Origin of the sequence: Marinobacter sp. 1-3A, from assembly GCF_016597775.1 — a bacterium.
Lineage (GTDB): Bacteria > Pseudomonadota > Gammaproteobacteria > Pseudomonadales > Oleiphilaceae > Marinobacter > Marinobacter xiaoshiensis.
In genome coordinates, this window is sequence record NZ_VCGZ01000001.1 from 519,044 (window position 1) to 576,714 (window position 57,671).

Sequence of the window (57,671 nt, forward strand, 5' to 3'; positions counted from 1 at the left end):
TTTCTTGAGATTGAGGTTCAAAATCGCCATGGAAACGTTCGGTGTAGGTACACGAATAGCATTGCCTGTGAGCTTGCCTTTCAGCTCAGGAAGAGCCTTGGAAACTGCTTTTGCGGCGCCTGTCTCGGTAATTACCATGTTTAGCGCAGCACTACGGCCACGGCGACTGCCTTTGTGGTAGTTATCAATCAGGTTCTGGTCGTTGGTGTAGGAGTGCACAGTCTCAACGTGACCATCTTCAATGCCGTATTCGTCGTAAATCGCCTTCAGTACTGGCGTGATGGCATTAGTGGTACAAGAGGCTGCCGACAGGATCTTGTCGTCGTCAGTGATCCAGTCGTTGTTGATGCCATAAACGATATTCTTGATGTCGCCTTTGCCCGGCGCCGTCAGAATTACGCGGCTAACGCCCTTGGACTTCAGGTGCAAGCCAAGACCTTCTTCATCGCGCCAAATACCGGTGTTATCCACAACGATGGCATTTTTGATGCCATGCTGAGTGTAATCGACCTGATCTGGACCGTTTGAGTAAATAACTTTGATGAAGTTGCCGTTGGCGATCAGCGCAGACTGTTCTTCATCAACACGAATGGTGCCGTTGAAGGGGCCGTGAACGGAATCACGACGCAGAAGACTGGCGCGCTTTTCAAGATCGTTCTCGGCTCCACCCTGACGAACCACAATGGCACGTAAACGAAGGTTGTTTCCGCCACCCGCTTTTTCAATCAAGATGCGGGCAAGCAGACGACCAATACGGCCGAAGCCATAAAGCACAACATCTTTGGTGCCATTACTGGCGTCTTCTTCAGATTGCGCAGAATACTGACCAGCCACTGATCCAATTTCATTTTGCAGAAATGCGGCCAGATCACCACCCTGCTCTTTGAACTTTACAGCCAGCTTGCCAATATCAATGTGGGCACGCCCAAGCTCCATCTGATCCATTATCTGCAGGATCGGCAAGGTATCGTTTACAGATAGTTCGTTGTTTTCTACCTGACGCACATATCTGTGGGCGCGGATAATATCAATAACCGACTGATTGATAATGGCACGACCATATACCGAGGTAACAACGTTGTTCTTACGGTAAAGGCGACCGATCAGCGGAATCATGGCCTCCGCTTTGGATTCTCTGTCCATCCAGTTGGATAGGCACTGGTTCGTCTGTTCGTGGCTCACGGTAGGGACCCCTGTTTCACACGTGGAATAATTCAGGTCGGGCATTATCCAACTTAAACAGGCTAACGGCAAATACGAACTGGCACGAACCTCTTAGACTTACCGCCATGACACTGACACCTAGCGGCGTTAGAATAGCCGCCTCACCGGCTCCCCACCCCCCACAGCAGGAGAACACGACTGCCCATGAATCAAGGTGCCCCCACTTCCGCTTCGCCGCAAACACTGATTGCGCCGTCATTTCCTGAAAAGCCGGCCGATCACCGCACCTGGGGACAGTTGCATGGCAGCAGCAGTGCTCTCGCCATTTGTGAGAGCGCACGAGCACACAAGGGGCTGACCCTGGTGATCACTCGCAGCACGGCGGAAGCGATTCGCCTTGAGCAGTCCATGCGCTTCTTTCTGGGTTTGCCGCCAGAAGAAGACGGAGCCACCGTTACCGAGGACGGGCTGGAATTATTGTCTCTGCCCGACTGGGAAACTCTGCCTTACGATCTGTTTTCCCCGCATCAGGACATAACGTCACGGCGTATTCGCACCCTGCACCGCCTGCCGAGCACGCAGCACGGGCTAATTGTGGTGCCTGCCCGGACTCTGATGCACCGACTGCCACCCGTCAGCTACCTGCAGGGCAACACATTGCTGCTGGAAACCGGACAGTCTCTGGATTTGGACAACTGGCGCCTTCAGCTGACAACTGCTGGCTACCGGCATGCGGAAAACGTTTACGAACATGGTGAGTACGCGGTTCGAGGCTCGATTCTCGATATATTCCCCATGGGCTCCAACCTGCCCTACCGGATTGATCTGTTTGATAACGAGGTGGAAACACTCCGCACCTTCGACCCGGAAACCCAGCGCTCCATCGACCGGATTGAGCGCATCGAACTTCTTCCCGCCTATGAATTCCCATGGCACAAAGAAGCCCGCTCCGCCTTCCGTGGCCGCTGGTTCGAGCAGTTTCCGAATGCCGACAAAGAATCCCCCGTTTACCAGGATGTGAGCAACGGCATCACACCGCCGGGCATCGAATACTATTTGCCGCTGTTTTTTGATCAAACAGCCACCCTGTTCGATTACCTGCCTATCACCACACAGGTGTTTACTGCTGAAGGCCTGAACGAAGCGGTTAGTCACTTTGATTCGGAAACCCGTAATCGCTACGAGGAACGCCGGCACGACCGGCATCGCCCGATTCTCCCGCCCGCCAAGCTGTTCTTGCTGACAGATGAACTGTTTGGCCATCTCAAAGCCTTCCCACGGGTAACCATGACCCCGGAAGCGGCAGAAGGCGGTGGCGCCGTCAACTGCCAAAGCGAAGCGCTACCGGATATTGCCATGAATGCGCGAGCGGCAGACCCTGCCGGCCGCCTGAAGCGTTTCATCAAGGACTTTGCCGGGCGAGTGTTGATTTGCGCGGAATCATCCGGGCGACGCGAAGCCTTGATAGATAACCTGGGAGAGCACCAGCTGCGACTGCAAGCCTTTGAAAGCTGGCAGGACTTCCTGGCCGATGAAAAATGCACCCTGGGCATCACCGTCGCTCCGATGGAACAAGGACTGGTACTGCCTGAGCAGCATCTTGCGCTGATCACCGAAACAGCCCTGTTCGGCGAACGAGTACTACAACGTCGCCGCCGGGACAAACCGACAGAAGCGAATGACGACGGCTACCGTGACCTGTCGGAACTACGCACAGGCGCTCCGGTTGTACACATTGATCACGGCGTTGGCCGCTACCTTGGCCTTGAAACCATTACAGTTGAAGGGGAAGCCAGCGAATTTTTGATGCTTGAATACGCTGGCGGCTCAAAGCTTTATGTACCAGTATCCAGCCTGCACCTGATATCCCGCTACGCTGGTGCAGATGCGGAGCATGCCCCACTGCACAAACTGGGCACCGAGCGCTGGAGCACAGCCAAACAGAAAGCCCTCGAAAAAATCCGTGACACGGCAGCAGAGCTTCTGGATGTATACGCTCGGCGCGAAGCCCGTAAAGGCTTCGCCTTTGAAGATCCGAAAGAAGCCTACCGCGCGTTTGCAGCGGGCTTCCCTTTTGAGGAAACACCGGATCAGCAGATGGCCATCGAAGCTGTCTTCGAAGACATGACCAATGAAAAGCCCATGGACAGACTGGTCTGCGGGGATGTCGGCTTCGGCAAAACCGAAGTCGCCATGCGCGCCGCCTTCATGGCCACCTGGTCTGGAAAGCAGGTAGCGGTGCTGGTGCCCACAACCCTGCTGGCCCAACAGCACTATGATTCATTCCGCGACCGCTTTTCCGACACCCCGGTCACCGTTGAATTGCTGAGCCGTTTCCGCAGCACAACCCAAACCAACAAAGCCATGGAAGCCATTGAGAATGGAAAGGCCGATATTGTCATAGGCACCCACAAACTGCTTCAGGGCGACATCAAGTTCAAGAATCTTGGGTTGGTGATCATTGATGAGGAACACCGGTTCGGCGTAGGGCAGAAAGAAAAGCTAAAAGCGCTTCGCGCCGAAGTGGACATGCTGAACCTTACAGCAACCCCCATTCCCAGAACCCTTAACATGGCCATGGGGCACTTGCGGGACCTGTCCATTATTGCTACCCCGCCAGCACGGCGTCTGTCAGTGAAAACCTTCGTGCGCCAGCGGGACGACGCCATGGTTAAGGAGGCCATCCTGCGCGAAGTTCTCCGGGGCGGCCAGGTGTATGTTCTGCACAACGATGTGGCCAGCATTGAAAAAACGGCCGAGGATTTACGGCGTCTGGTTCCGGAAGCCCGCGTGGGTGTTGCCCATGGCCAGATGCGCGAGAGACAACTCGAAAACATCATGTCGGATTTCTACCACAAGCGCTTCAACGTGCTGGTGTGCACCACCATTATCGAGACCGGCATCGACATTCCCAGCGCCAACACCATTATTATTGAGCGCGCAGATAAGTTCGGCCTGGCACAGCTGCACCAACTCCGTGGCCGGGTTGGCCGCTCTCATCACCAGGCTTACGCTTACCTGCTGACCCCGCCACCAAAAGCTATAAGTGCGGATGCCAAAAAGCGACTGGAAGCCATTTCCGAAGCCCAGGATCTTGGCGCCGGCTTTATGCTGGCAACTCACGACCTTGAGATTCGCGGTGCGGGCGAGTTGCTGGGCGATGAGCAGAGCGGTCAAATAGAGAGCATTGGCTTCACATTGTATATGCAGCTGCTGGACGAAGCCGTGAAAGCTATTCGGGAAGGCCGCACACCCAATGCCGAACTGCCCTTGAGCCACGGCACGGAGATGAACCTGCGCATACCCGCACTGATTCCGGAAGATTATTTGCCTGATGTTCATAACCGGCTCATGCTCTACAAGCGCATTGCCAGCGTAAAAGACCGCGATGGATTAAAAGAACTTCAGGTTGAGATGATTGATCGCTTCGGATTATTACCGGAACCGGCAAAGAACCTGATACGACAAACCGAGCTACGGCTCCAGGCCGAAGCGCTGGGCATAGTGAAGGTAGACGCTGGCAAGGAGTGGGCTCGCCTTGAGTTTGGCAACTCCACCCCCGTAGACCCGCTTGTGCTGATTAAGAAAATGCAATCCGCGCCGGACGCCTATCGCCTTGAAGGTGCCAACAGCTTCCGTTTTCGGCTGAAGGACACCTCAACCAGTGGTAAACTCGACGGCATTTCCGCAATGTTGGGCGAACTACTGCCCGCAAAAAGCGCGGCGACCGCCTGATTATTGCCTGGATACACAGGCTTGAACAAAACTGGAGCATTCTCTTGCAGACTGATGGTAACCGCTTGTGCCGGCTTTGGGCACACACACTACTGACGGCCGTTCTGGCAGCCACTTCACTGGCAAGCCATGCCCAGCAAACGCCCAATGACTATTACCGGGCCGAGTTTGTGATTCTGGAACGCATCATCGAACCAGATGCAGTAAATGAGCACATGGCAACACGCAAAGTAGATGCTCCGGTGGATACCACTGAAACCCTTTACAGTGTGGGCTCTGGCGGTGCTGCCACCTCCTCTCTTAAACTCGTTAGTCGCAACGAGCTGCACCTGGGAAATGCAGCAAACCGGCTTGAAAGAAGCGGGCGTTATCGCGTGCTCATGTCAGCCGGCTGGTACGAAGCTTTCCCGCCAGATTATAAAGGCAAGCCGTTGCGCGTTGAGATAGGAGACTGGCTGGCACAGGCCAGCCAGAGAGCCATTGAAGGGCATATTACCATCGACAGGCAGCGCTACTTGCACGTTGCCGTTCACCTGAACCATTGGCAGCAAGGGAAGATTGCCACCCCTGCAGCCGAAGCGGTCAGAACAGACGAAGCCAAACGCGAAAACAAACTGCCTGAGGGAGCGGAAAGCGGCGCTACAACTGTTGCTTCCGGCACAAGCCTCGCACTTCAGCCTGACGTACCGCTGGAACTGCTTACCTGGATTCGTGAAACCCGCAGAATGCGAAGCGAGGAAATCCACTTTCTGGATTCCCCCACCATCGGCGTTCTGGTGTTCTTCAAGAAGATTGAGGCAACACCTTAAGCTTACCGAGGCCGGCCATCGAGACTTCAAGAATGCGTCTGACGCCAGACATTCCCTGATCGATGGCCGCTTCAATCTCGGCCATGGTAATAATCTGCTCTGTCTTCCCGGCAGCCCAGTTAACCACCAGGCCCAGGCACACATAGCGCATGCCCAGCTCAGCGGCCAACGCGGCTTCAGGCATACCGGTCATTCCAACCAGATCACACCCATCCCGCTCCATGCGCCGTATTTCAGCGGCTGTTTCCAGCCTTGGGCCCTGGGTTGCACCATAAACACCAAAGCCGGCAAACGGCACACCGTGCACCTTTGCCGCTTGCATCATTATGTTCCGGGCTTCCTGATCGTATGGCCAGGTGAAGTCGATGTGAGTTACCTGCTCCAGATCACCCTCAAAAAAGGTCCCTGCCCTGCCCCAGGTGTAATCAATAATCTGGTCAGGGATGACCACACAGGCAGGCCCCATATCCGGATGTATACCCCCGACCGCGTTTACGCCGATAACCGTGCGCACACCCGCATCGTATAGTGCCTTTATATTGGCCCGGTAGTTCACTTGATGGGGCGGTATCCTGTGAGGGTTACCGTGTCTGGACAAAAATACCACCGGCTGACCATCAAGGTGCCCGTCAGTCAGCACAGATGAAGGTGACCCCCAAGGCGTCTCAAGCGTGCGTGTTCCGGTGATTTCCAGGCCCGAAAGAGTTGTCAGGCCTGTACCACCAATAATACCGACTACTCCACCACCGTCAGACATCAGTCTCCATCTCCTGCATCAAGGGATTGCTCGCCCACATCACCAGCCTGAGTATCGTTGCGGCGGCTGCGATCGCGCTTGCTACGTTTGCGTGTGTTTTGCGAGATGCTATGGGCATTGGTGGTATCTTCAGGATGTTCGTCACCTGGCTCATCACTTTCACTTTTTCTGTCCTGGTCTATGCCACGCTGCGCAGGCAAACGGTCATCGCCAAAATGTATTGTCTGTGTCGGGAAGGCTACCTGGCCACCATGGCTCTCGATAACGTCACTGATTTTCAGGAGCACATCCTGTTTAACTTCGTGAAAACGAACCCACTGGGTGGTTTTGGTGAAGGCGTAAATCATGATATCCAGGGATGAATGACTAAACGCCAGAAAATTCACAATCAATGTTTGCGTACTATCAATGTCTTCATGCTTTTCAAGCATCGAGCGGATATCCGAAACGATGGTCGCCATTTGGCTGACATCGGCATAGCGGATGCCAATGGTCTCGGAGATACGCCGATTGGTCATTCGGGAGGGGTTTTCTACAGCTATGGTCGTAAACGTCGCATTGGGAACATACAGAGGCCGCTTATCGAAGGTTCGAATCGTAGTGACCCTCCAACCGATTTGCTCCACGGTACCTTCTATTTTGCGATCGGGAGAGCGTATCCAGTCCCCAACCTTGAACGGCCGGTCCAGGTGAACAACGAATCCCCCGAAAAAGTTCGCCAGTAGATCCTTGGCGGCAAAACCAACCGCGATACCACCAACGCCACCAAACGCCAGCACACCCGAAAGGCTATAACCCAATGACTGCAAGCTTATCAGCACCGCCGTAATGATGACGACGGCTCTCGAAAGCTTACTAATGGCGTTAACCGTAGTGTAATCCATAGGCTTTTTCATTTTTACCGGAGAGACAACTATATTCTCCAGCTCTTTGATCATTCTGAGCAGAGCCCAAACAAAGATGAAAATGAAGCCGACTTGCAGCAAGATCGCGTTGGCCTTGAATATTTCGGCCGATGAATAATGATGGGCCACCTCGGCAGCCCAGTAGATCCCTTGCAACCACACAAATGCTACTACGGGTGCACGAGTGGCATGAAGCAAGGCATCATCCCAGATGTTATTGGTTTTGGAGAATTTCGCTTCCAGAGCTCCAATAATATGGCTGGCAATATAGGCGATCGTCGCCGTACCGAACACCAGCGCAAACACCACAATGGCTACACGCCATGCCTCAGACAGGACCCCAAAGTTCGCAATCCAGCCATTCAGCGTGGACATCATTTCTCCGATCATCAGAATCCTCTAATCAGTCTTGTTAATCCGGGTTCAGCGGATAGTAACTGGCATACCCGCATGGGCATAGCCAAACAGTTCAATGACATCTGCATTGCGCATACGAATACAGCCATGGGACAAGGCCAGCCCCATGGGTTCTGTATCAGGAGTACCATGTATGTAGATAAAGCGGCGAAAGGTATCAACACCGGCCCCACGATTTTTGCCAAGCTCCAGCCCACAAAGCCAGAGAATACGGCTCAGTATCCAATCTCTGGTAGGGTGCGCAGCCGCCAGTTCGGCGCTGTAGATTTCCCCGGTAGGCCGGCGGGCACGGAAAACGGTATCTGGAGGCAACCCGGCACCAATCATGGCGCGTATGTAGTGCTCGCCCCTGGGGGTACAACCGCTACCATCCCGCTCACCCGCACCATTAAGGGCAGTAGACACCGGGTAACAGGCGATGGCGACACCGCGCTCATCACGCAGCGTAAGGATCTGGTCGTCCAGGCAGATGTCAATCGAACAGGCACGGCGGTTGTGGTGGTTCACAACGGTATTGGCTCCTTCTGGAATTCAGAGGGAAGCCTACCCGAGAGGGTGCAACTCAGGCAACCGGGATCTTGTTTTCAGCCCGAGGAGTCAGCAGGGTATCCTGGGCTTGCATGCCGGCGGCAAGGAAGGGTACCAGGCGCGCAGCGATTTCCTGAACCGTAGTGTCCACACCCAGCTTGTTGCGCAAAATATCCTGCAGGGCGTCGCTGCTGGACATGGTAAAGGCCGTTGCTCCCAGCATAAACTGAATGCGCCAGTATCGATCTACCGCGGAAAGCTGCGGTGTTGCTTCTTTCAAAAGCCGCATGAAACGGCTGAAGGGCTCACTGTATTCCTGCTCCAGGAATTTGCGCAAATGCCCTTGCGACTGAGTGTAGGCCAGCCCAAGCAGACGCATAAAGATCGAAATGCCCTTTTCGTTGCGCTGAGGCATGCGTACAGCACTTTCTGTGAGGGCCCACAGGGTCTGATTAAGGGTTGGTGGCTGGCCTGCGCAACGCGCTTCAAGCTCATCAAATGCCTTTTCAAGCGTTGCAGAAAAGGGGGTAAGAAAGCGACCAAAGACCGCATGTATAAGTGCGTTTTTGGAGCCAAAGTGGTAATTAACAGCAGCAAGGTTTACTTTCGCCTTGCTGGTAATCATGCGCAGCGACGTTTCTGAAAATCCACGCTCAGCGAACAGCTCTTCTGCAGCATCCAGAATTCGGTCAACAGTATCTGACTGGGCCATTTTGTTTTCAGTGCCTCTAGCAAACGTCTGTTTGAAACATACGTTTGAAGCACATTCATGTCAAGTTCTGTCCTCGGGCTGCGCCACGGCTGCCTGCCAGCCTTCGTCAATTGCTTCCTGGTTACCCTCAAAAAAAGCAGCCTGAACCCGGCTATACGCCTTCTCCGCTTCAAGCAGATAAATCAGATAGAGCCTCACATGCTCACGCCGGGACAAGGCACGAGGTAGCGCCTTCTGTTCCGACAAACGCAAAAGACTACTGAACCGTGTGTTTTTCAGAGCGGGGTTATAGTCTGCCATGCGGGCACACTGCCAGATCAACCCCTCTTTACCTTCAAGATGCTCTGCGTGCTTTCGCGCATCACGCATCAGGCGCTGACGCTTGAGCAGCAAATCCAGGTAGGAAGGCGCAGAGGTATAAACACGACGAACCACTGGAATTCCCAGCAGCACAATAATAACGAAGGCGCCAAATCCGCCGCCCGCAACCCACGCAGGCACAAAACCTGTCAGTCCACTGAGAAACACAATTGCTGCCACCAGCGCACTGAACACCCACAAATCCCGGCTCCGGCGCGCCGTCGCAACGCTGAAATTATCCGGCCAATCATTCATCGCCAGTAACTCAAAATCCATCAGCAGTACGCGATCACACTGGCGCAGCATCAACCTCAACTTTCGCTGGCGGGATTCTGCCAGCACCTGCTCCGTTTGCTTTGGAGATTCAGTGGAATCGCCCGGCTCCTGGTCTGCTTGCACCCCACTTTTACGAATGCCGTCTTTTGCCGCCTCCCCGGATGCCCCCTCACTGATGTTTTTAGCCTCAGCGGCAAGATCTTGCGGGTTGTTCTGGTTTGCAACCAGCGCAGCCTTCTCTGGCACAGGATCAGCCGCACGCCCAGGCCGTAATACAGCGCCTTGAGCCGTTCCCGTTCGCGCTTCTGCAGCGGTCTGATTCTGAGCCATAGCAATTAATCCAATGTGTTAAAGAGCCTCCCTGGAGCGGCAGGTCTTATTAGAGGGTATCGACATTGTGGCTCATATCTTGAGCCCGGCAGTTGGCACGCACCTGTCAAGCTTACGCATCCGGCCAGAAATCTGAAGCTTGGCAACAGCAACCTCGGTCGTTATCCTTCCCCTCCTATGCCGCACTCCGCTCCCCAATGAGGTCTGCTATGTTCACAGGTATTGTTCAAGGTATTGCTGTTGTGGAAGACGTTACCGCAGCAACCGGGCTAAGCACCTTCGCTATCCGCTTGCCGGATAACAGCACAGAAGGGGTCACCATTGGTGCCTCTGTCGCAATTAACGGCACCTGTCTCACAGTTACCAAACAAACCGGAAACACGCTGTTTTTTGATGCCATGCAGGAAACTCTCAGGCTGACAACGCTCGGCAACCTGGCGCCAGGGCAATCGGTTAATTTTGAACGGGCAGCGCGTATCGGGGATGAGATCGGGGGCCACCTGCTTTCGGGGCACATACATACAGCAGCCAAAGTTGTTGAGATTCTGCGGCCGGAAAACAATGTAACCCTATGGTTTGAAGTTCCGACTCAATGGGCGCGCTACATTTTCCCGAAAGGCTATATCGCCATCAACGGCGCCAGCCTGACCATTGGCGAGGTAGACGGCAATCGGTTCAACGTTCACCTGATACCTGAAACCCTACGGGCCACAACCTTTGGTGACATAGAAGAAGGCATGACGGTCAATATCGAGATCGACAGCCAGACACAAACCATCGTGGATACGCTGGCGCGCCTGGGTTATGACCGACCAGCTTCACCCCGGTAAAGCCTTAGGCTCAACCACGCCAAGCTTCGAAGACAACAAATTTGGGGTTGGCATCGAGTTGCCGCACTTGCGAAAAGTATCGGCGCAAACTTTTGTGGTAACCCAGGTGCCGATTCCCCACCATAGTCAAACGGCCAGTATCAGACAGATTCTGCGCCGCCTGCTCAAACAACCTCAAGGCGATATGGTCACCCACCACGCCGCCTTCATGAAACGGCGGATTCAGCAGGATTCGATCAAATAACCCCTGCTCGCCGCTAATGCCATCCGCGTGCAGGAATGATGCCTTGGCATCAGGATATGCAGTCTCTACATTGCTGCGAGCACTCAATACGGCCTGGCTGGATACATCACTGAACGTCATCTGAATATCCGCCCGAACAGCCAGCCCACTCAGCCCGAGAACGCCGTTACCACAGGCAAGATCCAGCACGCGGGCACCGGGGTGACAGAACTCAAGAGCGGGCTTCAGATGGGGCAGCAGCAGCCGAGTACCTATATCCAGCTTCTCCCGGGCGAATACGGCTGGCATGGCATTAGCGCGAACGCCGGGAATATCCGCCAGGTCGTACCCTTTCCAGGTTCCAGGCCAGTTATCCAGCCTTGCCTCACCTTGGCGACAGGTTATCAACCGGGCTTTCTTTACTGCCCGGCTGACTTTCTCAACATTCACCGTTCTGGCAAAAACATCCACACTACGATCCGGAAGGTGCTTGATCATACCGGCCGCCAGTATGACCCCACCCTGCTTGAGCGCACCATTAGCCCAGCGCAACAACCAATCCAGATAGTCGGTTTCACGGGGAATCTTCAGCAGAATCAGGTCATAGGTACCAGCAGGCGGCTGCAACCAGCTGAAAACATGTTCTGGAGCGGTACAAGCGGGATTCAAGGTTGCATTCAACGCCAGTGCAGGGCCCAGCTGAGCGCTATCAGCAACGACAGCCGGCGAAAATGGAGACAAGCCCAGGGTCAAGGCACCGTATTGATCATCAACCACCAGAACCTGCGAATCAGGCGCGATTGCCAAATGCCCAAACGCCTCCTGTAGCAGCAACTCGTCGGCAGAGCTCCAGGCTCGCAGGCTCGGATCATCCGTGCCAGGGCGATTGAGGGTGAGGCTACCACCGGAAAAATCCAGCACAGCGGTTGTCATATCAGGCATCCAGAGGGAATTCGCGGAAAGCACGCCATTTTAGGCTGATTACTCTAGAAAATAACCCTATTGTTCGTTTTGTTCACTTTTAGGAAGGCTTTCATCACGAAGGTTGTTCTTAAACACATTCTCGGTTAGCTCCGTTTTGTTTGGAAGCGAACCCTTTGCCCCTCACCCCAGGGGCTTTTTTCGTTATTGCCCCCGAAAAGCCCGGTAAACGGTGAAACGCCCGTCTTCGCGCAAACGCTCAACGCGGCCTATATATCGCTTTATCAGCGGTTCGTAGGGCAGAAAACTGTTTGCCACCAATCGTAATTCGCCCCCCGGCTGTAAATGCCGCTTCACGTCCTGAAGAAACTGCTCTGTCATGGAGGTGTCGGTTTTTACACCGGTATGGAAGGGAGGGTTGCTGATAACCCCGGGCCAGAGGCCGTCAATGCCGACCAGGCCGTCAGAAGCGACAATGCTGCCCTCGGCGCGGTTGCGTTGGTAGGTTTCCCTTGCACAGATAACCGCCTGAGACTGGACATCCACGCCATCGATACTGGCCACAGGGGCTTGCTTTGCTGCTTGCCAGGCTTGAATCCAGGTACCAATAACACCCGCACCACAGGCAAAGTCGAGCAGCCTGTCTGCCTGCATGGGCTGTTCTGCCAGAGTCTCCAGCAGCATGCGTGTTCCCTTGTCGAGGCCATCCTGACTGAATATCCCGGGTAACCCGGCAACGTCAATGGAGATTCCTGAACATTCAACGGTGCTCCAGCTCAACCAGTCCTGAACCCGGAACCCGGGAAGCGGCTCAATCGAATCTGCACACCAGACCTGGCAATGGCGCGCGCTGTCTGCCTTTGATGCTTGAGGCGCAACCGCTTTCAGCTGCTTAATGGCGCCTGCGATGCCTTCTTTTTTCTCCCCAATCAGTATCAAGCGTGCACTGTTTGCCGCCAGAGCGCGGGCCAGCTCAAGGCGCATTTCCAACTCGGCACGGGCTTTCGGCAAAAACACCACAACGCTGTCATAGCTGTTGTCAGCCAGCGCTGGATCGTCATAACCAAAGGCAGCCTGCCAGCCATCATGGCGCTCCAGTGTGCGGAAAACACCCGCGTGCTCGCTCATGGCAAGGCCGTTAAAGGGGAGTGCTGGCAGTAAGTGTGCCGATGAGACACCTAACAACGCCAGCCGGCCGGATAACAAGTGCTGGTTTTTAAGCAGCGCCTGGTGGGAATTAGGTAAGCCGGAGCCGGTTATACTTTGCATGAATTGGGTGATGCCGTTTTCCGATGAATACTAGACTTTTTTCTGGCGACCGGAGCGCACAGGGCGCAATACCAGCTCATCCAGACTGCTCTGTTTGATCTGTTCCCAGTCCTGAGCCCCGGAAACGGATAAACCCATATCCCGAAGTATGCCGTCTGCCAAATCGTATACGAAGCCGTGGATGTTCAGCCGTTGGCCCCGCTTCCAGGCTTCCTGAACGATGCTGTTCTGGCAAACATGCCCTACCTGCTCAATAACGTTCAACTCACACAGCCGATCAGCCTGGTCGTTTTCGTTGTCACACGCATTGAGTATGGCTTGATGGTGATCCCGCACATCCTGCACATGCCTTAGCCAATTACTGATGAGCCCAAACCCTTCGTTGCGCAGGGCAGTCTTGATACCGCCACAGCCGTAGTGGCCAACCACGAGTACGTGCTTGACCTTCAACACTTCTATGGCGAACTGCAAAACTGACAGGCAGTTGAAATCAGTGTGAACCACCACGTTAGCCACGTTCCGGTGCACAAAAAGCTCACCTGGAGGCATGTCGACAATCTGGTTGGCCGGTACCCGGCTATCGGCGCAGCCAATCCACAAGTATTCCGGCGCCTGCTGATTCGACAAACGATGAAAAAACTCCGGATCATTGGCTCTGATGGCGTCAGCCCAGGCCCGGTTTTTTTCAAGAAGATGATCAAGCTGGCCCATTCGCAGACTCCATGTGGTGATTCCCGGTCGTGATTGAACGGGAATCACGGCTTTAACGCAACACTCAGTTTGTCTGCATCATGTCCGGTGGCCTTTTTTGAACTAGCTCTCGCTCTGAGATTGGTGCAGCGTACTCTGCGCCAGGTCCAGTAATTCGCGCAGTGCTACAGAGAACATGGCGTACTCTGGCTCCCGCACGCCCTTGAGTTCTTGCAGCATGGATTTCCAGCGCTCAATCAGTGACTCATGCCGCTCCAGCCAGGCATCTACGCAAGCAGGCAACTCCTCGGGCTTTGCAATCAGACGAAGTACGCCCGTGGTCAATGCACGCTGCTGCCAGTCCATATCTTCGCGGAAGCTTTCCCTCGCCAACGCCTGCCAGTGGGATCCTGGTTTAAGGTTTGCAATAGCTTTGGCAAACCAGTTCAGGTCGAGCCTGTCCCCCAATTCATAGTAGAGGTTGGCGACGGTTTTAAGCGGCATACCGGTGGTTTCCTGAGCCTCGATAATGCCAAGTGATGAATACAGGTAACTGGTACCAGACAGCACAGATGCCAGCTCCGCCGGCACCCCTTCACTTATGAGTGCCTCGTTACGTTTTGCCCACTCGCTACTGGCAGACTCGCCCAAATACTCAGGCAAGCCGGAGGTGATCGCCCAGACACTGTCTGCGAAGCGCTCCATGTGACTCTGAATGCTCAATTCCGCGCGGCGATTCCGCAACAACCAGCGCACAGAACGGCGCATCAAGCGCATCAGATCCTGCATCAGCTTCATCTGAAGCTGAGCCGGAATGTGAAAATCGAGCGCTTCAATCTTGTCCCACCAGTTATCAATCCGGAAAACATCCCGGCTGATCAGCCAGGCCAGTGCAATGGAGGCGGCGTCTGCCCCAGTGGATTGATTCAGCCGTTCCACAAACGTAATGCCCATGTGGTTGACCATATCGTTGGCAATCTGTGTGGCAATAATTTCCCGGCGCAGTTGGTGTTCACCCAACTCCTTGGAGAAATTCTGGTTCATATCCCGGGGAAAAACCTTGTACATTTCACGGGCAAGCAAGGGGTTATCTGGCAGGCTGCTGTCGATCAACGTCTGCTTCAGATCGCCTTTCACATAGGAAATAAGAACCGACAGTTCGGGCCGGGTCAGCCCTTTATTTTTCAGTTTGCGCTCAGACAGCGTGTCGTCATCAGGCAGGAACTCCAGACTCCGGTTTAGCTTGCCTTCGCTTTCAAAGGTGTTCATCAGCCTGCGGTATTCTTCAAGGCGCGTGGCTGCGTCCTCGTTGGCAATACTGATGGCCTGGGTTTGCCGGTAGTTGTTCTTTAGAACCAGCGCGGTCACATCGTCTGTCATCTCTTCCAGCATGACATTGCGCTGTTTAAACGTGAGGTCTCCCATTGCCACGACACGATTTAGAAGGATCTTCATGTTAACTTCGTGGTCTGAGCAATCGACCCCGCCAGAGTTATCAATGAAGTCTGTATTCAACCGCCCGCCGGTCAAAGCATAGTCAATACGCCCAAGCTGGGTCATACCCAGATTGCCGCCCTCACCTATAATCTTGCAGCGTACATTTCCACCGTTGATGCGCACGCCATCGTTACCCTTATCACCCACATCACTATGAGATTCCGTGCTGCCCTTGATATAGGTGCCGATACCACCTACCCAAAGCAAATCAACTCGGGCCTTCAGAATATGGGAAATCAACATATTCGGCGGCACGCGGTCTGAATTGATGTCCAGTAGCTTCTTGATTTCCGGGCTTATCGCGATGGATTTTGCATTCCGATTAAATACACCCCCGCCTTTGGAAATCAGTTTGGTGTCGTAATCCGTCCAGGCCGAGCGCGGCATCTCGAACAGCCGCTTGCGCTCTTTGTAGCTCTTGGCTGCATCGGGTGTCGGATCCACGAAAATGTGAATGTGGTTAAACGCGGCCACCAGGCGGGTTTTCTCAGAGTTCAACATGCCGTTGCCAAACACATCTCCGGCCATGTCGCCAATACCAATGGCGGTAAACTCATCCTCCGCCGGATTAATGCCCAGCTCGCGGAAGTGGCGTTCAACAGACACCCAGGCGCCCCGCGCCGTAATGCCCATCTTCTTGTGGTCATAGCCATTGCTGCCACCGGAGGCGAAGGCATCTGCCATCCAGAAGTTGTATTCCGCCGCCAGGCCATTCGCGATATCAGAGAATGTAGCCGTGCCTTTATCTGCAGCAACAACCAGGTAGTGATCATCCGAATCGTGGCGAACCACTCGCGCGGGTGGCTGGATCTTGGCATCGATCAGGTTGTCGGTAATATCGAGCAAGCCACGGATGAACGTTTTGTAGGCTGCGATGCCTTCGGCTTGAAATGCCTCGCGGTCGGAAGAATCCGGCAAGCGCTTGGCAACAAAGCCGCCCTTGGCGCCCACTGGCACAATGACAGCGTTCTTTACTTGCTGAGCCTTCACCAAGCCAAGAACTTCCGTACGGTAATCCTCAAAGCGATCTGACCAACGCAAACCGCCGCGGGCAACCTTGCCCCCACGCAGGTGAACCCCCTCAACACGGGGCGAGTACACGAATATCTCGTACACAGGCACCGGCAGCGGCATGTCTGAAATTCCGGAAGGATTAAACTTCACACTGATATAGGGCTTGGGCTGACCGGCTTCATCCAGTTGATAGTAGTTGGTACGAAGCGTGGCCTGCATCAGTTCAAGGTAAAGACGGAGCACTCGGTCTTCGCTGAGGTTATCCACCTCTTCCAGTCCGGCGTTGAATTCAATTTCCAGCTTCTGCTGAGCCGCCTTGCACTTGACCTCACTCTGGAAGCGATCCGGATTGAACCGTACCTCAAAGTACTCCAGTAGAGTCCGGGTGAGTTCGACGTGGTTCACCAGGGTGTTGGAAATAAAAGTCTGACTATTGGAGAAACGGATCTGCCGCATGTAGCGCGCATAAGTGCGCAACAGGGCAATTTCCCGCCAGCTCATGTACGACGACACGAGCATGCGGTTGAACGCATCATTCTCCGCTTCGCCATACCACACCCGATGGAACAGCTCCTCGAAGATGGGCCTTATTCGGTGAATATCCACCGCCTTACCACTGTGGGCAGAGAGGGTGAAATCATGAATCCAAACGGTTTTGCTATTCCGATCGGTCACTTCAAACGGGTGCTCACCCAGAACACGGAAACCCAGGTTATCGAAAATGGGCATCACATCAGACAGAGGCAGAGGCTGGTCTGGATAGAACAACTTGAAGTGCAAGGTGCTTTCATCTTCTTCCAGAGCCCGGTAAAAGCTCATTGTAAGATCATTACCGGTGGAAGCTGCCGATATATGCTCAAGGTCTATCGCGGCGCGACGCGGCGAAAACATGTCGGTATAGCTCGCTGGAAACCCGCCCGCCCACAGCCGGTGCAGCTCATTACCTTCTTCTTCCCCAAAGGTTTCACTGAGGGCACCGGAAAGACCATCACGCCAGGATTGGGCTAATTCGATAACCTTTTCCCGAACCTCTGCCAACGGCAATTTGCGATTTTCAACCTGAGGCACACGAATGGTGAACTGCACGCGGGCCAGCACAGACTCGGAAAAATGCGTCACAAACTCAATATCATGAGCGCCAAGCTGATCAAGCAGTACCTGCTCCACTTTCAAACGAAGTTCAGTGTTGTAAATATCCCGGGGGAAAAACGCGAGGCAGGTAACAAACTGGCCGTATACATCTTCACGCATAAACAGCTCAATGCGATGGCGCTCCTGTATGTACAGGATGTTCTTTGCCACGAGCAGCAGTTCATCTTCGGCGATCTGGAACAGTTCGTCTCGGGGATAGAGAGTGAGAATCTGCTCAAGTTCTTTACCCGCGTAATCTGCCCTCAGGAACCCGGAACCTTTCATCACGCTTTGAAACTTGCGCTTGAGCAGCGGAATTTCATCTGGCCGCTCGTTGTATGCGCGAGATGTGTAAAGACCAAGGAACCGGCGTTCGCCAACCACCTCGCCCTTCTTGTTGAATTTCTTTACGGCGATATAGTCCGGATAGGCGGGGCGGTGAACCCGTGATCGCTGGGCCGATTTTGCGAAAATAAAAATATCGTCAGCTCGCGTCATTTCGTGGCGCGTGCGCTGAGGCAGCTCGTCAAGACGAACCTGTTCTGGGCGCTCGTTATTTACACGGAGAATGCCAAGTTCGGAGTTTTCAACCCTGCGGACCACCAGACCGGACTTTTCCTTGGCAAAGTCATACTCGTCGTAGCCAAGAAACGTAAAATGATCGCTTATCAGCCATTTCAGGAAGGCTTGCGCTTCTTCCTTTTGCTCGCTGCTAATGACTGCAGTGGTGTTATCCAGCTCTGTAATAATCTGGTTGACCTTATCGGTAACAACCGGGAAATCCGAAACGGCAATACTCACTTCGTGGAGCACCGCTTGCAGAGCCTGCTCCAGATCTTTCAGGTCTTCCGGATTGCTGTGTCGGGCAATTTCCAAAACGATGAGCGCTTCATAACCAGAACCCGCACCGGTTTTCTTGATCGCCAGCAAGTTTTCAAGTTTCCCTGCCTTGTCTCGCTCCAGATTAAGAATGGAATGCTGAATGGAATGGGTGGCAATTTCCCGCTGGTTGATGGCAATGCGCAAGGAGTCAATCAGGAACGGTATATTAGGATGCAAAATAAACACAACGGTATGCGTAGATTGCCAGCCGTCGCTTTCCAGATCCGGATTGAAGACAGCTACAGGCGCTTCTTCTGCACCACGCTTCTGCATAAACTGCCAAGCGGCCATTGCAGCGCCGTAAGTGTCTGAGAGTCGCCGCTCAAGAAGTTCTTCCAGAGGAATATGGGCGTAATGCTGCTTTACAAATTCGCTGATTTTCTTGGCTTCGGCTTTGGCAAGTTTCCTGGAAAACTCTTCAGCCAAAAGTTCGAAAAACTGATCTTTGCTTGCCACTGTCAGCGCATTCATGGGCGACCTCAGATAGTGTGAAATAAACGTAATAGGGATATCGTGAGATAAGCATAGTCAAACCCTTGATTTTTGCCGGTCAGACACCAAAACTGCGGCAACTACTTACGCACGAGAGCAATCACTTCCTATGTCGTTACAGCATACGTTCGGTGAACTACGGGCACAGTTAGCCAAAAGGATCATAGGCCAGGAAAAGCTGGTCGACCGTCTTCTTATTGCATTGCTTGCCGATGGGCACCTTCTGGTAGAGGGTGCTCCGGGGCTGGCAAAAACCACTGCGATAAAAGCCCTGGCAGACCATCTCACGGGAGATTTCCACCGCATTCAGTTCACCCCGGATTTGTTGCCATCAGATGTAACCGGCAGCGAGATTTACCGGGCAGAAACCGGGTTGTTCGAATTCCAGCGCGGGCCAATTTTCCACAACCTGGTACTGGCAGACGAAATCAACCGGGCACCGGCAAAAGTTCAGTCTGCCCTGCTTGAGGCCATGGGCGAGCGCCAGGTCAGTGTGGGCATGCGCACCTTCCCTCTGGACCGCCTGTTCATGGTGATGGCGACCCAGAACCCCATCGAGCAGGAAGGCACTTACCCCTTGCCAGAGGCCCAGCTTGATCGCTTTTTGATGCACGTGGTGATCGGGTACCCGTCGGCACAGGCCGAGCAAGCCATTCTTCATCTGGCCAGAAATGATTACAAACAGGGCCAGGCCGCCGCAGAAGTTCGACTGACCGCAGACCAGGTTTTCGAAGCCCGCGCTGAGGTTGCCGACATCTACATGGCTGAACCGGTTGAGCAGTACCTTCTTGCTTTAGTGCTCGCCACCAGAGACCCAGGCGTTCTGGGCGCGGAACTGGCCCGTTGGACAGCATTTGGCGCCAGCCCCCGGGGCACTATTGCACTCGACCGCTGCTCCCGAGCCATTGCGTGGCTCAACGGCAGGGATTACGTAACACCCGACGATATTCGAGCGGTTGCCTTCGATGTGCTCCGGCACCGAATCCTGCTGACCTTTGAAGCCGAGGCGGAAGGCGTAACGGCAGACACAGTGATACAGCGCCTGATTGACCGCGTACCCGTGAGCGCCTGAGGCTGGCCATGGATGTACGCGCCAGTGATGCAACAACCCGCATAAACTTGCAGGCACTCATTCGCCTGCAAGCAGATGCCCGGGCCTTGAAGCTGCCTTCAGCGCGCCCTGCAAGAGCACGCCAGGCTGGGCTCCAGCGCTCTGCACAGCGTGGTCGTGGAATGGCCTTTGCGGAGGTGCGGCTTTACCAGCCAGGGGACGATATCCGCAGCATTGACTGGCGTGTAACCGCCCGTCGCCAGGCTCCCCACACAAAACTGTACGAGGAAGAGCGCGAACGACCGGTACTGCTGATATGCGATCTGGGCCCTACTCTGTTCTTCGCCAGCACCGGAGCCTTCAAGCAGGTGCGCTGCGCTCAGCTTGCCGCCATTCTTGCCTGGCTGGCGCTTATGGCTGGTGATCAGGTAGGCGGCATTGTGTTTAACGGCAGCACCTTGAACGTTCAGCGCCCGGCCCGGCGAAAAAAATCTGTATTAAGATTGCTGGACACCCTCGCCTGCCAACAGCACACATCCATAGAAAACGCCGCATCAGAAACCACCCTCGATACGGCGCTCGCGGAAGCCCGGCGTGTTGCCCATACCGGCAGCCGGATCTTCGTGATCAGTGATTTTCTTGGCATCTCGGATAGCACCCCGGCATTGCTCGCTGCTCTGGCTCGCAACAACAGTGTCAGCGCATTGCGCGTTGTGGACCCCCTGGAGCTTGAACTGCCCCAAAGCGGTCGCTTCGCAGTTGCCGGTACTGAAGGCCCTGTCTGGTTTGATGCATCCAACAGCAGCTTTCAGCAGGCCTGGCGTGAAAAGATCACTCACCACGAGGCCAGGCTTGAAGAGTGCTTTCGGCTATCTGGCGTATGGGCGTCTAATGTTTCAACCCATGAATCACCTGCAGTGAGCCTTAAATCCATACTCGGGCCGGGAGGGAGAATCGGATGACGCCTGACGATCCCCTGAGCCAACTGCGAGATATTCACTTGCCAATAACCGGCGGCTTCTGGCCACCGGCGCCGGGCTGGTGGGTTCTGGGCCTCCTCCTGCTTTTTGCTTTGGTCGCTTTGGTCTGGGCAGTTATTCGTCGCCACCGCCGAAACCGCTGGCTGAGGCTTGCAAAGGCCGAACTGGCTATTCTGGAGCGCTCGGCCGTTAAAGAGCCACTGTGGTTCACGGAACTCAATGCGCTGCTCAAGCGTGTGGCGCGGGCCCGTTATCCGGCCGAAAACCCTGAAGCCCAGACAGGCGAGCAATGGGCAGAATGCCTGATTCGCCACCTCCCTGAAGGACGAATAGCCCATCGTCCTGTTGTCGATGCGTTGATAAACAGTGCCTGGCAACCGGAGCCGACGGCCGAACCCGCACAGGCTTTGGAATTCGCCCGTATTTGGCTGGAGGCGCAAAAATGCTGAGCCTCACTTACCCCTGGGTACTACTACTGATTCTTGTGCCCCTGCTGTTGCAATGGAAGAAGCCCGCCACCCACACAGTGGACGCCCCGGTTTTCCCCGTTGGCCACTGGCTCTCGGAGCTGCCGGGGGTTACTCGACAGGGCAATGGCGTGCCCCGCTGGCAAACCCTGGTGCTGTTTCTGGCCTGGGCGCTGCTGGTACTGGCACTGGCACGGCCACAGCATGTCGGTGAACAGGTGCAAATGCCCGTGTCCGGGCGCGACCTTATGCTGGTGGTGGACATTTCGCCCAGTATGGAAGAGCAGGACATGATCATTCAGGGCCGCAGCATCAACCGCTTACAGGCCGTTAAAAGAGTGCTGAACGACTTTATTGCCCGCCGTGAAGGAGACAGGCTGGGCCTGATACTGTTTGGCACAGAGCCTTATGTGCAGGCGCCTTTGACCTTTGACCTGGAAACACTGGAAACCCTGTTGCAGGAATCCGGCATCGGTATGGCCGGGCGGGCAACAGCCATCGGCGACGCTGTCGGCCTGGCTACAAAGCGCCTCAGAGAGCGCCCTCAACAACAACGAGTGGTGGTATTGCTGACTGATGGCGCCAATACCGCCGGCCAAATCACTCCGGACAAAGCCACGGAAATAGCGGCGGCTGCAGGCGTTCGCCTTTATACAATCGGTATTGGTGCCGAGTCGATGATCCGCCGTGGTTTGTTGGGCTCCCGCCGGGTAAACCCTTCAAGAGATCTGGACGAGGATCTGCTGACACGCATGGCCCAGCAAACTGGCGGCGAGTATTTTCGTGCCCGCAGCCTGCCCGAGCTGGAATTGATTTACGAAACCATCAACCAGCTTGAACCCATTGAACTGGATGGCAAAACCTACCGCCCGGTTACCGATCTCTTTTTCTGGCCTGCGGGCATGGCAGTCGTTCTCTGGCTATGCCTCCTTATGTTCAGACGAATCAGGACCTGGCAGGGCAATACCCGGCAGGCTGCGGAAGGAGATGCGACCCATGGCTGACTTCCACTTCATCCGCCCTCTCTGGCTTCTGCTGCTACTCCTTGCGCCTTTGTTGTACATTGTTTTGGCGCGCCGGAGCTCCGGCGACAGTGGCTGGTCAGGCCTGATCCCCGAGCAGCTTTTGGCCCCGGTTATCCGGCGTTATGGCGGAGCTGAAGGCAAAGGAAAATCAAAGCTCCTGCCAGCAATCAGCGCACTGGTTATCCTCGCTATTGCCCTCGCCGGGCCAGCCTGGCGTGAGGCACCGACACCCCTGAAAAAGCCGGGGGACAGCCTGGTGATTGTGCTCGACTTATCGCTGTCCATGCTGGCCACCGATCTGGAACCGGACCGCCTAACCCGGGCAAAGCGCAAAATCCGCGACATACTCGCCGTTCGGGAAGGCAGTCTCACCGGGCTGATTGTGTACTCCGGCGATGCTCACGTTGTCACGCCTCTCACCGACGACATCAACACAGTCACTGGCATGCTCAACGTGCTCGATCCTGTGATCATGCCGGTTCAGGGCAACCGTTCGGATCTTGCAGTTGCCAGAGCCCGCGCACTTTTGGAACAAGGTGCTCCGGGCATGGGTCGCATTCTGTTGATTACCGATGAGGTTCCAGATCGCTACCGCGAGCCTATCCGCACTGCGCTAAAGGGTAGTGACTATACCCTCAGCACGCTGGCCGCCGGCACCCGCGATGGCGGCCCCATCCCGCTTGCAAGGCGGGGGTTTATCCGCGATAACGGCAGCATCGTCATAACTCGCACCGACCCGGACATGCTCGCGGAACTCGCCCGAAACAATGGTGGTAGCAGCCATGAAATGACGTTGGATGACACCGACATAGCAGCCCTGAATCTCAGCCCTGCGGAATCCGACGAGTGGCAAGACTCCACCACCGGGCTCACAGTAAACCGCTGGCAAGACGACGGCTACTGGCTGCTGTGGCTGGCCTTACCATTGTTATTACTGGGCTGGCGCCGCGGCGCTTTTACCGCCATAGCACTGATTGTCCTGCCCGCTCTGCCACAACCAGCTCAAGCCATGGATTGGGGCAGCCTGTGGCAGCGTGAAGATCAAAGGGCCGCGGAATTGATACGGGAAGATCCAGCTGCAGCGGCCAGGATTCTCACGTTACCGGAATGGCGGGGGGCAGCTCTTTACAGGGCCGAGCGCTATGAGGAAGCCGCCAAAGTTTTCTCCGGCCTGGACACTACCCTCGGGGATTACAATCGTGGCAACGCTCTCGCCCGGGCCGGCAAACTAAAGGAAGCTATTGAGGCCTACGACAGCGCACTAGCCCGCAAACCAGACATGGAAGATGCGCGGGTAAACCGTCAGATTGTTGAGGATCTGCTCAAACAGCAGGAGAAACAATCCGGTCAGGACCAGGGCGAAGACAACCAGAACCCTTCGGATTCCAGCCAGAACGATGGCCAGCAACAGGGGAACCCCTCAGACTCATCCGGTGACAACGAAAATCAGGATCAGCCACAGAACTCGGACCAGGAACCTGAACAGTCCGAAAACGGAGGCGAAGACCAAGAGCAGAGCGGTAATCAGGATGAACCTGGCGAGCAGCAAACAGGCGACGCATCAGAAAACCAGGATTCAAGCGCGCAGGCCACGGAGACAGAACCCGGCGATCAGGAAGTCGAGGCACCCGCGCCCACCTCTGAAACGCCCCTGACCCAAAGCCAGGAGCAATCCCTTCGCCGGGTACCAGACAATCCGGGCGGGCTTTTACAACGAAAATTCCTGCAACAGTATCAGGAGCGTCAGACACCATCGGATGAGGGCGACACACCATGGTAAAACAGCTGAATATTCCGGCAATCTGGCTGGCAGTTCTTATGGTATTCGGGCTTGGTGCGCAGGCCGGCGAACTCAGCGTAGAGCCAGACAGAACCCGCCTTTACGAAGGCGAAGTGCTGACGCTTACCGTCAAGGGCAGCACAGAGATAGATATCAGCCTGAGCAACCTGTTTGATTTTGATCTATCGAACTTGCCCTCGCCAGATATCGAAAAGGTGGAACGTGATTTCGAGATACTCGCCCGCAACCAGCGCTACAGCATTCGCACAATAAACAGCGACATGGTGGGAGAAATAACCTGGACCTACCAGCTTGCACCCAAATCAACCGGAAAACTCACCATACCCCCACTGAGTTTCAAAGACTCAAAATCCAAACCGGTGGTCATCGAGGTTGTTGGCGGTACGCCCCCTGACCAGACTGGCACGAATCGAGGGAGTTTCATTGAGCTGACGGCTGATAAAGCCGAAGTCTATGTTCAGGAACAGCTGATCCTGACAGTGAGGCTGTTCTTCCAGGGCAACCTTATCCGTGGTGAGCTATCCGATCCGCAGCACCCAAACGCGATCATCGAAAGCCTCGGCAAACAACGGGAGTATTCCAGCGACCGCGACGGCGTACGCTACCGGGTTGTGGAGCGGCGCTACGCCCTGTTTCCACAAAAACCCGGCGTAATGAATCTGCCTCCCATTCGTTTTGAAGGTCAGGCCAGAGATGCCGACGGCTCTCTTCGGTTCCTGCGGGACAGTGCCTCCTTGTTTGAAGTGCCTGTAAAAGATGTACCAGCAGAGTTCAGCGGCGCAACCTGGTTACCGGCCACCAGCCTCACTCTCAGAGAGGCTGGCATGCCACCTACCTTGAATCTGAAGACCGGCGACAATCTCACCCGCACACTAAGCCTGCAAGCTGCAGGACTGCCCTCAGAAGCGCTGCCCCCCCTACCTGATTCTGCGCCTGACGGGCTTCGAAGCTATCCGGAAGAGCCACAGCGAAACACTAACGTGGGCCCCGACGGCATTGTCTCGACCCTCACTCAAACCAGCGCTCTGGTTCCCGTGGAATCCGGAAAACTGAGCCTTCCGGCGGTGCGTATTCCCTGGTGGGATACAGAATCCGACAGTGAGAAAGTTGCTGTTATCCCTGCACAAACCCTGAACGTGGTTGCATCTGACGCGTCACCAGCGGCTGTTGGAGGCTCCACGTCAAGCCAAGGCTCACCACCTGCCACTGGCGATGCGAATCAATCTGTCAGCACCGGTGCAGCAGCAGACAACGCATTCTGGCAATGGGTCAGTCTTGCACTTGCGGGTATTTGGGTTCTGACAATGTTGGCCTGGTGGCGAACCCGCAGACTGGCTGCCGATGCGCCTGCCAATAGCGTCTCTGAGGAAAGCGAAAGCGAACGCAATGCGTTTGAGCAGATGCTTAATGCGGCAAAAGATGGTCGGGCATCCACGCCGGGGCTGTTTGTTCACTGGTCAAATTTGCACTGGCCAGGGCACGACTTCCGCTCTGCCGGAGACGTTTTCCGGGTAGTTCAGACACCGGATCTTGACAAGGAGCTGAGCGCACTACAGGCGCATCTGTTCAGCCAGGATCGTTCCGGTGATGGAAACAGCAGTGAACAGTGGGACGGGGAGCCTCTGGTTGCGGCGCTCCGGCAAGCAAGACAACAGAAAAACAGATCTAAGCAGGAAACTGACTTGCCGCCACTTTACCCCGCCGGCCTTTCATTGTGAGGGGTAACGTGGCAACAACTGAAATCAGTTTGAACACTCACCGGGCCGGTACCTGCCGGCTCGGCGGGAGAAGTTCCGGTTAACTTCCGGTCAACTGCTTATTGATCACTATGGATACCGGTGCGCCCTGCTCTTTGGTAACCGTAATGGGTGTATCAGTACTGCCCTGCCAGTCACCTGCTTGTGCGTTGATGCTGCCAGAACGTGTCAGGCGCGCCGTTACAGCCACTTCTTCCACACCTGAGATCACTGCCTCCGGCGTCATCGCATATCGGTCATCCAACCGGATATCAACGGGCAAAGCGCTTGCGGTCAACCTGACAACGGCCAGCGGGGGGCCGCTTTGAACATTCGCTGCACGGGCAAAAATAAACAAGGTAGTGTCTTCAGGAATATCCTGCTTGAATGCTTCATCGAGGCTTACGCTCACAGTTACGCCCATACCCTGAGCGCTATCATCCGCTGCAGCAAAAGCCGGTTCCTGTGCTGGTGGCTGCTCCCCAAGCCGAGTGTAAGCTTCTTTAATGCCACCCTGAATGGCGCCCAACTGCGGGTGGTCTGGTGCGACTGCCTGGATGCGTTCCCAATATTGGATAGCTTCCCGATAGTCGCCCTGACTGAAGGAGTGAATACCCAGTAAGCCCAAGGAATTAACTTCGTCTGGGTTCAGTGATCTTGCTTCTTCAATTGTGGCGGTGACCTTATCGGTCATGGCACCCTGACTGCGGAAAAACAGTGCTTGCGCAGACAGCCCCAGAGCAACTGCCCGGGATCCATCATCCGACTTCACACTATCCGCCAGCTGCCGGAATGCCCAGGCAGCATCTTCATAGCGCTCCAGGCGCATATAGGTTTGGCCCAACATAGCCCATCCGTCCGGGTTGTCGGGGCTTGCTTCCAACCGCTCACGCAACTGTTCTGTGAGCGTGTCCATCTGCGCTGCTCGGGCTTCGTCTGAACCACCCAATTCCTGCATGGCTATATACGCTTCCACGCTGTCCAGAGCGCCCCACTCGTCATAAAGTACAACCGTGGCTGCGGGGATCAGGAGTATTGAAACCAAACCCACTGCCATCGCGGCCTTGCGACCGGGAATACTTTTTGCCGGAGCTTCGTTCTCAGGCACATCATCCAACATGGCTCCGGCAAGTTCATCGCGCAATTGCTGGTATGTTTCCTCGTCAATAATCCCAGCTTGATGCTCTTTTTCCAACTCAGCCATGCGGCTGCGATATGCCATCAGGTTCTGGTTCCTGAGATCCGTCTGCTGCCGGTCGCCCCGGCGGTGGAACATCACTGGGTAGATTACAAATGCCAGGGCAAGAATGATCAGTACCGTTGCGGCAATCCAGAAAGTTTGGGTCATGGAAATATCATCACAGGTTCAAAATGAATAAAACGGTGCGTACAGCTACGAAGCCAGGCCTTTGAACTAAGTGCTATTCAGGCCTTGCCGTTACGATTTTTTTCCGCAAGCATTTTTTCAATACGGGCCTGCTCGTCTGCACTGAGTGCTGGCGCTGCTGTGCCCGCCCGACGAGAACGAACAACCACCCCGGCCACCACCAGCAAACCACCCAAAACGGCTATTGCAGGCGTTGCCCAGAGAACGAAGGTTCGACTGTCCAGATCGGGCTTGTATTTCACAAACTCACCAAAGCGGCCTACCAGAGACTCAACAATTTCATCATTGCTGGCCCCCTCCTGCATCATTTGATAAACCGCATTTCTCATATCCTTGGAAATGGGGGAATTTGAATCCGCAATGTTCTGGTTCTGGCATTTGGGGCAGCGCAGTTCTGCAATCAAATTCTGGTAGCGTTGCTCTTCACTGCGGCTGTCAAAACCATACACAGCAGAAACATCTGCAGAGGTTATGCCGGATGCAAGAATAGCCAGCAGGAAACACATAATACGGAGCATCAGCCATTCCCCCGCGCTTTAGTAATCACTGGCAACAGGATCTGTTCCCACACCTCGACGTTGACCACACCTACATGGCGATAACGCACAACACCGGATGCATCAATAACAAAGGTTTCTGGCGCGCCATAAACACCCAGATCAAAACCCAAGGTGCCTTTTGGGTCATAGATCACTGTACGGTATGGATCGCCCAACCTGTCCAGCCAGACCAAAGCGTCATCTCTGTTGTCTTTGTAGTTCAAGCCGATAATTGGAACCTTCCTTTCCTGCGCCAACCACATCAGATCAGCATGCTCGTCCCGGCATGCAGGGCACCAGGTACCCCACACATTCAGCAGGGTAACCTCACCCTGGAACAGGCTCTCATCAAGGGTCGCCTCAGGTTGCTTGAGGCTTTTGAGACTGAATACCGGAACCGGCTTTCCAACCAGGGCGGAATCCAGCTTGGTGGGATCTTTACCGATACCGGCAAACAGAAACGCACCCACTACGATGGCCACCAGCAGGGGCAGGAATAGTAAAAACCGCTTCATGAGACTGCTCCGGCTGTGCCCTGGGAGCCCGGCTGAGTTGGCGACGAGGGTGTCGCGGGTGTTGCGCGTTCAGTCGCGCGTTCGCGTATCCGGTAACGGCGATCCGATATGGCCAAGAAGCCACCGGCCGCCATAAATAAGGCTCCAAGCCAGAGCCAGCGGATCAAAGGCTTGTACTGCAGACGAATAGCCCAGGCGTTATCAGATATGCGCTCACCGACAGCCACAAATATATCCCGGAACAAGCCGGCATCAATATCCGCTTCTGTCATGACACTCATGCCAACGGCGTACTGGCGCTTTTCGGGGTGCAGTTCAGCAACCAGCTTGCCATCCCGCGAGATCTCGAAGGTGCCATACTGGGCTGTGAAGTTACGACCGCGGCGCTCACCGATATCCACAAACAGGAATTGGTAATCCCCAACCTCAGCCACATCACCGGGCACCATGCGCACATCGCGCTCGATGCCATAGTTCGACACCACCGTTGCGCCTGCCATGGTGAGAGCCAGTCCGAGATGACCAAGGACCATGCCGTAGTAACTGCGGGATTGGCGTTTAAGGCCGTGAACTCGCCCCTTTTTCGACGAGGATTTGTCCCACAGATCCCAGAAGGTTGCAGTGGTTACCCATAGGGCTGTAAATACACCAATAAAGGCCCAAGGCTTGAATCCGCCATACACAATCATGACTGCCGTGCTGAACAGCATACTGATCGCCAGCGGCCACAAAAGTTTGCGCGCAAGCCAACCGGCATCGGTTTTTTTCCAGCGGGAAAACGTGCCAACGCCAAGCAGAAGGCCTGTCGCCACGGCCAGTGGGCTGAATGTGAGGTTGAAAAATGGCTCGCCAATGGAAATCTTGCCCAACTCAAAGAAGTCCAGAACCAGCGGGTAAAGAGTACCAACGGCGACCAGCAAGGTTGCAGAGACCAACAACACGTTGTTCAGCAACAGGAAGATTTCCCGTGAGAGTGAACCGTAACGGGAGCGCACGTGAACCACTGGCGCCCGGAACGCATAGAGCATCAGGCTGGCCAGAATGGTTAATGCCAGCAACGCCAGCAAAAAGGTGCCACGCTCCGGATCGGACGCAAAGGCATGCACTGAGGTAAGCACGCCAGATCGAACCAGGAAGGTTCCCAGCAGGCTCAGGGAGAAGGTCACAATGGCCAGCAGTACCGTCCAGCTTTTGAACACACCGCGTTTTTCGGTCACTGCCAGCGAGTGCATCAGTGCTGTACCCGACAACCACGGCAACAGGGACGCGTTTTCTACCGGGTCCCAGAACCACCAGCCGCCCCAGCCAAGCTCGTAGTAGGCCCACCAGCTTCCAAGAGCAATACCGATAGACAGGAAAGCCCAGGCAACCGTTGTCCAGGGCCGGGACCATCTGGCCCATGCAGCATCCAGACGGCCATTAATCAAGGCTGCAATGGCGAATGCGAAAGCGACCGCGAAGCCAACGTAGCCCATATACAACATGGGCGGATGCACAATCAGACCGAAGTCCTGCAGCAGCGGATTCAAATCCGCTCCATCAGCCGGCACGTTGGGCAGCAGGCGATCAAAGGGGTTTGAAGTCACCACTATAAAGAGCATGAAACCAACACTGACCATGCCGAGCACGGATAACACCTGGGAGATCATCACCGCAGGCAACCGGCGACTGAAAATGGCAACAGCCATGGTCCACCCGGTCAGCATCAATATCCACAGCAGCAGTGAGCCTTCATGACCACCCCACACAGCGCTGAACTTGTAATACCAAGGCAGCATACTGTTGCTGTTGTTGGCCACGTAGGCCACGGAGAAATCATCCGTCAGGAATGCATGGGTCAGTACCGCAAACGCAAGCCCGACAAACACAAACATGCCGGTGGTCAAAGGCCTGGCAAACGCCTGAAGGCTGTCCCGGCCGGTGAGTGAGCCAACCAGGGGTACAACCGACAGAAGCACTGCCAGAATCAGCGCAAGTATCAGTGCAAGCTGTCCGAGTTCGGGATACATCAAAGCTCTCCAGGATTCAGGCTATTGGTTGTAAGGTGTTTAGTAGGTTGCCGACTTAGTGCCTTCAGTTGCTGATTTGGCCTCGGCTTTTGAAGCCTTTTCCAGGGCGCCAGCAACTTCCGGAGGCATGTAATTTTCATCGTGTTTCGCCAGAACCTGGTCCGCCACAAATCGCCCTTCATTGTTCAGCCTGCCCATGGCAACAATCCCCTGCCCTTCAGCAAAGAGATCCGGCAGGATTCCAACGTACTCAATCGGCACAGAGGCGCTGTAGTCCGTTACCAAAAACTCAACTTTCAGAGATTCCGGATCTCGAATAACCGAGCCTTCCTGCACCATGCCACCAGCACGAATTCGCACATCTACCGGGGCTTCACCCGCAGAGATCTGGCTTGGGTCGTAGAACAAGTTGATGTTCTGGCGCAGTGCATAGGTTGTCAGCGCGACGGCAACGGATAGTCCTGCCAGCAGAAACAGTACAATGGTCAGCCGCTTTTTACGGATCGGGTGCATTTACATACCTGTCAGTCAGTCTTGGGAAACGTTTACGCGCGCGAAGGACGCAGAAGATGTCGGAGCCGTGGCCACTTTACCCTTGTCGGCCTGGAACTCATATCTGCGGCGGCAGGATTCAATAATGGCAGTCCTGCTCCGCAGCGATCCTGCCATCATGGCAACCATCAGCACGAAAAAAACAGCGTAGCAGGCCCACACATATGGGCCGTGGCCCTCCATCGCGATAAAGGCAGAAAAAGAATCAAATGCCATGGCTCAGCCCCGTCCTTTCAATACGAATTCTTTCACCCACCGGGTGCGTTGCTCCCGGGACAAAATTTCTGTCTGCATACGAACACAGGCGAGCCAGCCGAAAATCAGGTACAGGCCCAGCACTGATAGCAGAAGCGGCACCCACATTTCTGCCGGCATGGATGGCTTTTCTGTGAGTTTGAATGTCGCGGGCTGGTGCAGTGTATTCCACCAGTCTACGGAGTATTTGATAATGGGGATATTCACTACCCCTACCAGCACCAGAACAGCGACCGCACGGGCTGCCGATTTTTCGTCATTGATAGCGCGATCCAGTGCGATAACGCCGCCATACAGGAACAGCAAAATCAACATGGACGTGAGCCGGGCGTCCCAGATCCACCAGGTACCCCAGGTTGGCTTGCCCCAGACTGCCCCGGTAAAGAGCGCCAAAAACGTAAGCACCAGCCCCACCGGCGCAACCGCCTTGACGAACACATCGGCAAGTTTCATGCGCCAAACCAGAGTTACCAGGGCCGCAGACGCCATCATTATGTATACCGATTGCGCCATAAACGCTGTTGGCACATGAATAAAAATGATCCGGTAACTGTTGCCCTGAAGATAATCCTTGGGTGCAAACGCCAAACCCCAGATTACGCCTGCCATTAGCAACAATATGCCGCCAGCCAACAACCAAGGCATGAACCGGGTGGATATCCCGAAAAACCATTTTGGGGAACCTAGTTTGTGAAAAAATTGCCACATCAGATGGTCACCGCCCTACCGTTTACCTTGTTTTACCCGTTCGACATGCTGATTTTCAGCGCTGCAGCTGCTGCAAAGGGCGCCAGTGTCAGCGCCAGCATCAGGAAAGCCCCCATCATAGCCAGATAAGCCCCCACAGATGCTCCCTCCGCGGCGGCTGCAACTGTGCCTGTGCCGAATATCAGCACCGGAATGTACAGGGGAATGATCAACAGGGACAAGAGCACACCTGCCGATCGCAACCCAAGCGTTAACGCAGCACCAATAGCACCAATCAAACTCAGTACCGGTGTACCAATCAACAGCGTTAGACACAAAACAGCAATAGAGTTCCCGTCGAGATGCACCATTACACCAAGAACGGGCGCTAAAACGACCAAAGGCAAGCCTGTCAGCATCCAGTGGGCCATGGTTTTAGCCAAAATCATAAGAAACAGCGGTTGCGGCTGGAGCACAAGCTGTTCCAATGTGCCGTCATCAAAATCATGGCGAAACAGATGATCCAGCGACAGCAACACAGAAAGCAGGGCTGCCACCCAAAGTATACCGGCACCTGCTTGGCTGAGGAATGACACCTCCGGGCTGACACCAAGAGGAAACAGCGTGACGACCATAATAAAAAACAATAGAGGGTTAAGCAGATCCTGGCGCTGCCGAAATGCCACCTTCATATCCCGGGCAAACACACCTTTCATGGCCGCCAGAGCGCCAACACTGTTACTGGCAAGCAGGGCTGCGGGGCGGGTTTCAGCATTCATCGGCCACGCCTCCCTTGCCAAGCAACAGCCTGTGCATACCCGGCAGCGCCAATTCATGGTGAGTAGTCACCAACACGGCACCCCCTTCCGCAGCTCGCTGTTGCAAAAGGCCTTCAATAGCTGCCACACCGTCCGAATCAATGGCGGTAAACACCTCATCAAGAAGCCATAGGGGTTCATCGGCAATTAACAGCCGGGCCAGTGCAACTCGGCGCTGCTGGCCGGCAGACAAATTACGGCAGGGTACGTTTTCATACCCAGCGAGACCAGTGCCTTGTAGGGCCTGGCTTAATGCCGAATCAGACACAGGCCTGCGACCTGCCATTAATGCACGTAAGTTTTCCAGAGGAGTAAGCAAAGGCTTGATACCCGGACGATGCCCGAGATACAGCATGTTGCGGAGAAACTCTTCGCGATGGTTTGCCACCGGCGCCCCACACCACCTTAAATCACCTGTCCAGGCATCATTCAGGCCAGCCAGAATTCTTAGCAGGGTTGTTTTACCAGAGCCATTTGGACCCTCGACACGGGTTACAGTACCGGGCAGTATGGAAAAGGATAACTCACGGAAAAGTATCCGCTTGTCCCGCTCACACTGCAGGTTAACAGCCTGTAGTAGTGGTTCGGGAATCAAGGGTAACGGCTCGGACATCAGGGCCCCGTAATCAGGACGATGCATCATTGCATCGGGTGTATTCACGACAATAGTTGCCAGCGCGGCGTATTATAACGAAAGCGCTAACAGATTACTCTTGTCTGGTATCAAGTCAGCAGCGATGAAACTACCCAGCGGCCAACAGTCCCCAACCCCTCCGGCACCGGCAACACCCAGGCCGACGCAAACCAATGAAGCCTCGCAGCCAGGCCGGGAAACCATAGCGCTGTCTGCCCGGCAGCAACTGGATCAGGTTCAGCTCGCAAACCGGGAAACCATACTGGCGCGGGTGGCAGAAGTCATCAACCGTCAGGGCAGCGCAAACGCAGAAGTGTTGCTGGATGTACGAGGCAAACCCTTACAGGTGAATGCAGCCATTGGTGCCACGGAGCTGACATCAGGGGATTGGGTAAAAGTAATGCGAGCCGGTAACGAACTCCAACTGTTAGGCAAACTGGCAGCGACACCAGAAGCCACGATTGCCCGGGCCTTGGCGCAACGCATGCCCTGGCAGCAAAGTCTGGATAGCGGCCTGGCAAAACTTATGACAGCACTGAACCGGGGTTTGGTACCTGAACTGACACCGGGGCAAATGCCGACCGGCCGCAGCCTGCAGCCTTTGCCGGAAGCGGCACGCCAGACTCTTGAATCTCTGCTTGCAAGGCTGCCTGCCAGCAATTCCCTGACACCCGGCGCCGGCAATCAGAGCAACAGCGTACAACAAATCCGACAATGGGTCGCCGAGAGTGGGCTATTTGCAGAATCCCGACTGACCCAGACACCCTCGCCGGCACTGCCCGATCTCAAACTTGCCATAGGGCGAATGATCACCAGCTTGCTGGCAGAACAAGACGGCGACGCCGCGACCTTGTTCAACCGCCTCACACCGCTCGCAAGCCCCAGCCTGGCACAGGCACCGTTGCAATTCCCCCAGACCAGGGTATCGACTGTTAACCCCGAGCCCACATCTGTGGGCCAGACCTTGCGCATGCTGGCAGGCATGTTGAACCGGATTACGGTTAACCAGCTTCATAGCCAAATTCTGACAGCACGAGGCGGCGGTGACACGCCCGCACCCACCTCTACCATGCTTATGGACTTACCCTGGGTAACGCCCCAAAACGAGCCCAAGCTGGCCCAACTGCGCCTGGAACAGTACAAGGAAGGGTCTTCAGCCAAGGGGCGTGACGAAAAGCGGGCAGCCATCGGTGAATGGCGCCTGAATCTTGCTATTGACCTGGAACTGGCCGGGGCTCTGAACTTTGAGGTCTCCCTGCGCCAGCAGGAAGTCAGCGCCCGTGTGTGGGCAGAAAAACAGGAGACGTTAAAGCAGGTGAACGAAGAACTGCCGCTTCTGAGGCGAAGCCTTGTGGAATTAGGTCTGGAAGTGACCGACCTGGAATGCCGGCGGGGCAGCCCTTCGTACCCGACAACCAAGCTGGAACACAGACTGGTGGATACCCGAGCATGAACGATAAAAATCAGGGCCAATCATCCAGCGCCGCCGTTGCACTGAAATACGACGGCGAAAAAGCGCCAACCATTACGGCCACCGGCACTTACGAACTGGCTGATGAAATTATCAGGATCGCCAGAGAGAACAACGTGCCCCTGTATGAAAACGCCGAGTTAGCCGGCGTTCTCGCCCGTCTATCCCTCAACGACGAAATTCCCGAAACTCTCTACCGGGTTATTGCAGAAATTCTTGCCTTTGCCTTTCACATACGCGGCCGCACGCCCGAAGATGCCGGCCGGGACAACTCTGAGGCATCAATGGATGAGTGAGCGCAGAGCCCAGACCTGAGCCCAAACCTCACCCTTACGGGGTGCAATAGCTGTCTCGAAGTAGTGCTTGAGGCGCCGGCGGTCGTCCGGATGATCCTTAAGTGCCGAACCGATGATGTGATGCATCAGTTGCTCTACCGTCATGTTTCCGCCGCCGTAATACCAGGCATTCAGGCTTGCCGCGTGAGCAACTGACACCGCTTCAGCGGTTGAAAGTGCTGCGCCCGCCAGGCGATCCGTACTCCTGCCATCCATGGTTTGGCCATTGCGAAGCTCGTGAAACATAGTAACCAGCACCTCAATAACAGCCTGGTCCAGGTCCACGTTGATCCCCGCCCGCTTGTTGGCTTTATTCACCTCCCTCAGAACAATGCCTATTTCATCCGGCAGATTCCTGATTGGCCGGATTTCCTCAAAATCCAGCCTGCGCTTGAGAGCAGCACTCATCTCATTCACGCCAGCATCAACGCTGTTAGAGGTAGCTATCAGGTTAAACCCATCCCGGGCCAGTATCACACCATCGTCTCCGGGAATTTCTGGAATGACAACAATCCGGTCGGACAAAACCGACAACAGCGCATCTTGCAGCGACTGCGGGCAACGGGCGATTTCCTCAAACCGTACCAACCGACCTTCCATCATGGCGCGCATTAGCGGGCTCGGCACCAGCGCCTCGAAACAAGGGCCTTTGGTCGCGAGGATGGCGTCGTTCCAACTATACAGAAGCTGCCCAACCTGAGTGATCGCTCCACCTTGTAAAGCCAGAGTAGAATCCCCTGAAATGGCCGCCGTGAGCAATTCAGAAAGCCAGGACTTGGCCGTACCCGGCTCGCCAACCAGCAAACAGCCCCGGTTAGTGCACAAGGAAATGATGATACGGGTAACCATGGCGCGATCCGCCACAAACTTGCACTCAATGCCCAGGCTTTCATCGCCCAGCACAAACTTCTCAACCGCCCTCGGCGACATACGCCAACCTGGCGGTATGGGCCCAAGATCCATGGCAGCTATGCGCTCCAGCTCGTCGTGAAAAACCACTTCGGCCGGCACCCGTTGCGCGGCTTTCTTCTGCTGATTAGCTGCGCTCATAACGTACTCCTGCGACCGCCACGGACTTCCGGCGCCATACGCTCCTGGGGCAGAATGCGTGGCAGCTCTGACATGGGAATGACACCCTCAATAACATGGTCCAATGCACTGTCGCGCATGGTCACCAGGCCGGAATCCAGCGCCCGCCAACGCAATTCGCCAATGGGTGGCTGGCTGGATATGGCATTGCGGATATCCGAATCCACCTCCATATACTCCACGATGGCCACCCTGCCCCGGGTGCCGCGCCCCCCACACTTGTCGCAGCCGGCACCTTCAAAACAACGAAAATCATCCGGTGCGCCGTTGGGAAAGACTTCCTCAAGAATAACCGGGTCTGGTGTCGCTGGCCGACGGCAATGTTTGCAGATGCGTTTGGCAAGGCGCTGGGCAATGACCGCCAACAATTCACCGGCGATGGAGTTCGGATGAATGCCTAAATCGTACAATCGCTGCAGGGAATCCACCGCATCATTACTGTGCAACGTAGAAAGCACCACGTGGCCAGTTTGGGATGCGCGAATGGCTTCCAGAGCGGTTTCTTTATCGCGGATCTCTCCAACCATGATGATATCGGGATCCTGACGAACAAAAGCCCGCATCGCATCCGCAAAGTTAAATCCGATTTCGCTTCGAACCGGGGTTTGCTGAACATTATCGATGGAGTACTCAATGGGGTCCTCCACCGTAATCACCTTACGTCGTCCATCGTCTGCAAGGGTTTGCAGGCCAGCATAAAGCGTTGTGGACTTGCCTGACCCTGTAGGGCCAACCACCAGAACCAGACCCGCTGGGTTATCCAGCAGGCGCTCATAATGTGAGCCTATCATTGGCGACATGCCCAATTCGGCAATGGTCATGGCGCGGCCGGTCTGGGGTAACAAGCGGATAACCGCATGCTCACCATGCAATGAGGGCTGAGTCTGCACCCGCAAATCGTAGGCCATATCACCCAACTGCAACCGGGAACGTCCGCCCTGGGGGAGCCTGCGTTCAGCAATATTGAGTTCAGCCCGCAATTTGATGACGTTAATGACACCTTTGAGCTCACGGGGTGTAATCTGGTACTGGCCCAAATCTCTCAGGTCGCCGTCTACCCGCAAACGAATCCTTACCCGCTCACCGTACTGTTCAATATGAATATCACTGGCTTTTTCACTGACGGCATCCAGTAGAATCGCCTCGTACACCGACACCAGATAGGGGCTGACATGATCGGTACCGGTTTCCTGACCCAGCGAAGTATCACGCTTGTTACCACTACCCGCACCTGTGGTGGACAACACTGCCTGGTCGGCGGCAAACCGGTTACCTTTAGCCGACAGGTCCAATGCTGACCAAATCCGCCGGAAATCGGTGGGCGTAACCAACCAGCATTCTATGGTGTGATCCGGGCTCATGCGCTCCAATTGATCAGTGCGTGCATCCGGATCATCGGTAACAAACGTCACCTTTTCGTTTGTCTGGGCCACCGGGATAATCCGGGACAAGTCGAGGAAGGTGCGAGAGAAGCGCTGGAACAGTTCATCTTTCAAAGCGGGCAAAAGCGCATCAGCCTCAGCAAAAACCATTCCCCGCTGCTGAGCCAGAGAGCGATAGAGCTCGCGTTCCTCAATATTCAAGGTGCGGCGCAAGACATCCAGAACGCGGCAGTTTTCTGTCGCCGCCTGGGCTTTGGCCTTAGTCAGAATGCACTCATCCACCATACCCAGATCGATAAGAATCTGTTCCGAGTTACGATTAAAGTCTACCCAGCCCAGAGTGCGAACCCGCTCCAGCTTATCGGCGCGCTTCACATACATGGCCATACTTGGCACCGGCCCGGCCTTACCCTCAAGGCAAATGAGATTGCCGCCTTCGCACAGGTATTGCTTCAAAGTGTCGTGCTCGCTCATAAAGGTGGTGCACAACACAAGATTGCAGGGTTGATCGAGATCCAGTTCGCTCTCGGCCGATTGGGCGAGAACATCCACATTATTCATGCCCAGCCGGAAAAACCGGTCTCTCGCAGCTTCTGCAACGCTCGGATTTTTTTCGATATAAATAACACGATGAGCAAGGCGTGACAGCACAGCAGCAAGGTAGCCGGAACCGCCACCCACATGCATAACAGTGTCCGCAGGCATAACCTCGGGCATGATAGACAGGATATGAGCAACGGTTTCATGGCGGGGAATGGAGTGCCCGGTTATAGAGGGGATCAGATCCGAGCCGGTAACAAAATCAGTGCGGGAAACGGCAAGAAGGGCCTCTCGGCCCCTTGAATAGACTTTGTTCATTCAAAAGCGTCCGTAACAGCTTGGTTTCAGGCCGCCTGACGTTTTTTCAGTGCTGATACCAGTTCGGCCTCGGGACGGGATATTCCGCATGTGTTCATAAGATCGTCGATATCGGCACCAAGATCAACCAGCCGTGAAGCCTCATCGTAAGATATTCTCAGAGGGTCGTTCTGGCGCATCTCATCCATGGTTATTCGCAGCTCATGCAATTGCCGTTCACAGGCCACAAGGCGCTGCCCCACACCCATGCTGCCACTGGCAGTAGCATGCAACTCTCTGCCGAGGATATCGCAGCGCTCCTTGAGTGTGGCTTTCAGCTGCCGGTTCTGGCGCCCAAGCATAACGCCCTGAGCAAAAACCAGTGAAATCGCTACAGCAGTCAGCGCCCAGGGAAGATAGGAAGGAATTTCAGTAAACATGATGGACGTCTCCGGTTATTAGCCACTTGAGGCATCCATCATCAGGTCTGGCCGGTAGTGCGCCGGTTTACAGCCCTGCGATCTCTGCCCATTCGTGGTCTGACAGCATTTTGTCGAACTCGACCAATATGATCAGTTCACCACCCTTATTACATACACCCTGGATAAATCTGGCACTTTCATCATTACCCACGTTCGGTGCAGTCTCAATTTCACTGGCTTTCAGGTACACAACCTCGGCCACTGAATCCACCAGAATACCCATCACCTGGTCGGCAGATTCCATCACTACTATTCGGGTGGCGTCTGTCATTTCTGCATCTGCCAATCCGAAACGGCGACGGGTGTCGATGACTGTCACCACGTTGCCCCGCAGGTTGATAATACCGAGCACATAGTCCGGAGCGCCTGGCACCGGCGCAATCTCCGTGTATCTCAGTACTTCCTGAATCTGCATAACATCCAGACCATAGGTCTCGTTATCCAGCCGGAAGGTCACATACTGCAGTACCTGATCGTCTTTGGCCTGTTTTTGCGGTCCGCTCGGGGATGCCATAACCAGTTTCTCCTGTTCGGCTTACCCGGGCGGGCAGCCTGATCGTCAAAAAAACATCATCAGTGCCCAATACTATAGTTAAGGGCACAAACCGTGCCAGTACGGCAAGGTTTCGTTCGGTAACCGGAAGAGTCGTCAACTCATATCAAGGTCGTCAACTCAGATCAAGATGCTGCTCTCGCTCCGCACGCACCAACAAATCCGCCATGGTACGGACATCAACCAGAGCACACATCTGCTCAATTACTGTGCCAGCCAACCAGGGCCGCTTGCTGCGGGCCGTGCGCCAGCGCACATCATCCGGGCTCAGAGTGAATGACTGGGCTACATTATCGCATGCCAAACCCCATTCGCTGTTATCCAGGCGAATAACAAAACGATAATTATCCCGGGCATTCGCAGGCACTCGCCCGGCCATAATCCACTCAGCCGTGTCCACAACCCTGAGATTCTGATGGGCACCCATACGAATGCCCATGTACCAACGGGGGCTACCGGGAATGGGCCGAATACTCTCTTCAATCTGATATATAGCACCCAATAGCACCAAAGGCACCGCGAGTTGCAACCCGGCCACTGTGAAGATCAGGCACTCGAATGGGCGCTCTGACCAATCCGGGCGTGCTACTGGTACTTCTTTCCCTGGCGCACGTTCTGGCGTGGAGGCCACCGCTGGGGCAGTTTCCCGAACCTGCACCGGTTGTGACGCCACCAAGGGTGCCGGTGCCAGAACGGGCGCTGGCTCAGGCGCTATCACCCGCTTTTTGACTGGGGCTTTTACGGCTGGTTTTGGCTCAGCCAGCTCTTCATGCCGCGCAGTGTTCGTAGCTGTGTGCAGCAGTTCGTCCAGATAACTGGCAATCGCGCTGGCTGGATCGGCGAGCTTTGTCAATTTCTCGTCAGCCATGCTGACGCTCCTTCTGCGCGCCTGTCTTGGCCAGCAAATCGTCCAGTAAATGCCGGTACGCCCGAACGCCATGTGTCTGGGCTTCCAGCTTTGAGGGAATTATGCCGGCCTGACTGGCGTCGCGGAATTTTGTATCGACGGGCACAGCAAAGCGCCAAAGGTTGTCCTGATAGGTTTTACGCAGCAGGTTAAGGCTTTGCATTGAGGCCTGGGTGCGGCGATCGAACATGGTGGGCACAATCGTGTAAGGCAGTTGATTCTTCTGGGAGCGCATGATCATCTGCAGCGTATGCAACATCCTCTCAAGACCTTTGATGGCCAGGTACTCGGTTTGTACAGGAATAATCAGGTGCTGTGCCGCTGCCAGTGCATTGACCATCAGCACGCCGAGAGAAGGCGTGTTATCCAGAAGAACGTAATCATAATCGTCCCACAGCTGGGTAAGCGCCCGGGAAACAACCAGCCCCATACCTTCGGCGCCCACCATTCGGCGCTCCAGGGTCGCCAGCGCGGTACTAGCGGGCAAAAGATCCAACCCGGGGCAACTGGTTTCTGTAATAAGCTGAGCTGGAAGCCCCTCAGGCACCTTGCCCTGATGCTGAAACAGATCGAAAAGACTGTGGGCGATGGTATCCGGATCGTACCCGAACCAACTGGTCAGCGAACCATGAGGGTCAAGGTCAACCATCAGAACGCGCTTGCCACGCTCCGCCAGCAAGCCGCCTAAAGCGACTACCGAGGTGGTTTTACCCACGCCACCCTTCTGATTGGCTATTGCCCAGATTCGCACGTTTTCACTCCAAAACGACTGTGTTGCGATCAACTGAAAACCGAGATGTATCCCGGTTTATCGGCCAGTTTTCATGTAACTTGAATGAGTTGCATGCCGGCAGCCGGTTGCCGCCTGAATGTATTCGGGTGGAGATATACAGAAACCGTGCCAGACAGTAATCGAGTTTAAATACCCTGGCGCATAACGCCCCGGATGCTGGCATCACGGGAAATAAGCAGCACTACCCGTCGATTACGACGACGGCCTTCCTCGGTGTCATTTCGAGCCAAAGGCTGATACTCCCCGTAACCAATCGCAGCCAGTCGTTCAGGCTCGATACCTTCCATGCTTAACATGCGGACAACCGCCGCCGCACGCGCCGCAGATAGTTCCCAGTTCGAAGGGAAACGCGGGGTGCGAATGGGTTGATTATCGGTGAAGCCCTCAACCTTCACTGCGTTGTCCCGGTTCCTGAGAACCCGCGCAACTTTGTCCATCACATCAAATGCATCATAGTGGGGCTCCGCATCACCACTACCGAAAAGCAGGCTATCCGGCAAATTAAGCGAAAGCCACCGATCGTTGGTTTCAAGGGTAACCACCCCACGATCGATCAATTCGTCAAACTCCATAGCCAACTGATCTGCCATGGTGCGCAAAGCCTCTGTGCGGGCCTGTGTATCCTGCTCTGAGTTTCTGGGGGCCTCTGTTACCGCCGGGGGAATTACAGCCTCCGAGGGCTGAACTTCCGGGCGTGGAGGCTGGTCACCAATTTCAATGGGCTGAAAGGAGCGCTGAGGAGCGTTAAAAACGCCTGTAAATGTCTCTGAGAGTACCTTGTACTTGCCCTCATTTACCGATGAGACCGAGTACATCACCACAAAAAAAGCAAACAACAGGGTTATGAAATCCGCATAGGAAATCAGCCAACGTTCCTTGTTGTGCAAGTCATCCTGAGGTTGCCTGCGACGCCGCATAATAGAAACCGGTTTTGCTTACTGCAGAAAGCCCCGCAGCCGCAATTCAATGGATTTGGGGTTCTCACCCTCTGCGATGGCAATAAGACCATCAATCATCATGTCTTCGTATCGTGAACGTTCCTTGACCAGCCCACGCAGTTTATTGGCTACCGGGAAAAACAGCAGGTTGGCCAGCGCCACACCGTAGATGGTTGCCACAAAGGCGGTGGCAATTCCGCTGCCGAGGGATGCTGGGTCTTCAAGGTTGGTCATCACCTGGATCAGCCCCATAACAGCGCCAATAATGCCAATGGTCGGTGAATAGCCTCCCATAGCCTCAAACACTCGAGCGGACTCAAGATTTCGCTGCTCACGGCAATCCAGATCTATTTCCATGATGCTGCGAATTGTTTCGGTTTCTGCACCATCCACCAGTAACTGAAGGCCTTTGCGCGCAAAGGATTCCGGCTCATTCTCCGCCAACCCTTCAAGCCCCAGAAGGCCTTGCTTCCTGGCCTTTACGCTCCAATCGATTACCTTGCCAATCCCGTCTTCAATGCTGATAAATGGAGGAACAAACACCCACCGCGCCTGTGCGGCAGCCCGTTTCAGTACCGGCCAGGAAGTCTGGAGGATGGTCGCAGCCAGGGTTCCGCCAATCACAATGATGGCCGCCGGCCCATTAAACAGTGAGCTCAGTGCTCCGCCTTCAAGCAGGTTGCCGCCAAGAATAGCGGCAAAAGCCAGAACGACACCGAGCAGGCTGAGTATATCCATCAGCAAACGCCCTCAAGCAATCTTGGCCCTATTTCATCCAGTGACAGGATCTCGTCACTCAGGCCAGCTTTGGCAACTGCCATGGGCATACCGTAAATCACCGACGATTTTTCATCCTGGGACCAGATGGGCGAGCCACTTTGTTTCATCATTCGGCACCCTTCTTTGCCGTCTGATCCCATTCCCGTCAGGATGACGCCGAGGGTTTTGCCGGGAAATGCACGGGCAAGAGAACCAAAGGTAACGTCCACACAGGGGCGGTAATTCAGTCGCTCGTCCCCTGGCAGTATGCGCACCCGAGGTTGCCCTCCGCGATTTTCGACCATCATCTGCTTACCGCCAGGGGCAAGCAGTGCCAAGCCAGGGCGAAGGATATCGCCATCTTCTGCTTGCCGGACTTCAATTTTGCACAATTTGTTAAGACGCTCAGCAAAAGCCGGCGTAAAGCTCGCTGGCATGTGCTGCACCAGCACGATCGGTGAGGGAAAACTCGCCGGCAAGGCCGCAAGTACTCGCTGAAGAGCTACTGGCCCGCCGGTTGAGGTGCCAATAGCCACAACGGAAAAGTGCCGTGCCGGGCTTTTCCGTGACGTTCGCTTGGGCGTTTCATCCTGCAGAGGCTGAGCCGCCTGGCGAGCGGGCGCCACAGAGCGACCCGGCGCTGCGGTCCTGGCCGGTGCTATAAGCGTGGGTTGTGGGGCTGTTCTGGAAGAAGGTGGAGTTGGCTGCGCCCGGCTGGCAGGTCGACTGCGAGCAACATCGAGCACGCGATCAATCAGGATTTTTTGCAACTGGCTGCCATCCCGCGCGATTTCCTCGAAGTTTTTGGGCAGGAAATCTACCGCCCCGGCTTCCAGTGCGTCCAGAGTGATTCGGGCGCCTTCGTAGGTGAGCGAGGAAAACATAAGCACCGGTATTGGATGCTTCTTCATGATTTCCCGCACAGCCGAAATACCATCCATAATCGGCATTTCGTAATCCATGGTAATTACATCCGGGCGCAGAGATTCCGCCAGTTCAACACCTTCCCGGCCGTTGGCTGCCACACCCACCACACGGATCTGGCCCGACGATGTGAGAATCTCTGTTAATCGCTTGCGAAAGAAACCTGAGTCGTCAACGACCAGGACAGAAACTGTCATCCGTTTCTCCTACCAAAATGCTTTATTCCATAAAGCTTTGAGCTGCGCGTAAAAAATCAGCTGTAATGCTGCAGCAAGCTGGGAACATCAATAATCAGCGCGATACGACCATCACCGGTAATTGTTGCTCCTGCCATACCCGGTGTGCCTTGCAATCCTCGTCCGAGAGGTTTGATAACCACCTCTTCCTGACCGACGAGCTGGTCAACAACAAACCCAACCTTACTGGTGCCCATGGCAACGATCACAACATGCCCACTTTCGGGACCTGTTACGGCATTAGACCCTTTCACCAGCCAGCGCTTTATATGGAAAAGCGGGAACACCTTGTCCCGCACAACAATGCACTCACGGCCATCTACTACATTGGTACGTGTCAGATTCAAATGGAATATCTCCACCACATTCACCAGCGGCAGAGCAAAAGACTGATCACCAAGCTTGATCATCAAGGTGGGCATAATCGCCAAAGTCAGGGGCACCTTGATGATGATGCGAGAACCCTTGCCCAAGGCAGAAACAATGCTGAGCTGACCGTTGAGCTGATTTATTTTGGTTTTCACCACATCCATGCCCACACCGCGGCCGGACACATCAGAAATCTGCTCTTTCGTCGAAAACCCGGCGGCAAAAATCAGGTTGAAACACTCTGTGTCCGTGAGGCGATCGGTAGCGTCCTGATCGTAAATCCCTTTCTCCACGGCTTTGCGGCGCAGCACTTCCGGGTCCATACCTGCACCATCATCATCGATAGACAGGAGGATATGATCCCCTTCCTGCTCGGCAGAGAGGGTGACGGTGCCCTGCCGGGGCTTGCCAGCCTTTTCACGCACATCTGGCGTTTCGATACCGTGGTCAACAGAATTTCGCACCAGGTGAACAAGGGGATCCGATAGGGCCTCAACAAGGTTTTTGTCGAGATCGGTGTCTTCGCCAATCATCACCAGATTCACTTCTTTCTTCATGCCCCGGGCGAGATCGCGAACAACCCGCGGGAAGCGGCCGAATACTTTCTTGATCGGCTGCATGCGAGTTTGCATGACTGCAGCCTGCAGATCTGTGGTCACTACATCAAGGCTTGATACCGCCTTGTGCATGTGCTCGTCTTCACTGTCGGAGCCAAGTCTCTGGAGCCGGTTTCGCACCAGTACCAACTCGCCCACCATGTTCATGATGTCATCGAGGCGTTTGGTATCGACACGCACAGTGGTTTCTGCCACTGGAGCCGGCTCTCTGGGAGGGGCCGGTTTACTGGCTGGCGCTTTTTCAGGCACAACTTTCGCAGGCTCGGCTTTCGGCTGCGGCGACTTCGCTGGCGCTGGCCCGGAGCCACCGGTGGTTGGGCTGCCACCTTTGCCATGCAGCTCGTCGAGCAGTTTTTCAAATTCGTCGTCAGTGATCAGCTCACCATCACCGCCCTTTTCAGGGCCGGCACCACCTGTCGTCTGGGCATCATCTGCGGGTGGTTTCGCGGCAAACTTGCCTTTGCCATGCAGCTCATCAAGCAGGGCTTCAAACTCATCATCTGTAATTTCGTCAGCTGAGCCGCTGCTGTTGGCTGGGGATTGGTCGGGGGCGGAGCTATCGGAGGCGCCCGTTACGGGAGCATCGCCATGCAACGCATCCAGTAATTGTTCAAACTCTTCATCGGTAATATCGCCACCATCCTGATCGCTTTCAGGGGCAGCAGGAACGTCTACAGACTGGTTGCTCACCGGCTCGCCAGCAACCTGGGGCAGTGCAAGAGCATCCAGTGCCGCAATCAGTTCGTCCGGCGCAGGCGTCAGCTCTTCCCTGTTACGCACTTGCTCGAACATGGCATTCACATGATCCAAAGCTTCCAGCACAACGTCCATCAGCTCGGAATCCACCGCGCGTTTATGGTTGCGCAGTATATCGAACACGTTCTCGGCGGAGTGGCAGCAGTTAACCAAAGCGTCAAGCTGCAAAAAGCCTGCACCACCCTTTACGGTATGGAATCCACGAAATATGGCGTTGAGCAGATCACTGTCGTCTGGATGTTGCTCAAGATCAACAAGCTGTTCCGACAGCTTCTCAAGAATCTCCCCGGCCTCTACCAGGAAGTCTTGCAGGATCTCATCATCGGCATCAAACGCCATGGGCTAACCTCTTCTGTTCAGAAACCGAGACTGGATAACAGATCGTCTACGTCATTTTGTCCCGAGACTACATCTTCGCGTTCTTCAGCCTTCATTTGCGGCCCTACGCCCTGTTCGGCGGAGACTTCCTGATTTTCAATCTGGTGTACTGTGCCGGTAAGCTGATCAACGTGGCTCGCCATAACCACCAGGCTGAGCATCTGTTCCTCAACCTCCTTCACCAAAGCCGTCACCCGCTGTATTACCTGGCCCGTCAGATCCTGAAAATCCTGCGCCAGCAGAATTTCGGAAAGACTGCTGTAAAGTGTGTCCGCATCATTGGTAACGCTAAGAAAAAAGGTATCTATACGGCCATAAAGTTCACGAAACTCAGCCGGCTGCATTTCCCGGCGCCGCAACCGCTGCCATTCTTCGCTCAATGACGAGGCTTCTTCACGGAGTGTCTGAGCGAGAGGCATGCTCTCTTCAACCAGGTCCATAGTGCGATTGGCAGCCTGACCTGTCATTTGAACAACGTACGCCAGTCTGTCGGATGCGTCTGTCATCAAAGACAGCACCTCTTTTTGTTCCTGGCTGCGCGGATCAATCTGGAAGTTGCGGATTGCCTCATGAAGCGTTCGTGTCAAACGGCCAACTTCACGATAAAGGCTCTGATCCCTGACTTCGCTTAACTCATTAATCAGGTTCATCGCTCGGGCATAATCGCCGCCTTCCACACTTTGGGCGAGCTCTGCTGCCTGGTGCCGGAGCTTTTCGGTCACTTCTGGCTCAAGATCCCGATGGATCTTTTTTTTATCGCTCATACGCCCCATCCAATTTCCGGTTACTGAATTCGTTCAAAAATCTTCTCGATTTTTTCTTTTAGAACGGCAGCAGTGAACGGTTTTACTACGTACCCATTCACGCCAGCCTGAGCCGCTGCAACAATCTGGTCGCGCTTGGCTTCGGCGGTAACCATCAAAACAGGAAGGGTTTTCAGGTTTTCATCTGCCCGCACTGCCTTCAACAGATCAAAGCCAGACATTCCCGGCATGTTCCAATCTGTCACAAGGAAGTCGTACTTACCGCTTTTCAACATAGGCAAAGCTGTATTTCCGTCGTCCGCTTCATCGGTGTTGGTGAAGCCAAGATCACGGAGCAGGTTTTTGATGATCCGTCGCATTGTGGAGAAATCATCCACAATGAGAATTTTCATATTTTTGTCCAAAGGGACCTCCAGTTATTAAGACCCGGAATTCGTTTTGACCTTTGCGCTTAAAGTGTAGCAGGCCGCTGATTTAACCATGTATTGTCTGATCTTTATCGCGCTTGTAAAGCATCGGTTACCAAATACTACACTTCATCAGAACCCTGAAGTCTCAAGCCACGCCTAGCTGTGTTCCTCAAGGCGCCACTCGGAAAGTCTTCCACGCAATCTCAACGCGGCCTGACTGTGAATCTGACTGACCCTGCTTTCGCTGACTCCCAAAACAGCGCCAATCTCTTTGAGGTTCAGTTCCTCCGTGTAATACAGGCTCAGTACAAGCTTTTCCCGCTCCGGAAGCAGCTCAATCTCCGCCGCAAGGCTGCTGCGGAAAGAATCAGATGTGAGATCATCCAACGGATTATCCCGGGCCTCTGTTTCTTCTATCGGCAGCTCACCGGATTCATTGAGCTCATCAAGACTAAAAAGCCGTCCGCTGTTAGCATCGGCCAGAGTGGCATGATATTCGGAAAGAGACATATCGAGCTCTTCCGCCACTTCAAAGTCCTGGGCTTCACGGCCCTCCCGGTCTTCTACTTCCTTGATTGCACGGGCAACCCGACGAGCGTTTCGGTGAACAGAGCGCGGCACCCAGTCGCCTTTGCGGATTTCATCCACCATAGACCCTCGGATGCGAATTCCGGCATAGGTTTCAAAGGTTGCGCCCTTGGTTGAACTATAGCGCTGGGCGGCCTCCAGCAACCCGATCATACCCGCCTGCATAAGGTCGTCGAGCTGCACCGAGGCCGGTAGCCGCGCTAAAAGATGAAGTGCGATTTTCTTTACCAGGGGGGCGTGAGTCTCTATGAGGTCCGAGGGACTTTTCACACCAGCCTGATGATAAATTCCCAGGTTTTTCGCCAATGTCATGCATCCGGTTTTATTTTTTACGGGATCCGTTTCAGACTTCGACGAGCCGCTCCACAAAAAATTCCAGGTGTCCGCGGGGTGATGAAGGCAGTGGCCAGCTTTCTACCTTGTCAGCCAGTGCCTTGATCGCAAGCGACGCTTTGGCTCGAGGGTATGCATCCAGCACGGCTTTCTGGCGCTGAACGGCTTTCTTCACAGCTTCGTCGTAAGGCACCATACCCACATATTGTAGTGCCACATCGAGAAATCGTTCGGTTACCCGGGTTATTTTTTCAAACAAATGGCGGCCTTCCTGCTCACTGCTCACCTGATTGGCGAGAATGCGGAAGCGGTTGGTACCGTAATCACGGTTCATCAGTTTAATCAGGGCGTAAGCATCTGTGATGGATGTGGGCTCATCGCACACCACCAGCAACAGCTCTTGCGAGGCCCGCAAAAAGCTCACAACAGACTCGGAAATACCGGCCGCCGTATCGATAATCAGCACATCAATTTGATCGCCCAACTCGCTGAATGCGTTAATCAGGCCGGCATGCTCCATGGGGCTGAGCTGGGTCATGCGCTGGGTTCCGGAAGATGCCGGAACGATTTTAATCCCGCCCGGACCATTTACCAGAACGTCTCTGAGGTCACACTCTCCTGCCAACACGTCCTGCAAGGTACGATTGGCGGTTACCCCGAGCAGCACATCAAGATTCCCCAGGCCAAGATCGGCATCAAGCAGCACAACGCGCCTGCCTTTTTGCGCCAGAGCGATGCCAAGATTAACTGAAATGTTACTCTTGCCGACCCCGCCCTTGCCGCCGGAAACCGCGATCACCTGTACCGGATGTGCTTTGCTCATACTGTTTATAATCTCTCGCCAGGATTAACCGGATATGGTTCATAACCGGATACAACTCAGATTTTCACAGCCTCATGCGATTTCCCGCGGGCGCTCTGTATCAGGCATTTTCTCTGCCGCCGCCTGTTGCTGAAGCATTTTCAGACGCTCGACTCCCAAGCGTACGAGCGGAACGGCTTCAGCATGATGCAGATCCCCCGGGATCTTTTGCCCATCAGTGTAGTAGGCAACCGGCAGCCCGGTTTCCATCACAAAGCCCAAAGATTCGCCCAGAGTCAGGGCTTCGTCAATCTTCGTCATCACGCAGCCTGTAAGACCTGCCATCTTATAGCAATGCCAGACGGATTTCATAATACGCGGCTGGCTGGTTGCCGAAACAACCAGGTGCGTCCGGATGCTGTGATGGCTACGGGCCAATTCTGCCAATTGTTCCTGATAGCCTCTGTCTGTACTGGTTAGCCCAGCCGTATCGATCAGCACCAGGTGCCGGTCTGAGAGCTCATCAAGAATATCATCAAGGGTGTTGCTTTCATCCACCACGCGCACCGGCACATTCAGTATACGACCAAACACGAAAAGCTGTTCATGGGCCGCAACCCGGTACCGGTCTGTCGTGACCAGTGCAATAGAATCGGCGCCGTGTTTCAACACATATCGCGCTGCCAGTTTGCCGATGGTGGTAGTCTTGCCCGAACCTGTAGGGCCAACCAGTGCATATACACCCCCTTCATCAAGCCACTCCTGATTGGGAGTACGCACGCCCGCAACAAGCATTTTCAGGGACTGTTTCCAACCATCTTCCAGCTTGCCACCTTTATGGCGGCGGGAGAGCGAGCTCGCCAGATCATTACCAAGACCAAATTCCTGGAGCCGCTCTGCAAGACGCTGCTGGACCGCGTTGATGCCGGGCTTCTCCGGCTCACCACGCTGGCCACTCATCAGATCCCGCAAGGAGTTTATTTCTGCACGCATGCGGGCGAGCTCATCAGAATAATTTTCGTTACCAGCGCTTTGAGAGACTGGCTCTGCAAAATCTTCACTCGCGGCCCGGTGCAACTCTGCAAAGGATGCATCAGCGTAACCCTGCCCCCTTGCAGCTCGGTTTTCACGCACGTCGCGAATACGGGAGCGAGAGCGACTCAGCTCATCCTCCAGCCGACGATGACGTTCTGCCTGCATCTCTGCAAGGCGGGCTCCGTTAGTGGCCTCACTGGCCTCTGCGCCCAAGCTCTGGCGCGCCATATTTTCGTCGTAGTCCAACGCGGTTACGATCTCAATGCCGCCGTCTACACGGCGATTGGAAAGGATGACAGCATCTGGCCCCATCTGCTCACTGACCTGCTTCAGAGCTTCAGCCATGCTTTTGGCAAAAAAACGTTTAACTTTCATGATATTGCATCCTCCAACGGCCACGCGTTATCTGCGTTACCCGTGCTTTCATCCGCCAGCTTATTGGCCCACGGACGCCACGATCGTAATCTGTTTGTTATCGGGTATTTCCTGGTAGGAGAGCACATGCAGCCGCTCCACACCGTAACTGGCAAACTTGGCGAGCACCGGCCGCAAGGGCCCGGATACCAGCAGGATGGCCGGCTTACCCAGCATTTCCTGACGCTGCACGCTGTCTTGCAATGAGCGCTGCAGCTTCTCCACCATATTCGGCTCCAGAACCATGCCTATATCTTCCAGTCCGCCAGATTGTTGACTCTGCTGAACAGACTTAAGCAACAACTGTTCCAAATCGGGATCCAGGGTAATAACCGGTATTTCTGAATCGTTACCGCAGATACTCTGGATAATCATCCTGCGCAGAGACTGACGCGCTACCGTGGTCAGCAACTTGGGGTCCTGGCTCTTCGGATGCACGTTCACCATGGATTCGGCAATGGAGCGCATATCCCGGATGGGGACTTCTTCTTTGAGCAGGTTCTGCAGCACTTTCAGCAGAAGGCTGATAGACACAGTGGTGGGCACCAACTCCTCTGCCAGCTTGGGTGAAGCCTTCTCCAGCTGATCCAGCCACTTCTGCACCTCTTCGTGCCCCAACAGTTCGTGCGCATGCTTTTGCAGAACCTGGTTCAAATGGGTTGCAACAACTGTACTGGCATCCACCACGGTATAGCCTAGCGTCTGCGCCTGGTCTTTCTTCTCAGGCTCAATCCAGCTCGCATCCAGACCAAAGGCAGGATCCTTGCCTTCTATACCTTCGATTTTTCCGAATACCTGCCCCGGATCAATTGCCAGTTCGCGGTCAGGGTGAATTTCCGCCTCCGCGATGGTCACCCCCATCAACGTGATGCGGTACACGTTCGGCATGAGATCCAGGTTGTCGCGAATATGCACGGAGGGCATCAGGAATCCCAAGTCCTGGGACAACTTTTTACGCACGCCTTTTATACGGCTGAGCAACTGACCGCCCTGGGTTCTATCAACCAGTGGGATTAGCCGGTAGCCCACTTCCAGCCCGACAATATCTACTGTGGCTACGTCATCCCAACCCAACTCACGGGTTTCGCCCGGAGCAGGTAGCTGACGCCCCGGATCACCACCCGCATCACCAGCCAGCGGCAAGTCTCGCCCACCAGAGCCTGACACAACACCCGCGCCTCCGCGGCTGGGGAACATGCCTCCTTCTTCCACTGTCTGGCGATCTTTTTTCCAGATATACCAAGCGCTTCCCGCTGCAAGCCCTCCAAGCCCCAGGAAGGCAACGTGGGGCATGCCAGGAATCAAACCAAGCAGTATCAGAATGCCGGCAGCAATCGCCAAGGCTTTTGGCGCACTGAACATCTGCTGAAGAATCTGCCCGCCCATATCCTGGCTGGAGGTAACGCGGGTAACCATAATGGCTGCGGAAGTAGAGAGGAGCAGTGAGGGAATCTGGGCAACCAGGCCATCACCAATGGTGAGCAGTGCATAGCGCTCCATGGCAAGCCCGAAATCGAGGCCGTGCTGGATCATGCCAATCGCGACACCGCCAACTATGTTGATGGCCAGAATCAGCAGACCAGCAACTGCATCACCTTTAACAAACTTGGAGGCACCGTCCATGGAGCCGTAGAAATCCGCCTCCTGGGCAATCTCTTCGCGACGGTGTTTTGCTTCATCCTGGTTAACCAGGCCTGCGTTCAGGTCGGCATCAATGGCCATCTGCTTGCCAGGCATGGCATCCAGAGTGAAGCGTGCGCTCACCTCCGACACCCGGCCGGCACCCTTGGTTACCACCAGGAAGTTGATGATCATCAGAATGGCGAACACCACGAGTCCAACCGCGTAGTTGCCACCGATCAGAACCGCCCCGAAGGATTCAATAACCTTACCTGCGGCATCGCCGCCTTCATGCCCTTCCAGCAAAACAATTCGGGTAGACGCAACGTTCAGCGCCAGGCGCAAAAGCGTTGCGACCAGCAGTACCGTTGGGAAGGACGCAAATTCCATGGGCCGAAGCGCGTATACGCACACCAGCAGAATGACAATGGAAAGCGTGATGTTGAACGTGAAGAAAACGTCCAGCAAAAAAGCCGGCACAGGCAATATCATCATGCCCAGCAAGCCCATCAACATAATGGGTACGCCGAGGTTGCCCTGCGTCAGGGATTTGACGTTACTGAGGACTAAAGCTCTGTCCATGCCCTAAACTTCTCCGATTTACTGATTCTGAAGGCGTTTTCAGGGTCGAGATTCTGACGCCAAAGTGTCTTTCACTCTGTTACCGCAAGATCCGTACCAGCCCGCACAGAATTTCATTCACGAGCTGACTTCTGGTGCCTGACTCACTCTGTAAGATGCGGTATCCTTGCGCCACAAATTGCAACACTCAACCCTTTATCCCCAGACCCAGAAAACAGGTGAGCCCATGCCAGTCCACGAGGTAAGACACCCCCTGATCAGACACAAACTCGGCCTGATGCGCCGCGCCGAGATCAGCACCAAAAACTTTCGTGAATTGGCTCAGGAGGTTGGGGCTCTGCTGACGTATGAAGCCACCAAGGATTTCAGCCTGCAGGAAAAAACCATCGACGGTTGGGCTGGCCCGGTAAATGTGGAGCAAATTCAAGGAAAAAAGATAACCATCGTCCCTATTTTACGAGCTGGACTTGGCATGTTGGACGGTGTTCTCAGCCTGATCCCGGTTGCCCGGGTGAGCGTGGTGGGCCAGATCCGTAATGAAGAAACTCTGGAGTCCAACACCTATCTGGAAAAACTGGTGGGCGAACTGGATCAGCGCATGGCTCTGATCGTTGATCCTATGGTTGCCACCGGCGGCTCGATGATTTCCACCATCGACGTGCTCAAGAAAGCCGGAAGCACCGAAATTCGTGCTCTGGTGCTGGTGGCAGCACCAGAGGGTATAAAGAATGTTCTGGACAAGCATCCGGATGTATCCATTTACACCGCGTCTGTAGACGACGGCCTGAACGCGAAAGGCTACATCCTGCCCGGACTTGGCGATGCCGGTGACAAAATCTTCGGCACCAAGCAAAAGGACAGTTGATCATGCAAGACCACTCCACGGATTCAACCTGGAAGCAGGCAATTGCCGGCTCACAGATGCTCCTCGTAGCATTTGGTGCGCTGGTTCTGATGCCTCTGATCACTGGCCTCGACCCAAACGTCGCACTCTTTACGGCCGGCGTGGGTACTCTGATTTTTCATATTGTTACCGGTGGCCAGATCCCGATTTTCCTGGCCTCGTCTTTCGCTTTTATCGCGCCTGTTATTGCTTCCAAAGGCAAGTTTGGCCTTGAGGAGACTCTGGGCGGCCTGATGGCGGCAGGTATCCTCTACATTATTCTCAGTGGCGCAATAAAGCTGCGCGGCACCGGCTTTGTAACCCGCCTGCTGCCTCCCGTAGTTATTGGGCCGGTGATTATGGTGATTGGCCTTGGCCTGGCGCCGGTTGCAGTGCACATGGCTTCTGGCCGCACCGGCGATGGTGCGGTTCAGCTGATTCCAGAAGCTACTGCTCTTTGGATTGCCATGACGTCGCTGATTGTGACGATTGTTGCGTCGGTTTGGGCTAAGGGCATTTTTCGCCTGATTCCCATTATGTTTGGTGTGATTGTTGGCTATGTGCTGTCTGCTCTTGCAGGCATTGTTGATACAACGCCTATCCAGCAGGCCCCCTGGCTTGCGGTTCCCAACTTTGTGGCGCCAGCATTTAGCTGGGGCGCAATTTTGTTCATGATTCCTGTGGCCATTGCTCCGGCCATTGAGCACATCGGGGATATTCTGGCAATTGGCAATGTGACTCGTAAAAACTATCTGGAAAAGCCCGGCCTGCACCGCACTTTGTTAGGCGACGGCCTGGCTACCAGTGCAGCAGCTATGTTTGGTGGGCCTCCAAACACCACTTATTCAGAAGTAACCGGCGCTGTAATGCTGACTCGCAATTTCAACCCGAAGGTTATGTGGTGGGCGGCCTGCACTGCGATCGTGCTGGCATTCGTGGGCAAGTTCGGCGCAGCTTTGCAGACTATTCCGGTGCCAGTAATGGGCGGCATCCTGTGCTTGCTGTTCGGCTCTATTGCTGTGGTAGGCATGAGCACGCTGATCCGCCATCAAGTTGATCTTTCTCAGGCGCGTAATCTGGTTATCGTAGGTGTGACTCTGGTGTTCGGTATCGGCGGTATGGTTCTTGGGCACCTTGAAGGTATCGCCCTGTGTGCGGTAGCGGCCATCATCCTGAACCTGATTCTTCCGGGCAGCCGTGAAGCATGGGGTAAGGCGATTTACGAGCACAAAGAAGACTGACCTCAGCGTTAATTATTGTCCCACTGGTGCCTTCGGGCACTGGTGGTGGCTCTTCCTCCTTGTACCTACCCTCCTCTTTTGTAGCCTGCCGACTTTGGTGCTTGCCGCCATGCGGGGCTGCCTCCCAAAAACCGCTACGAGCCCATCCATGGGGGCTTGACGGTGGCCGTCCATGGCCACCGACAGTCCTGGAAAGGCCACCCACCACTCCCCCACCAAAGCTAGCAGGCTAGGAGCCCAAGCCGGCCGGCTAAATATCCCGCCGCAAATCGGAAGGAATCGGCAAGTCAGGCATCCCAGGCTTGGGCCCGCGCCCCTTGCGGAACTGCCGGAGCTGGAACACATAAGCCAGAACCTGAGCTATGGCCATGTAGAGGCCATCGGGGATTTCGTCGCCTATGTCGCTGTTGTGGTAAACCGCACGAGTAAGCGGGGGCGTGCGGAGGATTTCGACTTTGTGCTCGCGGGCGATTTCCATGATTTTGAAGGCCGTTTGGTCATTGCCCTTGGCGACCACCATGGGCGCGCCCATGGAGTCCGGATCGTATTTCAACGCCACCGCATAGTGAGTCGGGTTGGTGATGACCACGTCGGCCGTCGGCACATCCTGCATCATGCGGCGCTGGGCCATTTCTCGCTGGAGTTGGCGAATTTTGCCTTTAACCTCGGGCTTGCCTTCAGAATCCTTATATTCGTCTTTGATTTCCTGCTTGGTCATTCGCAGCTTTTTCTGGTGATCGAAAATCTGGAATGGCACGTCGATCATGGCAATGATGATGGTGGCGCATGAGAGCAGGAAAAAACTCCAACCCAAGGTCCAGAGCACGTGCTCCATGGCGGGCACTGCCGGCTCATTGGCGATGGAGAGTAAATCTTCCGTGCGAACATTCAGAATGAGCACAGCCAAGGCCATTACCAGGCCCACTTTAGCGATAGCTTTAACCAACTCGATAAGGGAGCGGGCAGAGAACATGCGTCCCAAACCCTTGATGGGATCCATGCGATTCAGTTTAGGGGCTATCGCTTTACCGCTGAATAACAAACCACCAATGCCGATGGATCCGGCTATAGCGGCAATCAGAAGAATTACAAGAATCGGGGAAAGCGCCCATGCAGCTTCTTTAGCCGAGGCCATCAGCTGGAGGCTCATGTGCCGGGTGTCAAATACTGCAGAGCGCTCCAGCGTGAAAGCATCACGCATGATGGCCTCCAACGCAGCTCCCAAGTGGGCGCCAAACATCAACAGACCACCGGCACCGGCGATCAGAACAGCCATGGTGGCCAGCTCTTTGGATCGGGCAGTCTGGCCATCCTCCCTGGCTTTCTCAAGCCTTCGGGGGGTGGCCTCTTCGGTTTTTTCCTGACTGTTGTCGTTTTCTTCAGCCATACTAGAACTCTTGGCGTATCAGTTAGGGTTGCCCTTGCAGGCCCCGCATGAACTCAAAGGTTTGCTCAGTGTAGTTCTGAAAGTGCGGCAGAAAGTTGGCATGCAGCACCCATATGGCAAACAATCCAAAAATCAGGCCAATCGGAAAGCCAAGTGCGAAGATGTTCATTTGCGGCGCAGCCCGGGTCATTACGCCGAAGGAAATGCTGACAATAAGAACGGCCGTTACCGCCGGCAACGCCAGCAGCATGGCAGAGGCAAACATCCAGCTTATGCGGTGCGCCAACTCCCAAACACCTACCTGGCCTAGGCCCTCCATGCCGATGGGCATGATTCTGAAACTTTCTATAAACACCTCAAACGCCACCAGGTGACCGTTCATGGCCAGGAACAGCAGAGTAATGGTAATGGTGTAGATTTGGGCGAGTACAGGTACGTTTACGCCGTTGGCCGGGTCGACCATGGAGGCGAAGCCCAAGCCCATTTGCATGGCGATCATCTGGCCGGCAACAACAAACAGCTGCCAGAGTGCAGTTAGCGCAAACCCCATGCCTACACCGATCAGAATTTGCTGGAGCGTAATAACAACGGCATCCGCACTCAGTGCTTCAACCTTTGGTACTTCCGGAATCATCGGCACGATCAGAATAGTCATTAACAACGCAAGCCCCAAGCGCACGCGGGCGGGAACCAGCTGGGTACCGAAAATGGGGATGACCATCAGAAAGCTGGCCAATCGGAACAATGGCCAAAGATGTTGCCCAACCCACTGGCCGAGCATGTCTGCACTGAGTTCCATGGGGGTCATGGATCAGCCGATCAGGTAGGGAATGCTGGAGATCAGCCGGTGTGCATGATCCAGAAGCTTGGTTAGTAACCAGGGCCCCAAAACAATGATAACTATAAGTGTTACCAGCAGGCGTGGCAGGAAGCTCAGGGTTTGCTCGTTGATCTGTGTAGCGGCCTGAAAGGTACTCACAACCAGACCAATAACCAACCCAGGCCCGATAATGACGGACGCGAACAGCACGATCATCCACAAGGCTTCACGGATGATGTCGATAACGGTTTCCGGAGTCATGCTTCTCTCCTGTCTCTCATAGCCGGCCTATATCCCGTAACTGGCTGCGAGGGTTCCCATAATGAGGGCCCAGCCGTCTACAAGAACAAACAGCATAATCTTGAACGGCAGCGAGATGATGATGGGTGACAACATCATCATACCCATGGCCATCAAAACACTGGCGACGACCATGTCGAGAATAAGAAACGGAATAAACAGTATAAACCCTATCTGGAAGGCTGTTTTCAACTCGCTGGTTACAAAGGCCGGCATCAGAATCCAGAATGAAACATCCCGCGCAGTATCGTACTGAACGTCGGCAATG

The 57,671-nt window shown here is 54.8% G+C and carries 52 protein-coding genes (2 of these 52 running past the window's edge); 13 read left to right on the forward strand and 39 right to left on the reverse strand.

Annotation, left to right across the window (positions count from 1 at the left end):
* Positions 1 to 1,182, reverse strand: partial view of a glyceraldehyde-3-phosphate dehydrogenase gene (locus FE848_RS02320; protein WP_200201108.1) — the 5' portion only. The gene continues 288 nt to the left of window position 1, outside the view; 1,182 of the gene's 1,470 nt are visible here — the first part of the coding sequence; it begins with the start codon at positions 1,180 to 1,182; its stop codon lies beyond the left edge, outside the window.
* Between the two features lie 186 nt (positions 1,183 to 1,368).
* Between FE848_RS02320 and mfd the strand changes: the two genes are divergently transcribed.
* Both mfd and FE848_RS02330 read left to right on the forward strand, forming a co-directional pair.
* Positions 1,369 to 4,899 (forward strand): transcription-repair coupling factor, encoded by a 3,531-nt coding sequence (mfd, locus tag FE848_RS02325; protein WP_200201109.1) that lies wholly within the window; start codon positions 1,369 to 1,371, stop codon positions 4,897 to 4,899.
* Between the two features lie 44 nt (positions 4,900 to 4,943).
* Positions 4,944 to 5,708: a CsiV family protein gene (locus FE848_RS02330; RefSeq protein WP_200201110.1), complete on the forward strand. Its 765-nt coding sequence runs from the start codon at positions 4,944 to 4,946 to the stop codon at positions 5,706 to 5,708.
* Here FE848_RS02330 and FE848_RS02335 read toward each other — a convergent pair.
* The 5 genes from FE848_RS02335 to FE848_RS02355 are packed head-to-tail and all read right to left on the reverse strand — an operon-like array spanning position 5,683 to position 9,993.
* On the reverse strand, positions 5,683 to 6,465 hold the full coding sequence (locus FE848_RS02335) for an S-methyl-5'-thioinosine phosphorylase (protein WP_200201111.1): 783 nt from the start codon (positions 6,463 to 6,465) through the stop codon (positions 5,683 to 5,685). The genes FE848_RS02330 and FE848_RS02335 overlap by 26 nt on opposite strands.
* Complete coding sequence (locus tag FE848_RS02340; RefSeq protein ID WP_200201112.1) at positions 6,465 to 7,760, reverse strand: mechanosensitive ion channel family protein; 1,296 nt, start codon at positions 7,758 to 7,760, stop codon at positions 6,465 to 6,467. Before FE848_RS02340 ends, FE848_RS02335 begins: the two co-directional genes overlap by 1 nt.
* A gap of 33 nt (positions 7,761 to 7,793) precedes the next feature.
* Positions 7,794 to 8,294, reverse strand: coding sequence for a L,D-transpeptidase (locus FE848_RS02345; RefSeq protein WP_200201113.1), 501 nt, complete (start codon positions 8,292 to 8,294; stop codon positions 7,794 to 7,796).
* A gap of 55 nt (positions 8,295 to 8,349) precedes the next feature.
* Positions 8,350 to 9,027 carry a TetR/AcrR family transcriptional regulator gene (locus FE848_RS02350; protein WP_200201114.1) on the reverse strand — a complete coding sequence of 226 codons (678 nt, stop codon included), beginning with the start codon at positions 9,025 to 9,027 and terminating at the stop codon, positions 8,350 to 8,352.
* 60 nt (positions 9,028 to 9,087) lie between these two features.
* Positions 9,088 to 9,993: a hypothetical protein gene (locus FE848_RS02355; RefSeq protein ID WP_200201115.1), complete on the reverse strand. Its 906-nt coding sequence runs from the start codon at positions 9,991 to 9,993 to the stop codon at positions 9,088 to 9,090.
* A gap of 209 nt (positions 9,994 to 10,202) precedes the next feature.
* Here FE848_RS02355 and FE848_RS02360 point away from each other — a divergent pair, with 209 nt between their 5' ends.
* On the forward strand, positions 10,203 to 10,823 hold the full coding sequence (locus tag FE848_RS02360) for a riboflavin synthase subunit alpha (protein WP_200201116.1): 621 nt from the start codon (positions 10,203 to 10,205) through the stop codon (positions 10,821 to 10,823).
* 10 nt (positions 10,824 to 10,833) lie between these two features.
* Here the strand turns inward: FE848_RS02360 and FE848_RS02365 are convergent, their stop codons facing one another.
* The 4 genes from FE848_RS02365 to FE848_RS02380 all read right to left on the reverse strand — a co-directional run bounded on the left by FE848_RS02365 (position 10,834) and on the right by FE848_RS02380 (position 18,921).
* The gene (locus tag FE848_RS02365; RefSeq protein ID WP_200201117.1) at positions 10,834 to 11,979 is read right to left on the reverse strand and encodes a class I SAM-dependent methyltransferase; all 1,146 of its coding nucleotides are present in this window, start codon (positions 11,977 to 11,979) and stop codon (positions 10,834 to 10,836) included.
* 192 nt (positions 11,980 to 12,171) lie between these two features.
* Positions 12,172 to 13,236, reverse strand: a complete 1,065-nt coding sequence (locus FE848_RS02370) for a class I SAM-dependent methyltransferase (protein WP_200201118.1) — start codon at positions 13,234 to 13,236, stop codon at positions 12,172 to 12,174.
* 30 nt (positions 13,237 to 13,266) lie between these two features.
* Positions 13,267 to 13,947 carry a carbonate dehydratase gene (gene can / locus FE848_RS02375; protein WP_200201119.1) on the reverse strand — a complete coding sequence of 227 codons (681 nt, stop codon included), beginning with the start codon at positions 13,945 to 13,947 and terminating at the stop codon, positions 13,267 to 13,269.
* A gap of 102 nt (positions 13,948 to 14,049) precedes the next feature.
* A complete protein-coding gene (locus FE848_RS02380) occupies positions 14,050 to 18,921 on the reverse strand; it encodes an NAD-glutamate dehydrogenase (protein WP_200201120.1) in 4,872 nt (1,623 codons plus the stop codon).
* Positions 18,922 to 19,051: 130 nt separating this feature from the next.
* Here FE848_RS02380 and FE848_RS02385 point away from each other — a divergent pair, with 130 nt between their 5' ends.
* From FE848_RS02385 to FE848_RS02410, 6 genes are read left to right on the forward strand one after another with little or no spacing between them, the layout of a single operon-like run.
* A complete protein-coding gene (locus FE848_RS02385) occupies positions 19,052 to 20,014 on the forward strand; it encodes an AAA family ATPase (protein WP_200201121.1) in 963 nt (320 codons plus the stop codon).
* A gap of 8 nt (positions 20,015 to 20,022) precedes the next feature.
* Positions 20,023 to 20,955 carry a DUF58 domain-containing protein gene (locus FE848_RS02390; protein ID WP_200201122.1) on the forward strand — a complete coding sequence of 311 codons (933 nt, stop codon included), beginning with the start codon at positions 20,023 to 20,025 and terminating at the stop codon, positions 20,953 to 20,955.
* The gene (locus tag FE848_RS02395) at positions 20,952 to 21,422 is read left to right on the forward strand and encodes a DUF4381 domain-containing protein (protein WP_200201123.1); all 471 of its coding nucleotides are present in this window, start codon (positions 20,952 to 20,954) and stop codon (positions 21,420 to 21,422) included. The genes FE848_RS02390 and FE848_RS02395 overlap by 4 nt, the downstream gene beginning before the upstream one ends.
* On the forward strand, positions 21,416 to 22,444 hold the full coding sequence (locus FE848_RS02400; RefSeq protein ID WP_200201124.1) for a vWA domain-containing protein: 1,029 nt from the start codon (positions 21,416 to 21,418) through the stop codon (positions 22,442 to 22,444). Before FE848_RS02395 ends, FE848_RS02400 begins: the two co-directional genes overlap by 7 nt.
* On the forward strand, positions 22,437 to 24,245 hold the full coding sequence (locus FE848_RS02405) for a VWA domain-containing protein (RefSeq protein WP_200201125.1): 1,809 nt from the start codon (positions 22,437 to 22,439) through the stop codon (positions 24,243 to 24,245). Before FE848_RS02400 ends, FE848_RS02405 begins: the two co-directional genes overlap by 8 nt.
* Positions 24,239 to 25,984 carry a BatD family protein gene (locus tag FE848_RS02410; RefSeq protein ID WP_200201126.1) on the forward strand — a complete coding sequence of 582 codons (1,746 nt, stop codon included), beginning with the start codon at positions 24,239 to 24,241 and terminating at the stop codon, positions 25,982 to 25,984. The genes FE848_RS02405 and FE848_RS02410 overlap by 7 nt, the downstream gene beginning before the upstream one ends.
* A gap of 79 nt (positions 25,985 to 26,063) precedes the next feature.
* On the opposite strand, the gene ccmI is transcribed toward FE848_RS02410, so the two are convergent.
* From ccmI to ccmA, 9 genes are all read right to left on the reverse strand, one after another.
* Positions 26,064 to 27,350 carry a c-type cytochrome biogenesis protein CcmI gene (gene ccmI, locus FE848_RS02415; protein ID WP_200201127.1) on the reverse strand — a complete coding sequence of 429 codons (1,287 nt, stop codon included), beginning with the start codon at positions 27,348 to 27,350 and terminating at the stop codon, positions 26,064 to 26,066.
* 77 nt (positions 27,351 to 27,427) lie between these two features.
* Complete coding sequence (locus FE848_RS02420; protein WP_200201128.1) at positions 27,428 to 27,907, reverse strand: cytochrome c-type biogenesis protein; 480 nt, start codon at positions 27,905 to 27,907, stop codon at positions 27,428 to 27,430.
* Positions 27,907 to 28,443, reverse strand: coding sequence for a DsbE family thiol:disulfide interchange protein (locus FE848_RS02425; RefSeq protein WP_200201129.1), 537 nt, complete (start codon positions 28,441 to 28,443; stop codon positions 27,907 to 27,909). Before FE848_RS02425 ends, FE848_RS02420 begins: the two co-directional genes overlap by 1 nt.
* On the reverse strand, positions 28,440 to 30,452 hold the full coding sequence (locus FE848_RS02430; protein WP_200201130.1) for a heme lyase CcmF/NrfE family subunit: 2,013 nt from the start codon (positions 30,450 to 30,452) through the stop codon (positions 28,440 to 28,442). Before FE848_RS02430 ends, FE848_RS02425 begins: the two co-directional genes overlap by 4 nt.
* 39 nt (positions 30,453 to 30,491) lie before the next feature.
* Positions 30,492 to 30,965, reverse strand: coding sequence for a cytochrome c maturation protein CcmE (gene ccmE / locus FE848_RS02435; RefSeq protein ID WP_200201131.1), 474 nt, complete (start codon positions 30,963 to 30,965; stop codon positions 30,492 to 30,494).
* Between the two features lie 15 nt (positions 30,966 to 30,980).
* Positions 30,981 to 31,220 carry a heme exporter protein CcmD gene (gene ccmD / locus FE848_RS02440; RefSeq protein ID WP_200201132.1) on the reverse strand — a complete coding sequence of 80 codons (240 nt, stop codon included), beginning with the start codon at positions 31,218 to 31,220 and terminating at the stop codon, positions 30,981 to 30,983.
* Positions 31,221 to 31,223: 3 nt separating this feature from the next.
* Entirely contained in the window at positions 31,224 to 31,967 is a 744-nt protein-coding gene (ccmC, locus tag FE848_RS02445) for a heme ABC transporter permease CcmC (RefSeq protein WP_200201133.1), read from the reverse strand.
* Between the two features lie 32 nt (positions 31,968 to 31,999).
* Complete coding sequence (gene ccmB, locus FE848_RS02450) at positions 32,000 to 32,725, reverse strand: heme exporter protein CcmB (RefSeq protein WP_200201134.1); 726 nt, start codon at positions 32,723 to 32,725, stop codon at positions 32,000 to 32,002.
* Positions 32,715 to 33,377 carry a cytochrome c biogenesis heme-transporting ATPase CcmA gene (ccmA, locus tag FE848_RS02455; RefSeq protein WP_227715081.1) on the reverse strand — a complete coding sequence of 221 codons (663 nt, stop codon included), beginning with the start codon at positions 33,375 to 33,377 and terminating at the stop codon, positions 32,715 to 32,717. The genes ccmB and ccmA overlap by 11 nt, the downstream gene beginning before the upstream one ends.
* Before the next feature lie 124 nt (positions 33,378 to 33,501).
* Between ccmA and FE848_RS02460 the strand changes: the two genes are divergently transcribed.
* Together FE848_RS02460 and FE848_RS02465 are read left to right on the forward strand one after the other, a co-directional pair.
* Positions 33,502 to 34,851 carry a flagellar hook-length control protein FliK gene (locus FE848_RS02460; protein WP_200201135.1) on the forward strand — a complete coding sequence of 450 codons (1,350 nt, stop codon included), beginning with the start codon at positions 33,502 to 33,504 and terminating at the stop codon, positions 34,849 to 34,851.
* Positions 34,848 to 35,165, forward strand: coding sequence for an EscU/YscU/HrcU family type III secretion system export apparatus switch protein (locus tag FE848_RS02465; RefSeq protein WP_200201136.1), 318 nt, complete (start codon positions 34,848 to 34,850; stop codon positions 35,163 to 35,165). The genes FE848_RS02460 and FE848_RS02465 overlap by 4 nt, the downstream gene beginning before the upstream one ends.
* Here the strand turns inward: FE848_RS02465 and FE848_RS02470 are convergent.
* From FE848_RS02470 to flhA, 16 genes are all read right to left on the reverse strand, one after another.
* The gene (locus FE848_RS02470; RefSeq protein ID WP_200201137.1) at positions 35,151 to 36,254 is read right to left on the reverse strand and encodes an ATP-binding protein; all 1,104 of its coding nucleotides are present in this window, start codon (positions 36,252 to 36,254) and stop codon (positions 35,151 to 35,153) included. The two genes, FE848_RS02465 and FE848_RS02470, sit on opposite strands and share 15 nt — an antisense overlap.
* A complete protein-coding gene (locus tag FE848_RS02475; protein WP_200201138.1) occupies positions 36,251 to 38,533 on the reverse strand; it encodes an ATPase, T2SS/T4P/T4SS family in 2,283 nt (760 codons plus the stop codon). Before FE848_RS02475 ends, FE848_RS02470 begins: the two co-directional genes overlap by 4 nt.
* A gap of 26 nt (positions 38,534 to 38,559) precedes the next feature.
* A complete protein-coding gene (locus FE848_RS02480; protein ID WP_200201139.1) occupies positions 38,560 to 38,952 on the reverse strand; it encodes a DUF2802 domain-containing protein in 393 nt (130 codons plus the stop codon).
* Positions 38,953 to 39,019: 67 nt separating this feature from the next.
* Positions 39,020 to 39,508 (reverse strand): chemotaxis protein CheW, encoded by a 489-nt coding sequence (locus FE848_RS02485; RefSeq protein ID WP_200201140.1) that lies wholly within the window; start codon positions 39,506 to 39,508, stop codon positions 39,020 to 39,022.
* Between the two features lie 154 nt (positions 39,509 to 39,662).
* Positions 39,663 to 40,415: a chemotaxis protein CheW gene (locus FE848_RS02490; protein ID WP_200201141.1), complete on the reverse strand. Its 753-nt coding sequence runs from the start codon at positions 40,413 to 40,415 to the stop codon at positions 39,663 to 39,665.
* A complete protein-coding gene (locus FE848_RS02495; RefSeq protein ID WP_200201142.1) occupies positions 40,408 to 41,205 on the reverse strand; it encodes a ParA family protein in 798 nt (265 codons plus the stop codon). The genes FE848_RS02490 and FE848_RS02495 overlap by 8 nt, the downstream gene beginning before the upstream one ends.
* A gap of 167 nt (positions 41,206 to 41,372) precedes the next feature.
* Positions 41,373 to 42,164, reverse strand: a complete 792-nt coding sequence (gene motD / locus FE848_RS02500) for a flagellar motor protein MotD (RefSeq protein WP_200201143.1) — start codon at positions 42,162 to 42,164, stop codon at positions 41,373 to 41,375.
* 18 nt (positions 42,165 to 42,182) lie between these two features.
* On the reverse strand, positions 42,183 to 42,923 hold the full coding sequence (locus FE848_RS02505; protein ID WP_200201144.1) for a flagellar motor protein: 741 nt from the start codon (positions 42,921 to 42,923) through the stop codon (positions 42,183 to 42,185).
* Positions 42,923 to 44,065, reverse strand: a complete 1,143-nt coding sequence (locus FE848_RS02510; RefSeq protein ID WP_200201145.1) for a protein-glutamate methylesterase/protein-glutamine glutaminase — start codon at positions 44,063 to 44,065, stop codon at positions 42,923 to 42,925. The genes FE848_RS02505 and FE848_RS02510 overlap by 1 nt, the downstream gene beginning before the upstream one ends.
* Before the next feature lie 56 nt (positions 44,066 to 44,121).
* The gene (locus tag FE848_RS02515; RefSeq protein ID WP_200201146.1) at positions 44,122 to 46,185 is read right to left on the reverse strand and encodes a chemotaxis protein CheA; all 2,064 of its coding nucleotides are present in this window, start codon (positions 46,183 to 46,185) and stop codon (positions 44,122 to 44,124) included.
* Positions 46,186 to 46,202: 17 nt separating this feature from the next.
* Positions 46,203 to 46,988 (reverse strand): protein phosphatase CheZ, encoded by a 786-nt coding sequence (locus FE848_RS02520; protein WP_200201147.1) that lies wholly within the window; start codon positions 46,986 to 46,988, stop codon positions 46,203 to 46,205.
* A 20-nt stretch (positions 46,989 to 47,008) separates the two neighbouring features.
* A complete protein-coding gene (gene cheY / locus FE848_RS02525) occupies positions 47,009 to 47,392 on the reverse strand; it encodes a chemotaxis response regulator CheY (protein WP_008173086.1) in 384 nt (127 codons plus the stop codon).
* A gap of 162 nt (positions 47,393 to 47,554) precedes the next feature.
* On the reverse strand, positions 47,555 to 48,298 hold the full coding sequence (locus tag FE848_RS02530; RefSeq protein WP_200201148.1) for an RNA polymerase sigma factor FliA: 744 nt from the start codon (positions 48,296 to 48,298) through the stop codon (positions 47,555 to 47,557).
* A gap of 31 nt (positions 48,299 to 48,329) precedes the next feature.
* Positions 48,330 to 49,142, reverse strand: a complete 813-nt coding sequence (locus FE848_RS02535; protein WP_200201149.1) for a MinD/ParA family protein — start codon at positions 49,140 to 49,142, stop codon at positions 48,330 to 48,332.
* A gap of 72 nt (positions 49,143 to 49,214) precedes the next feature.
* Positions 49,215 to 50,531 carry a flagellar biosynthesis protein FlhF gene (flhF, locus tag FE848_RS02540; protein ID WP_200201150.1) on the reverse strand — a complete coding sequence of 439 codons (1,317 nt, stop codon included), beginning with the start codon at positions 50,529 to 50,531 and terminating at the stop codon, positions 49,215 to 49,217.
* A 60-nt stretch (positions 50,532 to 50,591) separates the two neighbouring features.
* A complete protein-coding gene (gene flhA / locus FE848_RS02545) occupies positions 50,592 to 52,772 on the reverse strand; it encodes a flagellar biosynthesis protein FlhA (RefSeq protein ID WP_200201151.1) in 2,181 nt (726 codons plus the stop codon).
* Between the two features lie 226 nt (positions 52,773 to 52,998).
* Between flhA and upp the strand changes: the two genes are divergently transcribed.
* On the forward strand, positions 52,999 to 53,637 hold the full coding sequence (gene upp, locus FE848_RS02550) for a uracil phosphoribosyltransferase (protein WP_200201152.1): 639 nt from the start codon (positions 52,999 to 53,001) through the stop codon (positions 53,635 to 53,637).
* Between the two features lie 2 nt (positions 53,638 to 53,639).
* Entirely contained in the window at positions 53,640 to 54,896 is a 1,257-nt protein-coding gene (locus tag FE848_RS02555; protein ID WP_200201153.1) for a uracil-xanthine permease family protein, read from the forward strand.
* 250 nt (positions 54,897 to 55,146) lie between these two features.
* Here the strand turns inward: FE848_RS02555 and flhB are convergent, their stop codons facing one another.
* The 4 genes in view from flhB to fliP are tightly spaced (at most 27 nt apart) and all read right to left on the reverse strand, a layout consistent with a single transcriptional unit that may run on beyond the window.
* On the reverse strand, positions 55,147 to 56,283 hold the full coding sequence (gene flhB / locus FE848_RS02560) for a flagellar biosynthesis protein FlhB (RefSeq protein WP_200201154.1): 1,137 nt from the start codon (positions 56,281 to 56,283) through the stop codon (positions 55,147 to 55,149).
* A gap of 22 nt (positions 56,284 to 56,305) precedes the next feature.
* Complete coding sequence (gene fliR, locus FE848_RS02565; RefSeq protein ID WP_200201155.1) at positions 56,306 to 57,091, reverse strand: flagellar biosynthetic protein FliR; 786 nt, start codon at positions 57,089 to 57,091, stop codon at positions 56,306 to 56,308.
* Positions 57,092 to 57,094: 3 nt separating this feature from the next.
* Positions 57,095 to 57,364 carry a flagellar biosynthesis protein FliQ gene (gene fliQ / locus FE848_RS02570; RefSeq protein WP_071267679.1) on the reverse strand — a complete coding sequence of 90 codons (270 nt, stop codon included), beginning with the start codon at positions 57,362 to 57,364 and terminating at the stop codon, positions 57,095 to 57,097.
* Positions 57,365 to 57,391: 27 nt separating this feature from the next.
* Positions 57,392 to 57,671 carry the final stretch of a flagellar type III secretion system pore protein FliP gene (fliP, locus tag FE848_RS02575; RefSeq protein WP_265091879.1) on the reverse strand. Its footprint extends 485 nt past the window's final position, so 280 of the gene's 765 nt are visible here — the last part of the coding sequence; its start codon lies beyond the right edge, outside the window — the gene reads right to left on this strand; its stop codon occupies positions 57,392 to 57,394.

Coding starts and splice junctions, on each gene's coding strand:
- flhB (WP_200201154.1), bottom strand. CDS start 56,283: ATGGCTGAAGAAAACGACAACAGTCAGGAAAAAACCGAAGAGGCCACC.
- FE848_RS02370 (WP_200201118.1), bottom strand. CDS start 13,236: ATGCAAAGTATAACCGGCTCCGGCTTACCTAATTCCCACCAGGCGCTG.
- FE848_RS02400 (WP_200201124.1), top strand. CDS start 21,416: ATGCTGAGCCTCACTTACCCCTGGGTACTACTACTGATTCTTGTGCCC.
- can (WP_200201119.1), bottom strand. CDS start 13,947: ATGGGCCAGCTTGATCATCTTCTTGAAAAAAACCGGGCCTGGGCTGAC.
- FE848_RS02410 (WP_200201126.1), top strand. CDS start 24,239: ATGGTAAAACAGCTGAATATTCCGGCAATCTGGCTGGCAGTTCTTATG.
- FE848_RS02530 (WP_200201148.1), bottom strand. CDS start 48,298: ATGACATTGGCGAAAAACCTGGGAATTTATCATCAGGCTGGTGTGAAA.
- mfd (WP_200201109.1), top strand. CDS start 1,369: ATGAATCAAGGTGCCCCCACTTCCGCTTCGCCGCAAACACTGATTGCG.
- FE848_RS02425 (WP_200201129.1), bottom strand. CDS start 28,443: ATGAAGCGGTTTTTACTATTCCTGCCCCTGCTGGTGGCCATCGTAGTG.
- FE848_RS02365 (WP_200201117.1), bottom strand. CDS start 11,979: ATGACAACCGCTGTGCTGGATTTTTCCGGTGGTAGCCTCACCCTCAAT.
- ccmD (WP_200201132.1), bottom strand. CDS start 31,220: ATGGCATTTGATTCTTTTTCTGCCTTTATCGCGATGGAGGGCCACGGC.
- upp (WP_200201152.1), top strand. CDS start 52,999: ATGCCAGTCCACGAGGTAAGACACCCCCTGATCAGACACAAACTCGGC.
- FE848_RS02510 (WP_200201145.1), bottom strand. CDS start 44,065: ATGACAGTTTCTGTCCTGGTCGTTGACGACTCAGGTTTCTTTCGCAAG.
- flhF (WP_200201150.1), bottom strand. CDS start 50,531: ATGAAAGTTAAACGTTTTTTTGCCAAAAGCATGGCTGAAGCTCTGAAG.
- FE848_RS02335 (WP_200201111.1), bottom strand. CDS start 6,465: ATGTCTGACGGTGGTGGAGTAGTCGGTATTATTGGTGGTACAGGCCTG.
- FE848_RS02390 (WP_200201122.1), top strand. CDS start 20,023: ATGGATGTACGCGCCAGTGATGCAACAACCCGCATAAACTTGCAGGCA.
- FE848_RS02430 (WP_200201130.1), bottom strand. CDS start 30,452: ATGTATCCCGAACTCGGACAGCTTGCACTGATACTTGCGCTGATTCTG.
- FE848_RS02535 (WP_200201149.1), bottom strand. CDS start 49,142: ATGAGCAAAGCACATCCGGTACAGGTGATCGCGGTTTCCGGCGGCAAG.
- ccmB (WP_200201134.1), bottom strand. CDS start 32,725: ATGAATGCTGAAACCCGCCCCGCAGCCCTGCTTGCCAGTAACAGTGTT.
- FE848_RS02475 (WP_200201138.1), bottom strand. CDS start 38,533: ATGAACAAAGTCTATTCAAGGGGCCGAGAGGCCCTTCTTGCCGTTTCC.
- FE848_RS02420 (WP_200201128.1), bottom strand. CDS start 27,907: ATGCTCCGTATTATGTGTTTCCTGCTGGCTATTCTTGCATCCGGCATA.
- FE848_RS02360 (WP_200201116.1), top strand. CDS start 10,203: ATGTTCACAGGTATTGTTCAAGGTATTGCTGTTGTGGAAGACGTTACC.
- FE848_RS02465 (WP_200201136.1), top strand. CDS start 34,848: ATGAACGATAAAAATCAGGGCCAATCATCCAGCGCCGCCGTTGCACTG.
- fliR (WP_200201155.1), bottom strand. CDS start 57,091: ATGACCCCCATGGAACTCAGTGCAGACATGCTCGGCCAGTGGGTTGGG.
- FE848_RS02460 (WP_200201135.1), top strand. CDS start 33,502: ATGAAACTACCCAGCGGCCAACAGTCCCCAACCCCTCCGGCACCGGCA.
- ccmA (WP_227715081.1), bottom strand. CDS start 33,377: ATGTCCGAGCCGTTACCCTTGATTCCCGAACCACTACTACAGGCTGTT.
- ccmC (WP_200201133.1), bottom strand. CDS start 31,967: ATGTGGCAATTTTTTCACAAACTAGGTTCCCCAAAATGGTTTTTCGGG.
- FE848_RS02385 (WP_200201121.1), top strand. CDS start 19,052: ATGTCGTTACAGCATACGTTCGGTGAACTACGGGCACAGTTAGCCAAA.
- FE848_RS02480 (WP_200201139.1), bottom strand. CDS start 38,952: ATGTTTACTGAAATTCCTTCCTATCTTCCCTGGGCGCTGACTGCTGTA.
- FE848_RS02395 (WP_200201123.1), top strand. CDS start 20,952: ATGACGCCTGACGATCCCCTGAGCCAACTGCGAGATATTCACTTGCCA.
- FE848_RS02355 (WP_200201115.1), bottom strand. CDS start 9,993: ATGGCTCAGAATCAGACCGCTGCAGAAGCGCGAACGGGAACGGCTCAA.
- FE848_RS02405 (WP_200201125.1), top strand. CDS start 22,437: ATGGCTGACTTCCACTTCATCCGCCCTCTCTGGCTTCTGCTGCTACTC.
- FE848_RS02490 (WP_200201141.1), bottom strand. CDS start 40,415: ATGGCTGACGAGAAATTGACAAAGCTCGCCGATCCAGCCAGCGCGATT.
- FE848_RS02505 (WP_200201144.1), bottom strand. CDS start 42,923: ATGGATATACTCAGCCTGCTCGGTGTCGTTCTGGCTTTTGCCGCTATT.
- FE848_RS02380 (WP_200201120.1), bottom strand. CDS start 18,921: ATGAATGCGCTGACAGTGGCAAGCAAAGATCAGTTTTTCGAACTTTTG.
- FE848_RS02485 (WP_200201140.1), bottom strand. CDS start 39,508: ATGGCATCCCCGAGCGGACCGCAAAAACAGGCCAAAGACGATCAGGTA.
- motD (WP_200201143.1), bottom strand. CDS start 42,164: ATGCGGCGTCGCAGGCAACCTCAGGATGACTTGCACAACAAGGAACGT.
- fliQ (WP_071267679.1), bottom strand. CDS start 57,364: ATGACTCCGGAAACCGTTATCGACATCATCCGTGAAGCCTTGTGGATG.
- FE848_RS02350 (WP_200201114.1), bottom strand. CDS start 9,027: ATGGCCCAGTCAGATACTGTTGACCGAATTCTGGATGCTGCAGAAGAG.
- FE848_RS02520 (WP_200201147.1), bottom strand. CDS start 46,988: ATGAGCGATAAAAAAAAGATCCATCGGGATCTTGAGCCAGAAGTGACC.
- FE848_RS02515 (WP_200201146.1), bottom strand. CDS start 46,185: ATGGCGTTTGATGCCGATGATGAGATCCTGCAAGACTTCCTGGTAGAG.
- FE848_RS02555 (WP_200201153.1), top strand. CDS start 53,640: ATGCAAGACCACTCCACGGATTCAACCTGGAAGCAGGCAATTGCCGGC.
- ccmE (WP_200201131.1), bottom strand. CDS start 30,965: ATGCACCCGATCCGTAAAAAGCGGCTGACCATTGTACTGTTTCTGCTG.
- ccmI (WP_200201127.1), bottom strand. CDS start 27,350: ATGACCCAAACTTTCTGGATTGCCGCAACGGTACTGATCATTCTTGCC.
- FE848_RS02470 (WP_200201137.1), bottom strand. CDS start 36,254: ATGAGCGCAGCTAATCAGCAGAAGAAAGCCGCGCAACGGGTGCCGGCC.
- FE848_RS02340 (WP_200201112.1), bottom strand. CDS start 7,760: ATGATCGGAGAAATGATGTCCACGCTGAATGGCTGGATTGCGAACTTT.
- flhA (WP_200201151.1), bottom strand. CDS start 52,772: ATGGACAGAGCTTTAGTCCTCAGTAACGTCAAATCCCTGACGCAGGGC.